We start from the raw sequence: 56,910 nt of genomic DNA, 5'->3' as shown, positions 1-56,910 counted from the left end.
GGCCATCGTTGCCGGGATAGCGATGCCGACCGGCTCAACCTCGCCCTCCTCCTCGTCGTCACCGAGTGCCTCGGCGGTAACGGCGAGTATGTCTGCGCCGGCAATTCGCCCGCGCTCGATCAGCTCGATCAGAAGGAAGAAGGCGCTGATCGCGAGCGTCGAGCTGACGAGATAGAAGAGGGCCCCGCCGGTCACCGCCGTGCTGCCGACGGCGATGGCGGCGAGCAGGGTGCCCGAGGATACCAGCACGCTGAATGAGGCCAGACGCGCGAGATCCTGCGACGCTAAGAGGCCGATCGAGCCGAACGCCACCGTCGCGATGCCGCCGATTAGGAGCCAGTTGTCGCCGAAGTAGGCAGACGCGCCGGCTTCCGCGCCGAACACCAAGGGCCACAGGCGCAGGATGACGTAGATGCCGACCTTGGTCATGATTGAGAACATGGCTGCGACCGGCGGCGCCACGACCGAGTAGGTGCTGGGCAACCAGAAGCACAGGGGCCACATGCCCGCCTTGATCAAAAAGGCGATGCCGAGGATGGCGGCGCCGGCCTCGAGCAGAACGCGCTCGCTTTCGGGCACTGTCGGCACGCGGTTGGCGAGATCGGCCATGTTGAGCGTGCCTGTCGCGCCGTAGATCAGGCTGACGCCGATCAGGAACAGGGACGAGGCCGCGAGATTGATGGCGATGTAGTGCAGGCCCGCCTTGACGCGCAGCGCGCCGGAGCCGTGCAGCACGAGGCCGTAGGAGGCGGCCAGCAGCACCTCGAAGAACACGAACAGATTGAAGAGATCGCCCGTCAGGAAGACGCCGTTGAGCCCTGCCAGCAGAAACTGCAGAAGCGAGTGAAAATGCGACCCTGCGCTATGCCAGCGAGTCAGGGAGAAGACGAGACCGCAAAGCACGACGATGCTTGTCAGCGTCAGCATGAGGGCGGCGAGCCGGTCGAGCACGAGCACGATGCCGAACGGCGCCGGCCAGTTGCCGAGCAGGTAGACGCTAACACCCGTGCCGTCGACAGGCTGCGCGTCCGCGATGCCGAGCAGCGATAGCGCGATCCACAGCGACGCCAGCGTCGAGACAAGAGAAATTGCGGTCTTGAGCGGTCTGCGGCGCTCGTCGAGTGGCACCATCAGGGCCGCAGTGGCGAGCGGCAATAGGATCGGCGCTATAATCAGGTGTTGGACAGAAAAACTCACGGGCTGCCCCCCCGTCCGTCGACATGGTCATTGCGTGTCAAGCCACGGGCAGCCAGGATCACCACCAGCAACATCGCGGTCATCGCAAAGGTGATGACGATGGCTGTCAGTACCAGCGCCTGCGGCACTGGATCCGTATAGTGCGCGAGCTCTTCCGGCACGCCGGGCTTGAGAATCGGTGGAGCCCCGGTCCGCACCCGTCCCATGGAGAAGATGAAGAGATTGACGGCGTACGACAGGAGCGACAGCCCGATCAGCACCTGATAGGTGCGCGAGCGCAGGATCAACCAGACGCCGGAGCTTGCCAGCGCGCCGATGCTGAGGGCGAGCACGATTTCCATCACACGGCTCCTTCTGTTGCTTCTGCGGCAGACTTGGGCTTGCGATGCGAGCGGATCGACTGGTGAGCCAGCGCGATCAGGACCAGAACCGTCGCACCGAGCACGATGGCGAGCACGCCAAGATCGAACAGGATCACCGTCGAGAGGTGCACGTCACCGATCAGCGGCAGACGTACATCGATCATCCGCGATGTCAGGAACGGGAAACCCCCGATCCAGGTGCCGACGCCAGCCGCTAGCGCGCATAGGAACCCGACACCCATCCAACGCAGCGGAAAGACTCGGATGCGGTCCTCCACCCATAGGGCGCCGGCCGCCATGTATTGCAGGATGATCGCGATGGCGAGTGCCAAGCCGGCGACGAACCCGCCGCCCGGGTAGTTGTGCCCACGCAGGAAGAGATAGATGCCGAACGTTCCTATGACCGGGAACAGCAGGCGCATGATGACGGAGGGCACCAGCAGATACTCGGCGATCGTGTCACCGGGCCGCCGATTGGGATGGGCGCGATCGAAGGCCTCCTGAGCGAGCTTCTGTTCTGGCACCGGTATGCTTTCCGGAGCAGGCCGGAAGCGGCGCATAAGCGCGAACACCGAAAGCGCTACGATACACAGCACCGTAATCTCGCCCAGCGTATCGAGACCGCGGAAGTCGACCAGGATAACGTTGACGACGTTGCGCCCTCCGCCCTCCAAGTAAGACTTCTCAAGGAAGTACTGCGCGATGCCGTCCACCTGCGGCGCCCGCGTCATGACGGCGAAAGCGATCAGCGCTAGGCCGGCACCGACCACCAGCGCGATCGAGAGATCGACGTAGCGACGCATCAGCATCGAGGAATCGGTCTTGAGCAGCCCCTCGTCCTGGCGCTTGGGCAGCCAGCGCAACCCGAGCAGGATCAGCACCGTCGTCACCACCTCGACCAGAAGCTGTGTCAGCGCGAGATCGGGCGCTGAGAGGTAGATGAACGTGATGCACGTTGCGAGCCCCGCTCCGCTCATGAAGATGAGCGCAGCCAGACGATGGAATTTGGCCTGCTGCGCGGTCGCAAGCGCGCACACGATGCCGATGATCCAAACGAGGGCGAACGCGTAGTCGATCGGTGTCAGATTGAGAGATTGAGGCAGCAGCGCCTGTCCCGCGAGCGGTAGCAGACCAGCAACGAATGCGACGCACACCACCGCGCGCATCTGCGGCTGCAGCCTCCGCGTGCCGACCACGGTCAGGAGCGAACGCGCAGACGCGCCAACCAGATCGCCAGCCGGCGCCTCACTTTTCTTGCGCCGGAAGAGGCTCGCGTTGTCGAGGCTGTAGGTGCGCAACAGCGCGTAGACCAGCACGCCGCCGGCAAGCGCAGTCACACTCATGAAGAAGGGCCAGTTGAATCCGTGCCAGATGGCGAGATCGAACTTGGGTGCCGCCGCGCCAAGGACCGAGGCAACCGCCACGTCGAGAAACGGCCGGATGGTGATGTTCGGCACAATTCCGACAACCAGACAGACCACGACGAGAAGCTCGATCGGAAAGCGCATCCAATGCGGCGGCTCCTTCGGTGTGCGCGGCAGATCGGTCGGCGGTGGGCCGAAGAACACGTCGCGGATGAAGCGCAGCGAGTAGGCAACGCTGAACATCGCGGCCAGCGTGGCGATGTAGGGGAGCGCGGCATCGATGAAGGAGCCGTCGTGGGTCTCGATCGTCTCGGCGAAGAACATCTCCTTGGAGAGGAAGCCGTTGAGCAGCGGCACGCCTGCCATCGCCGCCGCGGCCACCATGGCGAGTGTCGCCGTCACCGGCATGTATTGATAAAGCCCGCTCAGCCGTCGGATGTCGCGCGTTCCGGTCTCGTGGTCGATGATCCCGGCTGCCATGAACAGCGACGCCTTGAAGGTCGCGTGGTTCATCAGGTGGAAGATGGCGGCCACGGTGGCGAGCGGCGAATCGAGCCCGAGCAATAGCGTGATCAGGCCCAGGTGGCTGATGGTCGAATAGGCGAGCACGCCCTTGAGGTCGTTCTGGAACATGGCCAGGAACGCCGCCACCACGAACGTGACGAGGCCTGTCGATCCGACGATGTACAGCCACGCATCTGTCCCCGACATCGCCGGCCACAGCCGCGCGAGCAGGAAGACCCCGAGCTTCACCATCGTCGCCGAGTGTAGATAGGCGGAGACCGGTGTCGGCGCCACCATGGCGCGCGGCAGCCAGAAATGAAACGGGATCTGCGCGCTCTTGGTCAGCGCACCGATAACGATCAGGATGAGCGCCGGCAGATAAAGCGAGTGCGAGCGGATCGCATCGGCCGAGGCAAGCACGCGGTCCACGTCGTAGCTGCCCACGATGTAGCCGAGCACGATCACGCCGCCGAACAGGCACAGGCCGCCCGACGCGGTGACCGCGAGCGCCATGCGCGCGCCGGCACGCGCACCCGCATCGTGCTGCCAGTACCCGATCAGCAGGAATGAGAGAAAGCTCGTCAGCTCCCAGAAGAACACGAGCTGAATGAGATTGCCCGACAGCACCACGCCGAGCATGGAACCCATGAACGCGAGCAGAAACGAGAAAAAGCGCGGGACCGGATCCTCGGGCGACATGTAATAGCGCGCATAGAGGAAGACGAGAAAACCGACGCCCGTGATCAGCAGCGCGAACATCCAGGCCAAGCCATCGAGCCGAAGCACGAACGAAAGCCCGACGGCGGGCACCCATTCGATCTCGGAACGGACGACGTTGCCATCCGTGACCGACGGATAGAACATGCTGAACAGAAGCAGCAGGGTGAGGGCAATGGCTCCCGCCAGCCACGCCTCAGCATTGCGGGCGTTTGTTGGGAGGAGGGAGGCAACGAGACTGCCAAGGAACGGAATGACGATCGCGGCTAGAAGGAGCGTCTCGTTCGATAGCATCTACTCGTATTATCCTGTTCCGTTGCCTGATGATCAGCTGCCCGCTGTGCCTGTGTTAATAGCGAGAATATCGATTTCTAGCCTGCGAAGAACCTCTTCAGTGACACTGCCCAGAAAAATTTTTTGCAAGTCCCGTGCGACTTTGGGTGCCGACAACGATTAGATCCGGCCGAAGTCGCTCCACCGTCTTGGATATCGCAAGCACGGGCTCGCCTTCGACGACGAGCGGGGACCAGGGGCCGGGGTCAAAAGGAAGGCGCGCCATAAACGTTGTGAGTGCGCCAAGGGCCAGTTCTCGCTCTTCTTCGACATAAATTTTGATCTCGTCCTCCGACGCATCGGCGAGCAGCATCTTGGGTCGCGCCACAGCTTCGAACGCATGCACGACGGAAACCCTGACCGCGCCGAGAATCCCAAGCGCGTGTCAGCCTGAAGTGCTGTTGTGGAAGCGTTCGAGAGGTCGACCGCGACCAGCACATGCGCATAAGGATGCGTCACTTCTGTGTTCACGACGCGAACGGGCGAGCGATCGAGACGGATCACACGCTCGACCGTTGTCCCGATGAAGGTGTCACGCAGAAGCTGCTTGCGATAACTTTCTCCCTCCGCAACGACCCCGAGGTGCATCGAGCGTAATCGACAGGGTCGCGAAAGCGCCCGGTGCACGAGGACTGTATCCGTCGCGGGAACGGTTGCTGAAGGAGACAGCACAGGGGCCGTCGTCCTCCTCCCAATCACGCGGCTGCCTTGGCGAGCGCCGAGCCGGTGATGGCGGCGATCGATCTGCTGCGATCATCGCTTAGATGCAGCGTATGGACTGTGCCTCAAATGTCAACGACACGTCTGTCGGCGCACGCAGGCCGCATCATGCGCGGCAGCCTAGCACATAACGTGTCACGCGAAGTAGCACCGCTCTGCTACGTCCCATAGCTTTACTTCACTGAAGCCCGCTTCGATCGTCGATCGCGCCCGCAAACCGCGCTCTTCGAGATCCGCACACGCTGCAATTTCGATCAGAGCGTTCGCCGCTGCTTCCACGTCTTCGGAAGGCCCCGCCCATCCACCGGTTGCCTGCGCGAGATCCTCGCAGCCAGGCACGCGCGTGGTCAGAATGGGGCGACCGCAGGATGCGGCCTCGAGCAGGCATCTCGGCATGCCCTCACCGCCACGGGAGGGCAGGAAGGCGAGGTGATGATGACGCCAGAACTCTGGCACGTTGTCGACCTTTCCGGCGAGACGGATGCCCGGCATTGCCGCGTACGTTTCGAGATCCTTTTTTGTGAAGGCGCGTGGATTGTTCTCGTCCACCTCGCCCGCGATCGTCAGCGTGACATCGCACCCCCGCTCGCGCGCAAGCGTGACGGCACGTACGGCGATATCGAGCCCCTTCGTCCAGATCAGACGCGCGACGAAACCGACGCGCAGGGGAGGACGGGGCGGCAACGGAGCAGCGGTGAAGACCTCCGTCGCGACGCCGGCTCCGCCGACGATATCGACGCGGCCGTCGCGATGCGCCGTCTTAAGCCCGGACTGTGCGACGTCCGCCTTGTTCTCCACCATCCAGCGCGTGTTTGCGTCGTCCGCGACGAAGCGGTTGAAGAGTGGGGCGATGCCTCGGATGAGGCGCATCCACGGATCGCGTGCGACCGATGCATAACCACGCCCTGTGATGGTGTAGACGCAGCGCACGCCTTCCAGGCGCCGCGTCGCGAGCGCGCCGACCAACACCCCGAAGATTCCGAAAGCGTGAAGCACGGGCTCGTTCGTGCGCATGAGCAACGCTTCGACGTCCCGCACCGCCTGAGCCAGTCCGAGCGGGCGGGCGCCGTTCCTCTGCAATGGCAGGTCGACGATGCTGATCCCGCTGTCTTCGAGCCGCTCGCTCGAACGGCTGACTTGCGTCGCCAGAACGACCGGCACGCCACGCGCCATGGCCCGGCGCGCAAGATGCTGGAAATGGGAGACGAAGAACCAATCGACATTGATGAGGTAAACGACTGTTGGCATCCGATCCCATCCGTAAGGCGACCCCGCGCAGATCCAAGCCAGCAAAGCCGGCCCTTTACCGCCCGGAGTTACCCACCCCGACCAATTCGCCGCCCCCCTCGGCGCCAGAAGACAAGCCGCTTCGTGCGGCAGGAAAAGCAGAAAAACAAACAAAAATTCAAACAAAAACAATAATTTATGGCGGAGAGAGTGGGATTCGAACCCACGGTGGGCTTGCACCCACGCCGGTTTTCAAGACCGGTGCCTTAAACCACTCGACCATCTCTCCACGCGCGTGGACCCCGCCCGCGGAGGCTGGAACCTACACAGTCCGTGCCGCCCTCTCAAGCTCGCTGAACAGCGCCCAGAAAACCACGCAGCTGAAGCAACTTAACGCGATCGCAATCGCTGTCTGCCATCCTGTCGCAGTTCGTCGGAAAGACCGCGGTGACAAGCGGCGCCGGAGAGCGGCTAGGCAGGATAAGGCTCCCCAAAAGAGCCTACGGGATGGCGTTGATGTTGCGTAAAATCACGGAGGGTGCGGACGCCGCGCCGCGGCTCTTTCTGAGCATTTTCCCGCAGGAACTGGCATGGCGCGGTACGCGCCGCCGCGCGTGCGCTGCTCTGGCTGCGGCGGTCGCGACCGCATCGCTTGGCGGATGTGCGGGCAGCGGATCCGGCAGTCTCTCGGGCGCAGAGGCACCGATGTTCCCGGAATCGAAGTGGGGCGTCTCGGCCAGTCGCCGCGTCGCCAGCCACCAGGAACGCATCCCCAAGGGAGGCGGCACTTACAAGGTCGGCGTCCCGTATAAGGTCGGCGGGCGCTGGTACAACCCGCGCGAGCAACCTGACTACGATCGCGTCGGCATCGCCTCGTGGTACGGCAGCGACTTTCACGGCCGCAAAACTGCCAACGGCGAGATTTTCGACATGCACGCCCTGACGGCCGCGCACCCGACGCTCCCGATGCCGAGCTATGCTTATGTGACGAGCCTGTCGACCAACCGCACCATCCTGGTGCGTATCAACGACCGCGGCCCCTATGTGGGCGAGCGCATGATCGATCTGTCGAGGGCATCGGCGCGCGAGTTGGGCCTTATGTCCGGCGGCACCGGGCGCGTGCGCGTGCGCTATGCCGGCCCGGCGCCGCTCGACGGCAACGACGCCCGCGAGCGCCAGTATCTAGCTTCCCGCCAGGGCAGCGGCGGGATGCACATTGCTGCCCGTGAGCGGGCTGAATCGGCACGCGAGTGGGCAGCCCATCGCAACACGGCACGAGCTCAGAGCCAAATGCCGCCCGTCCGACCGCGCATGACGGTTGCCGACCGGTCGCACATCGAGGGCTACGGCCAAGCCTACGGTCAACCCCAGCAGCAGGCTTACCGGCAGAGCTATGCCGACACGGGACGGCAGCCCGGAAGCGGCGAATTGTGGTCTCCCGAGCAGTATCGGGCCGCTATCGCGGCGCGCTGAACATTACAATCCCGACAGGCTGCCGAACCCCCTGCGGATGGGCATTCGTGACGCCTTTCGCCGGCCTTGCCCCTGTCCTATATCCTCCCGGCGAGGAATGGGGCATTGGGACAGGACCGAAGAATGTCGCGTCAGATTAAGAAACTCTCCGCGCTTGCTGCCGCCGGACTGCTCGCCGTGTTGGCCGTGTCCGGAATTGGCCGGCACGAGGCAAGCGCGCAGTTCCTCGACAACCTCTTTCCGAAAGAGGCGCCGCCGGCGCGCCGCGAAGTCCCGCCCTCGCGCGAGATCGCGCAGTATTCGTACGCGCCCATCGTCCGCAAGGCGGCGCCGGCCGTCGTCAACGTCTACGTCCAACGCAGGGTCCAGGCCTTCTCGTCGCCGTTCGCCAACGATCCATTCTTCCGCCAGTTCTTCGGCGATGCCTTCGGCCAGCCGTCCGAACGCATCCAGAGTTCGCTCGGCTCCGGCGTCATAGTGAGCCCCGACGGCATCGTCGTCACCAACACGCACGTCATCCGCGGCCGCGGCGAGGCGGAGATCCGCATTGCGCTCTCCGACAAGCGCGAGTTCGACGCCAAGGTGGTGACGCAGGACGACAAGACCGACATCGCCATCCTGAAAATCGAAAGCGACAATCAGCGTTTCCCGACGCTGGAGTTCGAGGATTCCGACACCCTCGAGGTCGGAGACATGGTGCTCGCCATCGGCAACCCGTTCGGCGTTGGTCAGACGGTGACGAGCGGCATCGTGTCGGCGCTAGCCCGCAGCGAGATCGGCAACTCGGACACCCAGGTTTTCATTCAGACGGACGCCGCGATCAATCCCGGCAACTCGGGCGGCGCCCTGGTCGACATGTCGGGCAAGCTGGTCGGCATCAACACGATGATCTTTTCGCAATCGGGCGGCTCGCAAGGTATCGGTTTTGCAATCCCCTCGAACCTTGTGCGGCTCTACGTGCAGGGCGCTGCCGAAGGACGAAAGGTGGAGCGGCCTTGGCTTGGGGCACGCCTTGAGACGGTGACGCGCGACATGGCGGGGGGGCTCGGCCTTGACCGCGTCGCGGGTGCCGTCGTGGCGCGTGTCTCCGATACAGGCCCCGCCGCGAGCGCGGGACTTCGCGCAGGCGACGTCATAGTCCATGTCGATGGCTTCGAGGTTACGGACGCACGCGCCGTACACTACCGCCTGACCACGCGCGGTGTCGGCAGAACCGCGAAACTCGGGATTATCCGCAAGGGTGCGCCACACGAGATCGAGCTCTCGCTCGAAGCTGCACCACAACCTAGCCGCGACGACGTTCGCAATCTCGCTGGACAGCATCCTCTCGACGGAGCGCGCGTCTCGAACATCCTACCCGGCATCGCCGACGAGCTTGGCATCGATGAGGGCGAGGGCGTCGTAGTCGTCTCGGTGCGCCGAGGATCGACGGCGGCGCGACTCGGCTTCCTGCCTGGTGACGTGATTGCCGAGGTCGGAGGCACATCCGTCGCCAGCGTCACCGATCTCGAGGGCTTGCTGACCAACCGTCAGCGCATGTGGCTCGTCGCTGTGCGCCGTGGTGACAAGGTCTTCAACCTCCAGGTCCCGGGCTAGGAGAGACCGCCGCGCCGGTCTAACGTTTCCTGATGAGCAATCTGTTTGAAGCCGCTGGACTGGAGAAAGGGGCCCCGCGTCCGCTTGCGGACCGGCTGCGCCCGAAGACGCTTTCGGAAGTTGCAGGCCAGCCGCATCTCGTCGGCTCCGACGGCACGCTGACGCGTTTCCTTGCTGCCGGCCGCATGCCGAGCCTCATCCTGTGGGGACCACCTGGCTGCGGCAAGACCACCATTGCGCGCCTGCTCGCGCACGAGACGAAACTCGAGTTCGAGCAGCTCTCGGCGATCTTCTCGGGTGTGGCCGAGTTGAGGAAAGCCTTCGACCGCGCGAAAGCGCGCCGTGAGCAGGGACGCGGCACGCTGCTGTTCATCGACGAGATCCATCGCTTCAACCGCTCGCAGCAGGATAGCTTCCTCCCCTACATGGAGGACGGCACCATCACACTCGTCGGCGCGACGACGGAGAACCCATCGTTCGAGATCAACGCTGCCGTGTTGTCGCGCGCGTCCGTGCTGACGCTGAACCGTCTCGACGATGACGCGCTCGAGGACTTGGCCAAGCGCGCCGAGGCGGAGGAGAAGCGGCCACTGCCGCTCGACGACGATGCGCGCGAAGCGCTGAAGTCCATGGCTGACGGCGATGGGCGCGCAATTCTGAACCTCGCCGAGGAAGTCTTCGCGACCGTCAAGCTCGGGGCCAAATCCCTCGACCGCGTCGCACTCGTGAAGCTCGTGCAGCGGCGCGCACCGCTCTACGACAAGAGCCGCGAAGGCCATTACAATCTGATCTCCGCGCTGCATAAGGCCGTGCGCGGCTCGGACCCCGACGCGGCACTCTACTATTTCTGCCGCATGCTCGACGGCGGCGAGGATCGCCTCTTCCTCGCGCGGCGCATCGTGCGCATGGCCGTGGAGGATATCGGCCTTGCCGATCCGCAGGCGCTCGTCGTGGCCAACGCCGCCAAAGACGCCTTCGACTTTCTCGGTAGCCCCGAAGGTGAGTTGGCGCTCGCCGAAGCCGTGATCTACGTCGCCACCGCGCCGAAATCGAACGCCAACTACGTGGCCTACAAGGCGGCCATGCGGGCTGCGAAGGAGCACGGGAGCCTCTCGCCGCCGAAAATCATCCTCAACGCGCCGACCAAGCTGATGGAGGATGAGGGTTACGGCGACGGCTACCTCTATGACCACGACCAGCCGGACGCCTTCTCCGGCCAGAACTACTTCCCCGATGAATTCAAGCGCCGCCCGAAGTTCTACGACCCGCCAGAGCGCGGCTTCGAGCGGGAACTCGCCAAACGGCTCGCCTACTGGGACAGCCTGCGCAAGAAGCGCAGCGGCGACGACTAGATCCTGCGGCTGTCGTAAGCCCAGTGCAGCAGCGCTTGGCGCTGCCGGCGGCGGCAGGAGATGTCGCCCCGCTCGCAATTGCGCTCGATCTGGCGCACATGCCGGCGGATCGCTTTCCAACGCCCGATCTGGCGCGCATCTTCGTCGTGCATCCGCCGGCCCATATAGTAGCGGCAGTACCACTGAAACCAGCCGCGCGGATCGTCGGGATGGATCCAGCCCTTGCGGCGCCATACCGAGAGCGGCTGGCTCGCGTCGACGCCGAAGAAGTTGAGCGCAGGATCCTTTCCGTCCGGTGACAGCTTCGCGCGCGTGAACCAGCTCGCCGGAAATTCATCGCGGCAGTCGGTCATGTACTTGCCGCCGAACACGCCGAGCCGCAACATTTCGGCGGGCGTCAGCTCGGGGAAAAACACGGGGTCGAACCCGCGCCCGGGCGGCTGGGTCAGCTGGTAACGATAGTTGCGCTGCATACGGTCGTTGACCGTGACGATTTTCGCTTTCATACGGGCCCAGGCCTCGAAGAATTTGGAGAGCCTCCGCGCCTGCGGCGCTTCGGTACCATGGGCAACGCGCTTTCGTGCCCGAAATGGGGATCGTCTGGCCAACGCGAACGGGCCGTCTTATAGTCCGGCTGGCTGCGCAGAGGCGCGCGCGCCGTCGCGGGGCGGATCCAAGTAGGGAAGCGTTTCATGATTGAATTCAATGATCTATGGCGCGGCCATCCGATCAATGAGAGCGTCCAGTCGCCCTGCATTGCCCCCCATAACCTGACCAACATGGAAGGCAAGCAGATCCTCCTTGGCTTCCCGGTGTTCTCCAACCAGTGCGCCATCCGCATGGGCGTCTCGCTGCGCCGCGCCGGCGTCCAGCCGTCGCAGCTCTCCGGCATAACGCACTGCTCCGTCCATCCGCGCAGCGACATGCACTTCATCAACGCCAGCCAGCTCGCTAACGGCATCGCGCGCGCTGGCATAGCCGGCGTCGGACCCACGGAAAAATATACGGCGGCCGAGGCTGCACAGTTTTATCGGAAGATCTTCGGCCGCACCGGCATCATTTACATCCAGGACTACTGGCGCCGCTCCACCGACAGCGGCCGCCCCACGGGCGACCATATCGACGTCTGGAACGGCTACCGCTCGTCGGCGAAATGGTTGATGGAGTGGTTCTCGTGGCTCGGCTACTACTCGAACTATGCCGACGCAGGCGAGATTTGGTTCTGGGAAGTGAAATAAGCCCGGCGTCCGCCCCGGAGGAAAAGAATGCGCTATCTTGTTGCCATCCTGTTCGCCATTGTGGGCGCGGCTCTCGCCATGCATTTCCTGAGCGGACCGGTGTCGAACTGGGTTGCGCTGCAGTTCAAGTTCGAAAGCTCCGACGAGGCCGAGAACATCAACCAGCTCGCGTTCATGGCCGTCAATCTGGCTGGGCTGATCGTCGGCTGGACTATCGGCTGGGCGATTGGCACGCCGTTGCGCGACATGCCCCGCTCGAAGTAGGTGAGGGCGCGAGCCTTAAAATCTGTGAAGCAAAATGAATGATCGCGTGAGCGAGCGCGTCGAGACAATCGAGGTAGCTGAGCGCGAGGCGGGCATGCGCCTCGATCGCTGGTTTCGGCTGCACTTTCCGGAAGTGACGCACGGCTATCTGCAGAAGCTGTTGCGCTCGGGGCAGGTGCGTGTCGACGCACGCCGCGTTGAGGCGAAGGAGCGGCTGGAGGCGGGTGCGCAGGTGCGCGTGCCGAAGGCGGCGCGCACGCCTCGCGAGGAGAGCCCTGCCGCGAAGGCGCAGGCACTTCGCGCGTCCGAGGCCGATCGCAAGCTGATCGAGAGCATCATCCTCTACGAGGACGACGATGTACTGGTGCTCGACAAGCCGTTCGGCATTGCCGTCCAGGGCGGCACGGGTACGCGCCGTCACATCGACGGCATGCTGGCCGGCATGATCGACCGCTTCGGTGATCGCCCGCGCCTCGTGCACCGCCTCGACCGCGACACGACAGGCGTGCTGCTCGTCGCCAAGCACCGTGATGCGGCGGCCAAGCTCGGCCGCATCTTTCAGACGCGCTCGGCCGCCAAAACCTACTGGGCTCTCGTCAAGGGCGTGCCGAAGCCGCCGCAGGGCAAGATCGAGGCGGCCCTCGTCAAGGCCGCCGGCCCCGAGGGCGACCGCGTACGCAAGGCACGTCCCGGCGAGCAGAAGGAGGCGATGCACGCCACCACGCACTATTCCGTCATCGATCGCGCCGCGCACAAGGCGGCGTGGGTGTCGTTGAAGCCCGTGACCGGCCGCCAGCACCAGCTCCGCGCGCACATGGAGCTGATCGGCCACCCGATCGTGGGCGACAACAAATACGAGGGTGGGCTCGACCTTCCTGCGGAAAACATCGAGCCGAAGCTGCACCTTCACGCGCGGCGCCTGATCATTCCGCATCCGGCGGGGCAGGGAAAGAAGATCGACGTCACGGCGCCTCTGCCGCCACACATGCGCACCACCTGGGACCTCCTGGGATTCGATGCGCGCCGCTTCGACAAGGACGACGGATGAGCGTGTCCTCGCCAAAGCTCGTGATCTTCGATTGCGACGGCACGCTGGTCGACAGCCAGCACGTGATCGTCGCGGCCATGGCCGACGCCTTCGTGTCGGAAGGCCTTGTATCGCCTGCACGCGACAGGGTTGTCGGCGTCGTCGGCCTGTCTCTCGAGCTCGCCATCGCCCGTCTTCTGAGTGACGACGTCGATCTCGCTCAGGTCGACCGCTTGGCGGCAGCCTACAAGGCGTCATTTGCGGAGCGCCGCCGTCGCCCGGATCACGCCGAGCCACTCTACGACGGCGTACGCGATACGCTCGAGCGGCTCGCTGCTCGCGACGACGTGGTCCTCGGCATTGCCACGGGCAAGTCGCGCCGCGGCGTCAATGCGCTGCTCGAACGCGAGGGGCTCGCCGGACTGTTCAGCACCATCCAGACGGCCGACACGCATCCCTCAAAGCCGCACCCATCGATGGTCTTCGCCGCCATGAGCGATACGCTCGCCGCACCGGAAGCCACCGCCATGATCGGCGATACGACCTATGACATCGAGATGGCGCTGGGGGCCGGCGCGTCAGCCATCGGCGTGGCTTGGGGCTATCATCCGGAGGAAGCGCTGCGCCAGGCGGGTGCGCACCACGTCACGGCCGACTGCGCGGCCCTCGAGCGCGCGCTCGACCAGGTTATTTTCCAGAAGCTCACGGCATGACGCGCAACGGCGAAACCTCGAACGGCAACGGCGCACCGAAAATCCCGGGCAAGGACACGCTGCGCCCGCCGTTGCCCAAGCGCTTCTACAACGCGGCTAGCGTCGAGCCGCGCGGCGAGGGCTTCACGGTTCTCCTGGACGGCCGCGGCATTCGCACGCCCGCAAAGCGCGAGCTCGTTCTCCCATCTGAGGCACTGGCCGTCGCCATCGCGGCCGAGTGGCAGGCACAGGGCGAACATATCGATCCCGCTTCCATGCCGCTCACCCGCCTCGCGAACGTCGCCATCGACGCCGTAGAGGAGCGAAAGGTCGACGTTGCGGACGACATCGTCGCCTTCGCAGCAAGCGATCTTCTCTGCTACCGTGCGGAGTCCCCGGACGCGCTCGTGCGCCGTCAGGCGGACGCATGGAACCCGATCCTCGCCTGGGCCAAAGAGGAGCTTGCTGCCGACTTCAAACTGCGAGCCGGGCTGATGCCCATCGCGCAGCCGCCGGAGGCGCTGGAGGCCGTCCGCAGTGCCCTGGCCGGCATCGATGCGCTGTCGCTCGCCGCGCTGCACGTAATGACGACGATCGGCGGCTCCGCGCTGCTCGCCCTTGGCCGTTGGCGCGGTCGGCTGTCCGTCGAGGACGCGTGGGCCGCAGCGACCATCGACGAGACATGGCAGCGCGAGCAATGGGGAACCGACGCGGAAGCAGAGGCTGAGGCCGCGCGGAGGCGCGTCGACTTCGAGGCGGCTAGCGCTTTGCTCGATCTTCTTCGCTCTCGTCGATAAGCGTTAGTCTCGACGGCTTGTCTTCCTCGACCTGCAGGAGCGCGAGGAACCTCATGATCGCGAACGCCAGCACGGCCGCCACGACCGCGAGCAGATATTGACCGGTACCCGCTGCGACGCCGAGCGCTCCCGCCATCCACATGCCGGCGCCCGTCGTCAGGCCGCGCACCGTGTCGCGCCCCTGAATGATCGTTCCGGCGGCTAGGAACGCCACACCTGCCGTCACGGCCTCGATGATGCGGATCGGATCGGCGTTGCTCTCCCCGCCGCGTGCCTTGACCGTTTCGAAGATCTCGAACGTCAGCACCGTGAAAACCGACGCCGCGAGCGCAATGAGCATGTAGGTGCGCAATCCCGCCGGGCGGTCCTTCTTTTCTCGGTCCCAGCCGAGCAATCCCGCGAGCGCGATGGCAAGCACAAGGCGCAACATCAACTCGAGATGAGCAAGCGCGCCTGCGGGAAACAGAAGCTCGAGAGCTGTCACTGTGTCACCTTGCCGAATCGAAGGAGCGCAAACGGAAGATCACGATACGGCGAGTCTGTAGTCAGAGAAATCCCAAAAATCCGAAGGGGCTACCAAAGGGATAATGCCGACACCTCAGTTTCAGTCTTCGGCTTTGTCGCGAGGGACGGTGATGTCGACACCCGGTGCCTGAATACGCGTGCCGTCGCGGTCCGTGTCGACGCGCGTACCCGGTGCCTCGATGTGGGTCCCCTCGTTATCCGAGACGGCCGTGCCGGTCGGCTGGTTCTGCGTCGCGATCACGATCGCGGCTCCGAGCACGGCAAAGAGGCCGAGGACGATAAGCAGGGTGGAGTTGCGCATGGCGAGAACCTCCCGGGAAGCTGTGCCTTATTCCGACTGGAAAAACGCTCGGGAAGGAAAGCGGTTCCGGATCACCCCGCCCGAATTGGCGCATGCATTATGACTTCGTTTACGAAATTGGCCCCAAATGGAGCGAGCCCAATCGACAGGAGTGGCTGACCGTGCGCATCGCACATGTATCGGCGTGCCGAGAAACCTTGTGCCGTCCTGCGATCGCCGTCGCAGGCACGGTGATCCTGCTGGCCGCGCTTCTTGTCGGCCCCGGCAGGGCGAGCGCCGCCGACCTTGTCGTCGCCTATGACCAGTCGCAGCTTTTGCGCCTGCCGCGCCCAGTCTCGAGCGTGATCATCGGCAACCCGTCGATCGCCGACGTCGCCATCCAGGGTGGCAACCTGCTCGTCGTCACCGGCAAGACATTCGGTGTGACGAACATCATCGCGCTCGACGAGCAGCGCAACATCATCCAGGACCAGCGCATCATCGTGAAGCGCGACGAGGTGCGAACGGTGAATCTGTCGAAGGGCGGTAAGCGCGAATCCTACAGCTGCACGCCGAACTGCTCGCCCACGCTGACCATCGGCGACGACAGCTCCTATTTCGACATGATCTCGCAGCACGCCACGAAGAAGACCAAGTTCTCCGAAGGCGCGACCGACAGCGGCGACGGTCAGCAGTAACCGGCGCCGATCCGCGTCCCAAGGGTCGCGTCTCTAGGAGTCGGCGCCGTTTTTCGGCGTGCACATGGAACGCTTGCCGCCGGCGCGGATGAAGGCAATGATCTCCATCACCGTGGGGTGATCCTTGAACTCCTCGGCGACGTCCTCGACGCGCTCGAGCAGCGTGCCCTCCTGCGCGAACAGGAGCCGGTAGGCGCGCCTCAGATCGTGGATCTCGTTGCGTGAGAATCCACGGCGCTGCAGCCCGACGATGTTGAGTCCGGAGAGATACGCCCGGTTGCCGAGCGCCATGCCGTAGGGGATGAGATCCTGCTCGAGCCCGCTCATGCCGCCGATGAAGGCATGCGCACCAACGCGCGCGAACTGGATCACGGCCGCCCCGCCGCCGATGATCACGAAATCCCCGATTTCGCAATGCCCCGCCAGCATGACGTTGTTCGAGAAGATGACGTTGTTGCCGACGCGACAGTCGTGGCCGACGTGCGAGTTGGCGAGGAACGCGCAGTTGTTGCCGATCGTGGTCTGTATGCCGCCGCCCTCGGTGCCGGGGTTCAGCGTTACGCCTTCACGGATCAGGCAGTCGGAACCGATCGTGAGCGTCGACGGCTCGCCCTTGTACTTGAGGTCCTGCGGCTGATGTCCGATCGAGGCGAACGGGAAGATGCGCGTGCGCGCGCCGACAGTCGTCCGCCCCGTCACCACGACATGGCTCTTGAGCTCGACGCCTTCGCCGAGCGTCACGTCCGCGCCGACGATGGAGAACGGACCGACGATCACGCCATCCGCGAGGTTGGTGCCGTCTTCGACGATGGCCGTGGGGTGGATCTTTGGGCTAGCCATTCTTGCTCGCCGCGAATGCCCGGGCCTCCGCGGTGTCGGCCAGCATGGCGCTGATCTCGGCCTCGGCCACCACCTGGCCATCGACCCTTGCCTCGCCGTGGAAGCGCCACACGCGGCCGCGATTGCGGATCTTCCGCACGTGGTAGTGCAACTGGTCGCCCGGCACGACGGGCTTGCGGAACTTTGCCTTGTCGATGCCCATGAAGTAGACGAGCTCGGTCTTGTAGTCTTCGCCGAGGCTGTGCACGCAGAGGGCGCCGGCAGTCTGCGCCAGACCCTCGATGATCAGCACGCCCGGCATCACCGGATACTGCGGAAAATGGCCCTGGAAGAACGGCTCGTTGATGGTCACGTTCTTGACGCCGACGCAGGTCTCGTCGCCGTTGATGTCATAAAGGCGATCGAGAAGCAGGAAGGGGTAGCGGTGCGGCAGCAGTTTGAGAATCGTCGTGATATCCGCGGTCGTCCGCTGCGCCTTTTTCGATGCGTCGTCCATCCCCATCAAACTCCATTCTGCCCGGCGGACCGGCGCCCGCTCGGGTAAGTCATCAATCCACTGCTCAGACGCTGTCCGATCAGTCGTCCGAGCGGTCTCCGCCACGGCGCGCCAGCCGGGTTATGGCCGCCACCTCGCGCGCCCACTGCTTGAACGGCTTGGCTGGAGTGCCCGCCAGCACAGCGCCCGGCGGAACGTCGTCCTTCGGGTGGGAGCCACCGGCGATCTGGGCGCCGGAGCCTATCTTGATATGGCCGACGGCGCCGGACTGGCCACCCATGACCACGAAGTCGCCAAGCTCGGTCGAACCCGAAATACCGACCTGTCCGACGATGACGCAATGACGTCCGATGACGACGTTGTGCCCGATCTGGACGAGATTATCAATTTTGGTGCCCTCGCCGATGATCGTATCCTTAAGAGCTCCCCGATCGACGGTCGAGTTTGCCCCGATTTCCACGTCGTCCTGGACGATGACCCGCCCGACCTGCGGCACTTTGAGGTGTCCCTGCTTGCCCATGGCAAAGCCGAAACCGTCCTGGCCGATCCGGACGCCCGCGTGGAGGATCACCCGGTCGCCGACAAGCGCATGCATGACCGAGACGAGGGGGCCGACATAGCAATCCCGGCCGATCGTGACGCGGTAGCCGATCACGGCGCCGGCCGCGATGCGCGTACCCCGGCCGATCCGGGCCTCGGGCCCGATGATGGCACCGGGTTCGATCTCGGCCCCGTCCTCGATAACGGCCGAGGGCGAGATCCGCTCGTCTGCGCCGGCTGCCGCGGCCTTGCTGCGCAGGGCCTCGGGATAGAAGAGGGCGAGCGCCTGAGCAAAGGACCGGTACGGCGACTTCGTGATCAGCGGAACCGTTCCGGCCGGCACGCGATCGGCGAAGGGCGCGGCGACGAGGCAGGCACCCGCCTTGGTCGCTGTGAGTTGGTCGAGGTACTTGCGGTTCTCGAAGAAGGACAGATGCTGCGGCGCGGCGTCTGAAAGGGGCTGCACGCTGTCCACGGTGCGGGCGGCGGCTGCTTCGTCGCCCTTCACCTCGGATTGGGTGGCAGCGGCGACTTCGGCCAGCGTGAAAGGCCCGGCGAGCTTGAAGAAACCGGGATGGTTCATGGGGCGTGGGCCTTCAAGTACCTGTATGGACGGTGCGTGCGCGAAAGCGGTCAGGCGCGCGGGTGACTGGGTCACGGAGAAGCGGCAATGATCCGCTCGCGCGCATCTCTCATAAGGCCAGAAGCCGCCACGGTCCAGCCGAACGGATAAGATTCCACGGCCCGCTAACACGCGATCCAAAAAAGAAAAAGTCCGGCATATATGGATGCCGGACTTTTCTCGATGAGCGACGTACTTCAGAACTTGGTCGAAGCACCGAAGCGGAAGAACTGTTCTTCGTCGTACTTCTCTTTGGCGATCGCCTTTGCGAAGTCCATACGGATCGGACCGACGGGCGACTGCCACATGATGCTGGCACCGACCGACGCGCGGATCGAGGAGTCGTCCTGAAGATCGATCCCGTCCGGGCCTTGTGCCAGCTCTTTGGCCAGATCGTTGGCGTTCCACAGCGAGCCGGCGTCGGCGAACACAGCACCGGATAGCCCAAGATCCTCCGGCACGAAGGGAAGCGGGAAGCGAACCTCCGCCGTGGTGGCCCAATAGGTCGTGCCGCCGAGTGCGTCCTTGCGCGGGCTGCTCATATCGCGCGGACCGAAGCCGGCACGGTCGAAGCCGCGGATGGTCTCGCCGCCACGGTAGTAGAGGTCGGTCAGGCGAACATCGTCGCCGCCCCAACCCTCGATATGGCCACCGATGGCGCGGCCCACGAAGGTGATCTTCTCGCTGATCGGGTAATAGAAGCGGCCCTCGGCGTTGACGCGGGCATATTGTACGTCACCACCGAGACCAGCAAAGTCGGTCGCGAGTTGCAGGTAGTAACCGCTTGTTGGGTTCTTCGGATGGTTACGCCGATCGTAGGTCAGAGATGTACCGATCGACGATGCGAGAGAATCCGGATTCAGTTCATTCTCTCGGACGACAACGTCAGAAATGCGATCTTCATTTCCAATATCCATCTTGGTGTATTCGAGCGTGTAGCCCGTCTGCATCCAGAGGTCTTCGGAGAGCGGGAAGCCGAGGCGAACCGTGCCGCCCGTACGGGTCGACTCGTAGCCAGCTTCGCGCGTCTGATCGATCTCCTTGTGAAAGAGGTCGAAGCCCGCCGAAAGGTTCTGGTCGAGGAAACGCGGTTCGGTGAACGAGAGGTCGATCTGCATGCGCTCAAGCGAGCCTGCGAGGCGCAGCCTGAGGAACTGGCCGTTGCCGAGCAGGTTGCGCTCGCTGATCGAGACGTCGCCGATCACGCCTTCCGCGGTCGAGTAGCCGGCGCCGAACGACAGCTCGCCGGTCGACTGCTCGACGAGATCGACGTCGAGAACGACGCGGTCCGGAGCCGAGCCCGGCCGGCGCTTGATGTCGACCGACTTGAAGAAGCCGAGCGCGTTGAGACGCTTCTTGGCGCGGTCGATGAGCAGCGGATTGTAGGCGTCGCCTTCCGCGATACGGAACTCGCGGCGAATCACGTGATCCTTGGTGCGCAGATTGCCGTTGACGTTGATGCGCTCGATGTAGATGCGCGGCCCCTCGTCGACGATGTAGCTGAGCGAGATCGTGCGCGCCGCAGGATCCGGCATGGCGCGCGGGCGAACGCGAGCAAAGGGGAAACCCTGCTCCGCCGTCGCCAGGGTCAACCGCTCGACGCTCTTCTCGATGTCCGAGCCGTTGTAGGTCGCGCCCTGATAGGTCGTAATATCGCCGGTGAGAGCGTTCGGGTCGAGACCCGGTAGCGAGTTCTCGATCGTCACCGAGCCGAACTGGTAGAGCTCACCCTCGTCGATGGCGAAATTGATATAGAAGCCGGAACCTTCGCGATCGAGCTCGGCCTGAGCAGCGACGACACGCACGTCCGCGTAGCCGTTCTTGAGGTAGAATTGGCGCAGAAGCTCGCGGTCGAGGTTCATGCGGTCCGGGTCGTAGTAGCTCGTACCCTTGAGGAAGTCGAACCAGCCGCTCTGCGTGGTCGAGATGATGTCGCGCAGCTGCGCATCGGTGAAGGCGTGGTTGCCGACGAAGTTGATGCCCTGCACCTTCGTCGCGCCGCCCTCGTTGATCTCGTACACGAGGTTCACGCGGCTCTGCTCGAGCTCGATGATCTTGGGTTCGACGGTCGCAGCGTAGCGGCCCTGCCGGCGGTAGACGTCGAGGATGCGCTGCACGTCGGCTTGCACCCTGGCGCGGGTATAGACGGAGCGCGGCTTCAGCTGGACCTCGGCGCGCAGCGTGTCGGTATCGACCTCGCTGTTGCCCTCGAAGGCCACTTGGTTGATGACGGGGTTCTCCACCACGTAGACGACGGCGGTGCTGCCTTCCTGGTGGATGGAGACGTCGGCGAAGAGGCCGGTCGCGAACAGCGCCTGCAGCGAGGCATCGACCTTGCCGGCGTCATAAGGCTGTCCGACCGAGAATTGGAGATAGGAGCGAACGGTCTCCGGCTCGACACGCCGGTTACCTTCCACGCGGATGTTATTCACGACACCCTGCGCCTGAGCGGGAATTGCAAGTGTCACGCTCTGCGCGATGACGACTGCGGGTACGACAGCCGCCAGCCACAACAGCAGACGCATCCCCCCAAACGACATGATCCGAAACTGCACCATGTGCGGATCTGCTCGCCTTATTTTGTGCCGATCCCCCTCAACTCATGGACCCGTCGGCAGATGGCCCAGAGCTGTCTCGATTTTTTGAGGTTTGGACCCCCAAGTGAAGGCGTGGCGGCGCACACAAAAACAAAAACCGGTTCAAGGCCCCCGCCCCGAATCGTGCCGCCGATTGCCGTTCACTTTGCCATTCTTAACAACTGGGTAAGACCCTGGGAAGTGGCAAGTTTACGTCACCCAAGGCAGATTCAGAGCGGTGTTCAGCCGCCACCAAATAGCCACCTTTTCCCAAGCCGCATGAGGTCGTTGAGGTTCACGAAAACCACCAACATCAGGACGACGGCGATTCCGATCTGGAATCCGATCTCCTGCACGCGTTGGCTGAGTGGTCGCCGCCGGATGGCTTCCGCGGCGTAAAACACCAGATGGCCGCCGTCGAGCATGGGAATCGGCAGCAGGTTGAGGAGCCCGATATTGGCCGAAATCAGCGCCGTCCAGCGCAGCAGCGGCTCCCAGCCGAGCTCGACGACCCGAGAGGTGACCTCCGCCATCAGGATCGGCCCGCCAACTTGGTCTGCGGGCTGACGTCCGGTGACGATGTCCACAATGCCGGTAATCGTCTGAACGATGTTCGCGTAAGTTTCGCGCACGCCAAGTCGCGCAGATTCCAACAAGGAAACGCTGACCGGGGCCGGGCGATCGGGCGAGACGCCGATCCGGCCCTGCTGCACTGTGGTGCCGTCCGGCTTCGTGGCTTCGACGCTGGCGGGAGTGATCGTGAGCGCCAGCTTCGTGCCCTCTCGGTCGACCGTCACCGAGAGCGCCCGCCCGGCAGCGGGCGTGACGGCATTCACGAGATCTTCGAATGAGTTGACCGGCGCGCCGTCGATCGCGGTGATGATGTCGCCATGGCGAATGCCGGCCTTCTCGGCAGGCGAGTCGGCGACCACCGTGCCGACCCTTGCCGGAAGCACGCGCGTGATGCCGATGTCGCCGAGCTTGAGGGTCACGCCGAGATCGCTCGGCACCTCTTTGAGGTCCGGCAGCACCGAGAAGTTCAGCGGCTGCCCATTGCGGTCGACACTGATGGCGAGCGTGCGCCCGCTCGATGCGGTGACGATACGCACCACGTCGTCGAAGCTTTCGATAGACCAGCCGTCGATCTCCGTGATCACGTCGCCGGCCTTGATGCCCGCCTTCTCGGCGGGCATGCCGGCGACCACTTGGTCGACACGGGGCGAGACGATCGACACGCCATAAGCGGCGTTGAGAGCTGTGTAAATAATTGCAGCGATTAAGAAATTAGCGGCTGGTCCGGCCGCAACCACAAGCGCCCGCTGCCATACCGGCTTGGCGTGAAACGAGCCCGGCGCAAGGGCGTCGGGCGTCGCCGCGGAGGGCTGGCTCGCGGCGTTGGCGTCATCCAGGAACTTGACGTAGCCGCCGAGCGGAATCGCGGCGACCCGCCACCGCGTGCCGTGCCTGTCAACGAAGGCGGCGAGCTCCCGCCCGAATCCGATCGAGAAAGTGGTGACCGTCACCCCGCACCAGCGGGCCACCAGGAAGTGCCCGAGTTCGTGGAAGAACACCACCACGCCGAGCACGAAAAGGAACGCGAGGATGCTGACCCCCCACGAAGAAACCTGGCTGACTAACCCTTCGATCATGCTTTGCAAATCCCGTCGTCTGGGCTGAAAAATCTATCCTCGGCCAGGCTTCTCTCCAGGCCGGACTTTGACTTATCCCGGAAGCAGCGCTCCCGCCATGCGGCGCGCATCTCCGTCGATGGCAAGAACGTCGTCGAGGGTGTTTGGAGCATTAATGAGCTCCGACCCTTCGGCCTTTTCAAGACATTCGCCAACTATCCTGGAAATATCGAGGAATCCGATCCTCCGATCGAGGAAGGCGCGCACGGCGATCTCGTTGGCGGCATTCAGCACCGCGGGCGCCGCCCCGCCCCGCGCCAGGGCGTCGGTGGCGATCTTGAGCGCCGGGAAACGGTCGTGGTCCGGCGCCTCGAACGACAAGTTCTGGAGCGCCACCAGATCGAGCCGCGAAACGGGTGTGGCAAGGCGCTCAGGCCAGGCCAGCGCCAGCGCGATCGGCGTGCGCATGTCCGGGTGCGAGAGCTGAGCCATCACCGAGCCGTCCTCGAGCATGACCAGGCAGTGCACGACCGATTGCGGATGCACCACCGCCTCGAGCTGATGCGCCTCGACCGGGAACAGGTGAAACGCCTCGATCAGCTCGAGACCCTTGTTCATCAGCGTCGCGGAATCGATGGTCACCTTGGCGCCCATCGACCAGTTCGGATGCTGTAGCGCCTCCTCGGGTGTAACGCGCTCGAGCCGCTTTTTTTCGAATGTGCGGAACGGCCCGCCGGAAGCCGTGAGGATGATCTTTTCGATGGAGCCGGGCGCCGTGCGTCCGATGGCCTGGAAGGCCGCCGAGTGCTCGCTGTCGACCGGGATCAGCTCGGCGCAGTTCTGACGTACGTGGCGCAGGAAGATCTCGCCGGCCGAGACCAGGCACTCCTTGTTGGCGAGCGCGACTCTGGCCCCTTGCTGAGCGGCCGCAAACGTCGGCTTGAGCCCCGCGGCGCCCACGATGGCGGCCATGACGCAGTCAGCGGGCTCGCGTGCCGCGTCCTCGATCGCCGTCGCCCCGGCCGCCGCTCGGATGCCGGTCCCCGCAAGCAGGTCTCGGAGTTCTGCGTAGTGCGCCTCGTCGCCGATCACGGCGACCTTCGCGCGATGCGCGATGGCGAGGTCCGCGAGCCGCGCGGCGTTGCACTGGGCGGTGAGCGCGACCACCTCGAAGCGGCTCGGATGGCGCGACACGAGGTCGAGCGTGCTGGTGCCGATCGAACCCGTTGCGCCGAGCACGGACAGTCGGAGCGGAGCCCCGCCCCCGGCGCGCACCCGCGAGGCAGCCTCTTCGACCGCCTCGCTCCGGAGCGCCGCGCCGCCCGATATGCTCATCACACGCGCCATTCTGAGGTCGTCTCCTTGTCCGTCGCTCGGGAGCCTGACGGGCTCCCGCCAGCATAGCCTGTCTTTGGTCTCAGTGGGGGGCGAGGAAGAGTCCCGCAAGAATAGCCTGGGCTGGGGCCCGCGGATCGAGGAAAAGGGCGGCAAAAGCCAACACCACCGCGACCGGCGCGAGCCCGTCCATACGGTCCATGAACCCCCCGTGCCCGGGCAGGAGCTGGCTGGCGTCTTTCGCGTCAAAGGCCCGTTTCATGGCCGATTCCGCAAGGTCCCCCATCTGCGCGACAACGCCCATGATCACGCCGCAGATCGCGAGTGCCGCAACCGGTCCGCCGACCCAGTAGCCGAAAAGCGCGGCCGTGGCTGCAGCCGCGCTGAGGCCGCCGCCGAGCCCGCTCCAGGTCTTGTTGGGCGAGACAGCGGGGGCGAGCCGCGGTCCTCCGATCAGGCGTCCGGCGGCGAAGGCCGCCGTATCGGTCGCGATGACCACGAGCACGATGAAGAACACGGCTTCGAAGCCGAACGGCTCGCTGCCACGCAGCCAGATGAGGGCCACGGCCGGAAGGCCCGCATAGAGCACACCGGCCGCCGACAGGATGGGCCGATGGCCGAACTCGAGCGCCAGCACGATGATCGTGCCGATGATCAGCGCTGCGACGCCGAGCGCCGCCATGCCAAAGGCCGAGAACCCGACCGCGGCCGCAACCGCAAGGCCATGGACGATGAGCGTGATGTCGATGCCTTCGCCGCGCATGAGCCCTGACCACTCCCAGCTCATAACGAGAGCGATCACCAGCACGAGGCCGGCGAACGGCAGCACGCCGCCCCATAGTGCGGCGAACGCGATCAGGGCGAGCGCCACCGCCGAGACGATCCTGAGCCCGACCTGGGATGGGTTGGGGCGCGCACTCCCGTCTTGGCTAGGGGCAAGTGTCCCATCGTCTTCCATCTTGCCTGCCCTCAAGCCGTGGACAGGCAGGGCAGACCGCCGAAGCGGCGCTCGCGCGCCTTGTACTGGGAGATCGCCTCGACCAGCATCTCATGGCCGAAGTCCGGCCAATAGGCATCGAGGAAGACGAACTCGGTGTAGGCGCACTGCCAAAGCAGGAAGTTCGAGATGCGGCATTCGCCGCTGGTGCGGATCAGTACGTCCGGATCCGGCAGCCCTCCGGTGTCGAGCGCGCCCGAAAGCCGCTCCGGCGTAATGTCGCCGGGCGCGAGCCGGCCAGCCGCCACCTCCTCAGCGAGCCACCTGGCGGCCCGCGTGATCTCGCCCCGCGCCCCGTAGTTGAAGGCGATGATGAGCGTGAGACCCGTGTTCTCCCGCGTCAGCTCGCAGGTTTCCTCGATGAGCGCGCGCATCTCGGGCTCGATGGTCTCCCGCTCGCCGATGACCTTCACACGGACGTTGTTCTGGTGCAGATCCGCGAGATCGCGGCGGATGAAGCGCTTCATGAGCCCCATGAGATCGTCGATCTCGTCCTTGGGGCGCGACCAGTTCTCCGAGGAGAAGCTGTAGAGCGTGAGATAGGGGATCTTGAGGTCGGTCGCGGCCTTCACCGTGCGCCGCACCGCCTCGACGCCCGACCGATGACCGAGTGCCCGCGGCAGCCCGCGCTCTGCCGCCCACCGGCCGTTGCCATCCATGATGATGGCGACGTGGCGCGGCATGGACTCGCTAAGGGTTGCCTCGGAGGATGTCGGTGTGTCTGCCACGGCGTGCGCGCTTGCTGCTATGAGGCCGAAACGACGGGACGGGCGGCGCATCCTGACGGACGCACGCGGGGTCGAAGAAAGCGGTCGGCCTTGCGCGACTGGGGCATCGTCTTCGGTCCTGTGGAAAGGCCCCGGACGGGGACGGCACAACAATCCTTACCGCAGCGCGGCAGAAAAATCCGCCAACAAATCACACTTTGTGGATCTCGGCCTCTTTGGTCGCAAGCGTCTGGTCGATCTCCTTGATCAGCTTGTCGGTGAGCTCCTGCACCTTGGCGGAGTTCTTATGATGCTCGTCCTCGCCGATTTTTCCGTCCTTTTCGAGCTTCTTGAGCAGGTCCATCCCATCGCGGCGCACGTTGCGGACGGCGACGCGGTGGGCTTCGGCATACTTGTGCGCCTGCTTGGCAAGCTCCTGGCGCCGCTCGGCCGTGGGGGCCGGGATCGGCAGACGGATCATCGTCCCGTCGACGATGGGATTGACGCCGAGGTTGGCCTCGCGGATCGCCTTCTCGACGGCTTGCACGTTGCTCCGGTCCCAGACCTGCACCGTGATCATGCGCGGCTCCGGCACGGAGACGGTTCCGACCTGAACGAGCGGCATCCTCGAGCCGTAGACGGTGACCTGCACGGGATCCAGGAAGTGGGCGCTCGCGCGACCCGTGCGCAGGCCGCCGAGCTCACGCTTCAGCGCCTCGAGTGAAGCTCGCATCCGCGTTTCGATTTCTGTGAGATCGAACGTCGTAAGGGACACCGAGCTGTTCTCCTTTTTTCTCGCGCGACGGACCGTGGCCGTCGCCCGCGCATTGCGGGGGAGCCGCGAGCGCCGCGGCGCTGATCTACCCGTGGATGATCGTGGCCCGGGCGGACCCATTGAGCAGCTTGATCACATTCCCCGGCTCGTCGATGGAAAAGACAATTACCGGAAGATTGTTGTCCCGGGCAAGGGCGATTGCCGCCCCGTCCATGACCTTGAGATCCTGGCCCAATACCTCAGTGTAGCTGAGGCGGTCAAAACGCTTGGCATTGGGGTCCTTTTTGGGGTCGGCAGAATAGACGCCGTCGACCTGGGTGGCCTTTGCCACTGCATTGCATCCCATCTCGATGGCGCGCAAGGTCGCAGCCGTATCGGTGGTGAAGAATGGGTTGCCGGTGCCGGCCGCGAAGATCACGATCCGCTCGCGCTCGAGATGATAGAGCGCACGGTGGCGAACATAGGGCTCGCAGACCGTCGGCATCGGGATGGCCGAGAGCACGCGGGCCGGCGCCTTTTGCGCCTCGAGTGCGCTCTGGAGCGCCAGTGCGTTCATGACCGTCGCCAGCATGCCCATGTAGTCAGCCGTCGCGCGGTCCATGCCGCGCGCGGCGCCTTGCAGCCCACGGAAGATGTTGCCACCGCCAACCACGACCGAGAGCGCGCAGCCCGCGTTACGCGCTTCTGCGAGATCGGCAGCGAGCCGGTCGACCACTGCGGTGTCGAGCCCGAACCCGTTACGTCCCATCAGCGCCTCGCCCGAGAGCTTCACGAGCAAGCGCGGGTATTTGATCGAAGCATGCGCCGTCATGCTGGTCTCCGCGGTTGTGGTCGGTCAGGGCACTAATGAAGAACGTGAAACAGACTCTTAAACAGAACTTGGATCACGAGCGGACGAGCGCCTTGAGTTTGTCGCCTCGGGCTCCCGTTAGCAAAAAAAAGCCGGCGTGTGCGCCGGCTTTTTCACATATCAGCCTTTGGCGGCTGCGCCGACGGTTTTCGCCACCTCCGCGGCGAAGTCCTCGACCTGCTTCTCGATGCCCTCGCCGAGTGCATAACGCACGAAGCCAGCGACCTTGACCGGAGCCCCGACGTCCTTCTCGGCCTGCTTCAGGATCTCGGCAACGGTGGCCTTGCCGTCGATGACGAATACCTGCTTCAGAAGCACGGCCTGATTGACGAATTCCTTCTGCAGGCGGCCTTCGCTCGCCTTGGCGAGGATCTCGTCGGACTTGCCGGCGTTCCTGGGCTCGGCCTTGGCCTGTTCGACGTAGATCGCGCGCTCGCGCTCGATCGCCTCCTTCGAGAGATCCTCAACGTTGACGACCTGCGGGCTTGCGGCCGCAATGTGCATCGCGAGCTGACGCCCGAGCGCCATCAGGCTGTCCGTGTCGCCGGCGCTCTCGAGCGCGACCAGCACGCCGATCTTGCCGAGGCCGTCAGCCGCCTTGTTGTGCACATAATCCGCAACAACGCCTTCCTTGACCGAAAGCGCAGCCGTGCGACGCAGGCCCATGTTCTCGCCGATGGTCGCGATTGCGTCCTTGATCTGGTCATCGACCGTGCCCTTGCCACCCGGATACGTGGCTGCGAGCAGCTTCGCGACGTCGCCGTCGGCGGCGGGCGCGAGGGCCGTAATGGTCTGCACCAGCTCCTGGAACTGCGGATTGCGAGCGACGAAGTCGGTCTCCGAGTTGACCTCGACGGCGGCGCCCGATTTCACCTTGGACACCACGCCGACGAGGCCCTGGGCCGCGACGCGGTCGGCCTTCTTTGCAGCTTTCGAGAGGCCTTTCTTGCGAAGGAGGTCGACGGCCGCTTCCATGTCGCCGTTGGTCTCGGTCAACGCCTGCTTGCAGTCCATCATGCCGGCGCCGGTCTTGTCGCGCAGCTCTTTGACGGCCGCGGCTGTAATCGTGCTCATGCTTGCTCCTTTCGCACTCGGGCGAAGTGTCGGCTCGTAAATAGGCTAGGGACGGGCCGCCGTGCAGCCCGTCCGTTTGGCGGAATGTGCGCGGACGAAGGTTTCGTCGCGCGCCGGCGGCGTAACGCCTTATGCCGCAGAGGCCTCAGCCAGCTTCTTGGCCTGAGCGACCCAGCCCTCCTGCTCGATCTGGCCCTTGAGCTTGAGCTTGCGGTCGAGAGCCCCAAGATTGTCGGCGTCGAGGTCGGCGATCTGCCAGAAATGGAACACGCCGGCGTCGTTGAGCTTCTGCTCGATTTTCGGCGTGATGCCGGTGATGCGCTTGAGATCGTCGGCTTCGCCGCGCGGCGCATCGATACCCTTGAACACCGTGACCGAGCCCTCGGGCAGCGGCTCTGCGGTCGGATCCACCGCAGCACCGGCATCAATGCCTAACGTACCCTGGCCGCGCTCGAGACCATCGAGGGCCGCGCGAGCGACGAGATCGCAATAGAGCGTGATGGCGCGACCGGCGTCATCGTTGCCCGGAACCGGGAAGTCGATGCCGTCGGGATCGCAGTTGGTGTCGACGATGGCGACGATCGGAATGCCAAGCTTGCGCGCTTCCTTGATCGCGATGCCTTCCTTGTTGGTGTCGATCACGAACAGGAGGTCGGGCACGCCGCCCATGTCCTTGATGCCGCCGAGCGCCTGGTTGAGCTTGTCGCGCTCGCGCTGGATGTTGAGCACCTCTTTCTTGGTGCGGCCCTGCGGATCGGCGAGGATGTCGTCAAGCTGGCGCAGACGGCGGATCGACGTGGAGATCGTCTTCCAGTTGGTCAGCGTGCCGCCGAGCCAACGGTGATTGATGAAGTACTGTGCCGACTTCTTGGCCGCCTCGGCAATCGAGTCGGAGGCCTGCCGCTTGGTGGCGACGAACAGCACGCGGCCGCCGCCGGCAACCGTGTCGGAGACCTTGTTCAGCGCCTGGTGCAGCATCGGCACCGTCTGCGTCAGGTCGAGGATGTGGATGTTGTTGCGGGCGCCGTAGATGAAGGGCGCCATCTTGGGGTTCCAGCGATGCGACTGGTGACCGAAGTGCACGCCGGCTTCCAGGAGCTGGCGCATGTTGAATTGCGGCACGGACATGTGCGTTGGTATCCTTTTCCGGTTGGTCCTCCGCAGCCCTTGAGAAGAAAAGCTAGGTGCTATAAGCACTTAGCAAATCCACCGGAGCGTCCCTGCGGGGCTTTCAATCCGCGAGGCGCATTGGGGCTGCGTGTGAGATGGGGCGGCTTCTAATGTGGTTGGGCTGAATTGGCAAGCCTTTCCCGAGGGACGAGCGCGGCATAAGCTCGCCGATGGAAGAGGTTTCGGGGGCCAAACATGCGCATCCTCGCAGTGATGCTTCTCGCGTTCGTGCTCGGCGCAACGACCGGCTGGATCCTTGCCATGGGCCTTTACACCATTCAGACAGGCTGGCTCGGCGTCCATGACCACGACGGCGGAGGTGCCATGGCCTATGGCCTTATTATCGGTCCGCTGGCCGGGCTTTTCCTAGGCACCGTGCTGGCGGCGTACGCGGGCCTGCGCTTGGCGAGAACGAAACCCGATGCTGGCCGCCAGCCTTAGCCCGCCTGCAGGACCGAGATCGAGATGGAGAAGCCTTTAACCGCGCGCGCCATACAACTCGGCGAGCGCATCGATCTCAAGGGGCTTGAGCGGGAGGACACGGTCTCGACCATCCCGCTCGCGTTTCGCACTTCGGACGGCGGAATGGTCGTCCTGTTCAAGAGCGGCACGGCGGTCTTCGTGGGTCTTACTCCCGTTGCCGAGGATGCGCTGATCGACAGCCTTGGCGGTCGTATCGTCGACCCTCTGGTCGAGCACGAGCGCGAAAGCGAGAGCGAGACCGCCCGCCTCGTGGTCAAGGCCGATGCCGACGACCTGTCGGGCCCCGCGGGCACGCTGTTCCTGCGCGGCATCGATCAGAACCGCTTGCTGCTCGTGTCCGAGGCCATGGCCACGAGTGTCGCTATGGCCTATGACGAGCGGCGCATCGCGCGCGCCTTTGATCGTATAGAGCCGCTGACCGCGCGCTTGAAGGAAGGCCGCCTCCCGGCCCAGACACAGCGGGAACTGCTGAACCAGATCGGCGACGCTCTCGCTATCCAGGGACGCCTCGCGAGCCGGGTCGACCTCGAGGAGAAACCGGACGTGCTCTGGGATCACCCGGAGCTTGAGCGGCTCTGGACCCGTCTTGTCGACGAGTATGACCTGACCGTCCGCAGCCGCGCCATTGCTCGCAAGCTGGACGTGATCCGCGAAACGTCGGAGACGCTGACCGGCCTCGTCGCGACGCGTACGAGCCATCGCCTCGAATGGTACATCATCATCCTGATCCTGGTTGAGGTCGTACTCGGCCTCTACGACCGGTTCTGGAAGTGAGCCTGTCGCGGTCGGTGATCAGATCCCAACTCTAAACTGATCTCGCGTCCGAAATCTGGCGCGCGATGATGTAGGACAGCGGCATGGCGGCGACAACGGCTCCGCCGCATGCCACGGGGATGAGAAACCGGGCCTCATTGGCAAGCGACGGAACGGTGACGACGACAAGCAACGCGATGCCGGCGAGGGTCGTTGCAAGCATAATCCATACGAGCGCGGCGATCTTGAACATGTTCGCTCCTGTGAAAGCGGCTGCGTCGGATGGCTCGAACGATACGACTTCGACCGATGCACCGTTTGATTGCCATCAACGGGAAGCGATGAAAGCGGCCCATCTTTTGATGAGCGTCAGAGCCTGCTCAGTCCCTGTCTCCTCCAGCTCACCGCGTCGGTTGCCTGCTGTCTTCTCGCCTTCCTACTTGGTGCCGGCCTTGTTCCGGATACCCGAGAGCGTTTCCAGCGGCGTGATGGCTTCTGGATCGAGCGCGAGGTCGATAAGGAACGGTCCGTCCGCGGCCAGCGCCTCACGGAACACGCGTTCGAAATCTGCGCCGCGCGTGACGGTGACGCCTTTTGCACCATGCGCTTTAGCGAGCGCCGCAAAATCCGGATTGACGAGGCTCGTCCCGTTCGGCCGTCCGGGAAAATGGCGCTCCTGATGCATCCGGATGGTGCCATACATGCCATTGCTCGCGACCAGGATCACGATCGGCAAACCATACTGCACGGCCGTCCCAAGCTCGTTGGACGTCATGGCAAAGCAGCCGTCGCCGGCGAAGCAAACGACCGGCGCGTCCGGACGCGCGAGCTTGGCCGCGATCGCAGCCGGCAGCCCATAGCCCATCGAGCCGGACGTTGGGGCCAGCCCGGTATGGTAACCCTTGAACTCGAAGTAGCGGTGCACCCATTGCGAGTAGTTGCCGGCGCCATTGGTCACGACGCCGTTCTCCGGCAGCAGCTCCGACACCGTGCGCACCACATCGGCGAGCCGCACCGCTCCGGGCGTTTCGCGAGGTATGAGGCTCGCTTCGTAGGCGGCGCGCAGGTCCCTCCGATAGCGCCGCCAGGGCCGCTCCGCTGCTCCCCTGAGGTTGGGTGCGAAATCGGCAAGCGCCTCCGCGAAGGCCCCGGACGAAGCGGCGATCGAGAGCGTCGCGTCGCGATAGCCAAGGATCGCGCTGGGATCGGGATGAGCCTGCACGAAGGTCTGCTCCGGACCGCCGAGCAGAGCATAGGAGTCGGTGGCGATATCCGTCACCTCTGCGCCGAGCGCGATGACGAGATCGGCGGCTTTCAAGCCCGCCTTGAGCTTGCGGTCGGTGACGAAGCCGAGATGTCCGACGTAGCTCGGATGACGATTGTCGACGTAGTCCTGGCAGCGGAAAGAGGCGGCCATCGGCACGTCGAATGCGCCCGCGAAATCCTCCACGGCCCGCTGCACCAACGGGCTCCATCCCGGGCCACCGACGATCAGCAGCGGCCGCTCCGACGCGCTGAGGCGCTGCGCAAGATCGCTCATGTCGCGCGGGGAGGGGGCAGCTCCCGTCAGTACGGCCGGCGATAGCACCGGCGCGGAGGTGCGCGCCGCAAGCACGTTCTCCGGCAGCCCGATGACGACCGGGCCGGGGCGTCCTGAGACGGCAACGCGGAACGCGCGCCCGACATATTCGGGGATGCGGTCCACCTGACGGATGATGGCCGTCCACTTGGCCATGCCCGAGAAGAGAGCATCGATGTCGATTTCCTGAAACGGCGCCCGCTCCTCGAGTGGCGTCGTCGGCAGGCCGACGAACAGGATCATCGGCGTCGCGTCCTGCTGCGCCACGTAGATGCCGGCAATCGCGTTGACGACGCCGGGGCCGCGCGTCACGAAGGCGATGCCCGGCCGCCCGGTGAGCTTGCCGGTCGCTTCCGCCATCATCGCGGCCCCACCCTCGTGACGGCAAACGACGGTGCGGATCTGCGGCTCATCGTAGAGACCGTCGAGCGCCGCGAGGAAGCTCTCGCCCGGAACCTCGAACACATGACTGACGCCGTGCGCCGCGAGTTGGTCGATCAGGAGCTTGCCGCCGTGTGACATGGGAAGCGAGAGAAATCCGTTGCAGGGGGCCGCGCGCGGCCATGCTTCACAAATAGGGCACGCCGACCGCCGAGGCTACGTCCCACCAGCTGGCGACCGCCTAAAGCACACGGGATGCCGAAACACGTGGTTAAGGCAAAGGAAGCCCAGTGGGAACGGCAACTCGTGCGCATTATCAGACCGCTGCTGTTGCCGATCCGCAGCTAGCGACGCGCCGACCAGGCGTTAAGCTCGACCGCAACAGACGGCGGGCCGTATGGGAGCAGCGAAAAGCGTGCGGGGTGTGAAGAGGCTGGCACTGCTGGCCGCGCTGGGGAGCGCGCTGACGGCGCCCGCGCACGCAGAGCCTGCGCCCCTGCCCGAGCGCGCGCGGGACGTGCTCGAAGCCCATTGCGCCGAGTGCCGCAACGCACACGCGAGCGGCGACCGTATCGACCTCGAAGCGCTGGCCGAGGATACCCGCCTCATTGTGCCTCGCCGGCCAGACGCGTCGCGCGCGTATCAGCACCTCGTGCGCGATCAGGCCATCGCGGCCGGCGAGGCAAAGGCGCCGACACCGGCCGAAGTCGGAACCGTCCGCGATTGGATCGAGAGCCTGCCCGATCCGGACCTTGGCTGCCGCGGTCGCACCGTCATCGCTTCTGCGGAACCAGACGCTCTCGCAAAAGCGTGGGCAGCGACGAGGCCGGCAAGCGAATCCGCCGATGCACGCGTGCTGTCGCTCGCCCCCCTCTGGAATGCCTGCCAGATGCCGGAGCGCCTCGCCCAAGCGCGCGAGGCAGTCTCGATCTTGCTGGCGGCTCTAGCGCGCCGCCGCGAGCCGGCCCCGGTCGACGCGCTGCGACCGCAAAGCGCCGTCCTCGTGGTGCGCCTGAGCGATGTGGCGCTCCTGCCGGCAGAGTGGGAGCGATTGACGGCGAATGCACCTCGCTTGGCAGGAGGCCCCGCAGCTATCCCCGCCGACTGGCTTGCGGCCCATGTTCTCGCGCGCCCGAAGGACACGGCAGGCAGTGTGGACCCAGCCTTCGACGTCAAGTTCGATGCGGCAAGCCAGCGCGCCGTCGAAAGGCTCGCACGCAACTGGACCCGTGACGTGACCCTGCGACGAGCGGCGGCGGAGCGCGGCGTTACGCAAGAAGCGCTGCGCACAACACTGGCTGCGGTCGGTGGCGAATTCCTGCTACCGGCGCGGCGGCTGATGCATGGGGCGATTATCCGCTCTGCATGGGACCGCTTGGCACCCGCACTGGACGGAGAAGCCCCGCCCGGCTCGTCCGAGCGAGGTGGGGATGTTTCGGATGCCGAGATCGACGTCGTGCTCTGGACGGACAAACCGGCCTATCGCCCGCGCGACCTCGTGACGATCCACGCTTCCGTCAGCAAGGCGTGCCACCTGACGCTGATCGACGTCGACCGCGAGGGCAAGGCCGTGGTGCTCTTTCCGAACGAGCTCGAGCCCGACAACCTCGTCGCGCCGTCGGTAACCGTCAGCGTGCCCGGACGCGAGGCTGGTTATCAATTTCGCTTCGACCGTAGCGGCGAGGAGCAGATCGTCGCCGTCTGTCAGCGCAAATCCCGCCGCCCCGCCGGCATCGCCTACGACTACGAACGCGAACGCTTCGCCATTCTCGGCGACTGGCGCACGTTCCTGCGCACAATCCCAGAGCGCGAGAAGAAAATTCTCGAGCGGCAGGAGAGACAGACCGCGCGCCGCCAGCGGCGTGGACGCTCGACACCCGAGAGCGGTCCTCCGCCCGTCGGCGCCGCGGATCCGGTTTCGCTGGAGGGCCGCGCTGCGATCACCGTCGTCATCGAGCCGGGCGGCGGCTAGCGCGCTATCTGCTGCGCCGAAATTTCGGCAGCCGAATCGGATACGCATGACGCATGATCGAAACGACTCCGGATCGCCTGGCCGAGTGGCTCGCTGCGCTGCGCGAGATGGCCAATACCGTGGACCCGCTTATTACGATCGGCGGCGCGGTCGCGCTGGCACTCGTGGTGTGGATGGCCCTTCGCCGCAGCCAGCAGAGCGCGCTCGCGGCGGCCGAGTTCGCCCAGATCAAAGGCCGCCTGACCGCCATGAGCGAGATGACGGCGCGCCGCCAGGTGGAAGAATCGCGCGCTCTCGACGAGCGGGTGGAGCAGGTCGCCTCGCGTCTCGGCCTAGCGCTCGACGGCGTCAGCCGCCGCTTGAGCGACAGTCTCGCTGACACACAGCGCCAGAACAGCGACACCGTGCAGCGCTTGACCGAGCGCGTCGATACGCTGGCACGCCACATGGGCGACAATCTCGCCGAGGCCGGCCGGCGCACCTCCGAGAGCCTCTCCAACTTGAACGAGCGCCTCGCCGTCATCGCTGAAGCCAAGCAGAGCCTCGCCGACCTGTCGTCGGAGGTGACATCGCTCTCGGGCGTCCTCGCCAACAAGCAGGCCCGCGGCGCGTTCGGCCAAGTGCGCATGGAAGCCATCATCCGCGACGCGCTGCCTTCGGGGACGTATGAGTTCCAGGCCACGCTCTCCAACGGCAAACGCCCGGACTGCATCATCCGCCTGCCGAACACGCCGGCGGCTCTGGTCATCGACTCCAAGTTTCCGCTGGAAGGCTTCGAGGCGTTACGCATCGCCCGTGCGCCAGACGAGGTGAAAGCTGCCCGCGATGCCATCCGCACCGCTGTCGGCCGTCATATCGACGAGATCGCGGAGAAATATCTGCTTCCCGGCGAGACGCAGGATACGGCGCTGATGTTCGTCCCCTCGGAGTCGGTCTACGGCGACCTGCACGAGCATTTTGCCGACCTCGTGCAACGTGCGCACCGTGCCCGCGTGGTGATCGTCGCTCCGAACATCCTGATGCTCGCCGTGCAGACCGTTCAAGCTGTCATAAAAGATGCAAAAATGCGCGATCAAGCCGGTCTCATTCAGCGCGAGGTGGGGCTTCTGCTCGCCGATGTCGCACGGCTTGTCGAGCGTGTCTCCGACCTCGAGCGGCATTTTGGCCTGTCCAACAAGGCATTGGAGAAGGTCTCGGCGTCGGCCGCGCGTATCAGCGGTCGTGGAGAGCGCCTGACGGCACTCGACCTCGAAGACGAATCCGGCGCATCTTCCGCGCCCGCGGCCCAGTTGACCGTCCGCGCGTCCTAGTCCTAAAGGCACTCTCATGGATAAGATCAATCAGCGTATCGCAGACGAATTGCGCGTGGGCGCCTCTCAGGTGGCGTCTGCGGTGGCCCTTCTCGACGAGGGCGCGACGGTTCCGTTCATCGCCCGCTACCGCAAGGAGAAGACGGGCGGCCTCGACGACACGCAGCTGCGCACGCTGTCGGAGCGCCTAGTCTACCTGCGCGAGCTGGAGGACCGCCGAGCGTCGATCCTGAAGAGCGTGCGGGAGCAGGACAAGCTGACGCCCGAACTAGAGCGCGCCTTCAACGCAGCCGGCACCAAGGTCGAGCTGGAAGACCTTTACGCTCCCTACAAGCCCAAGCGGCGCACGAAGGCGCAGATCGCGCGCGAAGCAGGCCTCGAGCCGCTGGCCGACGCGCTACTCTCCAACCCGGCACTCGATCCCGCGGCGGAAGCTGAGAAGTTCATTGCCGCCGACAAGGGCGTCGTAGATCAGAAAGCCGCACTCGACGGCGCGCGCCACATCCTGATCGAGCGCATCTCTGAGCGCGCCGACGTCGTCCAGAACCTGCGCGAGTGGGAATGGAGCGAGGGTGCGCTCACCTCGAAGGTCAAGAAGGGCAAGGAGACGGAGGGCGCCAAGTTCTCCGACTATTTCGACTTCGGCCAGCAGATCAAGGATATGCCGAGCCACCGCGCACTGGCGCTCTTGCGCGGCGTCAACGAGGGTGTACTCGATATCGACCTCGACGTTGCGCACGCCGCCGACAAGCCGCATCCGGCGGAAGCCAAGATCCGCGCCGCGTTCAACATCGCCGACAAGGGCCGCCCGGCCGACGCATGGCTCGGCGAAACCGTGCGTCTGGCTTGGAAAGCCCGCCTCGCGACCAGCATCACCTCCGACCTCCTGACGCGCCTCAAGGAGCGCGCCGACGCGGAGGCCATCACCGTCTTCTCGTCGAACCTCAAGGATCTGCTGTTGGCCGCGCCCGCCGGACCGCGCGTCACCATGGGGCTCGATCCGGGCCTGCGCACGGGCGTCAAGGTCGCCGTCGTCGATTCCACCGGCAAGCTCGTCGAGACGACGACGATCTATCCGCACGAGCCGAAGCGGGACTGGGCGGGCTCGCTGGCGACGCTGGCCGCACTCTGCGCCAAGCATAAGGTCGATCTCGCGAGCGTCGGCAACGGCACCGGCAGCCGCGAGACCGACAAGCTCGTCGCCGAGCTGATCCAGAAGATGCCGCAGCTCAAGCTGACCAAGGTGATGGTTTCGGAAGCTGGCGCCTCGGTCTATTCGGCATCCGAGCTGGCGGCGAAGGAGTTCCCCGATCTCGACGTCTCGCTGCGCGGTGCCGTCTCCATCGCGCGCCGCCTGCAGGACCCGCTGGCCGAGCTGGTCAAGATCGAGCCCAAGGCCATCGGCGTCGGCCAGTATCAGCACGACGTCGACCAGACCGGACTCGCGCGCTCGCTCGATGCCGTGGTCGAGGACTGCGTGAACTCCGTCGGCGTCGACGTGAACACGGCCTCTGCGCCGCTCTTGTCGCGTGTTTCGGGCTTGAACCAGACGCTGGCCGCCAACATCGTCGCCTTCCGCAACGAAAACGGCGCCTTCAAGACCCGCACCGCGCTGAAGAAAGTGCCGCGCCTCGGCCCCAAGGCCTTCGAGCAGGCGGCGGGCTTCCTGCGCATCATGAACGGCGCCAATCCGCTCGACGGCTCCGCCGTGCACCCGGAGGCCTATCCGGTCGTCGAGCGCATTTCCGAGAAGACCAAGCGGCCGCTGAAGGAGATGATTGGTGACCGCGCTTTCCTGAAAGCGCTGCGGCCCGCCGAGTACGCCGACGAGACCTTCGGCATCCCGACTGTGACCGACATACTGGCCGAGTTGGAAAAGCCCGGACGCGACCCGCGTCCCGAGTTCAAGACCGCAACCTTCGCGGACGGCGTGGAGAAGATCACGGACCTGAAGCCGGGCATGCAACTCGAAGGCACGGTGACCAACGTCGCGGCCTTCGGCGCCTTCGTCGATATCGGCGTGCACCAGGACGGGCTTGTGCACATCTCGGAGCTCGCCGACCGCTTCGTGAAGGACCCGCGCGAGGTGGTGAAGGTCGGCGATGTGGTGCGCGTCCGCGTCAAGGAGGTCGACGTTGAGCGGAAGCGCATCGGCCTCACCATGCGCTCAGGGACGATTGACCGCAGCGCACCCGCGGGCCAGCGCCCGCAGGGTGGCGCGCCGCAGCAGAGCCGCAACAGCTATGCGCCGCCACCGCGGAAATCGGCGGAAACCGCCGGTGAAAGCGCGCTCGCGGCGGCGCTTCGCCGCGCCCAGGAACGCAAATAACGCCGTCTGCCGTTCCAAGGGATGGACGGGAGCGAAGGCGATCATCAGTGATGCGCGATTTTCCGCCGCGCGGCGGTCATTATCGTGTCACTGAACCGTCATCAAATTCCACTGGCGCCAAAGGTCTTTACATGAAGGGCCATAGGCCCTAAATGCTGCCCACGCACGGCGGCGATCTCGCTTCGCACGGCGCTTCTGGTCCAACCCGAGTTGGTGGAGGTCCGTAGACATGGAGCGTTACGCCTCAGCGGCAGAGCTTGTCGCCGCCCGCAAGCCGGAGCGGCCCGTGGTGTGCACCCGACCGCACGCCGCCGCCCGCGCCGCCCGCTGGTTCATCGAGCATTTCAACGGCGATGTCGCCTACGCCTACAAGGCCAATAGCTCGGTCTTCCTGATCGGCGCGCTTTACGGCGCCGGCATCCGCCATTTCGACGTCGCCTCGATCCCCGAGATCGAGGACGCGGCCACAATTCCCGGCGCCGAACTGCATTTCATGCACCCCGTGAAGTCGCGGGAAAGCATCCGCCGCGCCTATCATGAGCACGGTGTGCGCAGCTTCGCGCTCGATACCGAGGATGAGCTCAGGAAGATTGTCGAGGAGACCGCTGGTCCGTCTGGGCCGGCGCGCGATCTCGTGCTCTTCGTGCGCGTTGCCGTACCGGCCATCAACAGCCGCATTCCGCTGGAGCGCAAGTTCGGCACGGCGGGCCAGAAGGCGGCGCATCTGCTGGTCGAGACCCGCCGCGTCGCCGCCGAGCTCGGCATCACGTTTCACGTCGGCTCCCAGACCATGACGCCGGATGCCTACGTTAACGCGCTGGCCGAGGTGCAGGGCCTGATCGGCAAGGCCGGCGTCGTCGTCGACCGCATCGACGTGGGCGGCGGCTTTCCGTCGATCTACCCGAACATGCAGCCGGCGCCGCTGCAGCGCTTTCTCGCGGCTATCGAGGAAGGCGTGAACCGCCTGCCCGTACGCGAAGACGTGCGCCTGATGTGCGAGCCGGGCCGCGCTCTGGTGGCCGAGGCCGAGACCCTGATCGTGCGCGTCGAGGCGCGCCGCGGCAACGACCTCTTCATCAACGACGGCGGATACGGCGTACTCTTCGACGCCGCGCACCTGGGCTGGACCTACCCTGCGCGCCTGATCGGCCGCGAACCGGCGATCGAAACGCTGATCCCTTACGAGCTGTGGGGGCCGACTTGCGACTCGATCGATCACATGAAGGGGCCGTTCCCGCTGCCGGGCTGCATCCGCGAGGGCGATTACCTCGAGATCGGCAACGTCGGCGCTTACGGGCGCGCCATCGCCGGTGATTTCAACGGCTACGGCAAGTACGAGGAAGCCATCCTCGACGACGAGCCGATGATGACTCTCTACGGCGAGACCGACGCGCCGGAAGCCCTTCTGGGCTGAGTTCGCTCAAACGCGGACTCTGCAACCTGAAAAACTGAGCAAAACTCAGTGTGCTGTCCGCGCGAATTGAAGGGAATCGCGTACCCACAGGGCTGTGGATTAGGGGGATAACTCCATGGCCCGGGTGCAGACATTGGATCGGGACGCGGCCTTCGACGTCATTCAGAGCGCGCTCGAGACGTTCAACGCCGAGATCGGAAAGGCGCGCGCCGGGCAGGCGGAAAGCGAAGAGACGATCGCGGCCGTCGAGTACGAGCTCAACGAGATGCGCAAGCTGATTGCCGAGACCATGCTGCCGCGCCCGAACGAAAGCGCGCGCGCCGAACAGCCCCTGAATATCCAGCTGTCAGGTGAGAAGGCTGATGGCGGCCTTCTGAAGCGGCTTGCCGAGCGAGCGGCCTGAGCAATCGAGCGCGCTCAAGCCGTGAAAGCTTGCGTTGATCCTCGGTTTCTTAAGAGAGCGACCCTCCGGGGGCCAGGCCGGCCGATGAGAAAGTGCTGCGCGCGCAATGTCGTGTCCATAATGGTGAATACGCACTATCTTTATGCTCACGGATAAGGGGCTGGCGATTTTCTGTGCAACTAATAACAAAGCGAGTGAACCGCGTTTTTCAATTTGATGAACTTCGTTTTTGCTGTGGGCGAAGCTGGTGGATTGGTTGAAAGTCCAATATCGTTCGGTAATAAATCATTAATAATAATTCATCAGATTCAGTTGTAATTGTTGGTGGCCGTTGGGCCATCGCGTGCCTGTGGGATTTCCTTTTTTTGGAGTCTCGGCGCCAATGAAAAGAAGCACTGTATTTCAGTGTCTCGGTGGATCTGCGCTTGTTGCGATGGCGGGCGCCGGAGCGGCTCTGGCGGCAACTGCGACGGGCAACTTCAACGCCCAGATCATCATCCAGGGCGAGTGCATTGTTGCAGCGACGAACACGCTCGATTTCGGAACGACCGGCGTTCTGAGCGCCGACATTGATCAAACAACCACATTCGAAGTCCAGTGCACCAACTCGACGCCCTACAGCGTCGGTTTGGACGCCGGCACAGGCGTGGGTGCCTCAACGCTGTTGCGCAGAATGACGGGTGGTAGCGATACGGTCGACTATCAAATGTTTTCGGATCCATCCCGGACCGTGAATTGGGGAGATAACGTCGGCGTCGATACGGTCGCTGGCGTCGGCAATGGGTCTCCGCAGGCCCTTACGATTTATGGCCGCGTCATATCGCAGGCGACACCCGAGCCCGATACGTACATCGATACTGTCACGATAGAAGTCACATACTAAGCGTTCGCGTGGGATTTTTCGGCTCGCCCATATTGGCGAGTGCGTCCTGATTGTGTCTGCGTTGTTTCTTCAGCCCGCTTCGCTGGCGAAGCGCCTGTGTGGCCAGTGAAGCGTCCTGTGGCACCGGAGAGACCATAGGAGACGCTATGATGAAAGCGCTATTTGCAATTGTACTGTTGGGTCATGCATTTGCTGCAACGCAAGCGGCGAATGCGGCATCCATGCGTGTTTCGCCGACCGTCATCGAAATTCCCGCGCCGGGAGCAGCCTCGACGTTGCGTCTGCACAATCCGGGCGCCAAAGGCGTCTCCGTCCAGGTGCGCGTCTACCGCTGGACGCAAAGTGGCGGCGGCGATCACCTGACGGAAACAGACAGCGTGGTGGCCAGTCCGCCCATAGCCGCACTGCCATCGGGAAAATCGCAGATCGTTCGCATCGTCCGCGTATCGAAGGATCCCGTTCAAGGCGAGGAAAGCTATCGCATTCTCGTCGATGAGATTCCCGACGGGAAGGGAGCGCGCAGCAATGCAGTCACGCTCGCCGTCCGCCATTCCATCCCGGTGTTCTTTAGCCCGGGCACGCCCAGATCCGACAGCCTCGAATGGAGCATTGAGCAGATCGGCAATTCCCTGATCTGCGTCGTGCACAACAGAGGCGAGCAACGGGTTCGGCTGGCGGCCTTACAGCTTAAGGATCTCGGCGGACACCTGATAGCGCAGCAGGACGGCCTGGTCGGTTACGTCCTCGGTCAATCGAGCGTGAGTCTGCCGATCTCCGGCTACGGAAAGCGGCGCCTTGGTGACAGCATAGAAATTTCCGCGCTGACAGAGAATGGACCCATCAGGGCAACAGGCACGGTTGTGGCGCGCGATTGAGTTCGCGGTCCTGTGTGTCTCTGCGTCAGGTCTGTGCGTCGCAAGTCTCGTCCCGCGACCGGCTGCTGCGGCTATCCACGGCATGCCGCTGCAGCTCGAGGTCTTTGTGAACGGCGAGCCCAAGAACCTGATCGGCGCCTTCGTCAGGCTTGACGACGGGCGCATCGCCGTGCGCGCAAGCGAGCTTCGAGAGCTCGGGATCTCGGCCGCAGCAGAGGTCGGACCGGACGACCTGGTCGTCTTGGACGAAATGAATACGCTGACCTACGCCTTCGCGTCCGATACACAGACGATCGACTTTTCCATCGTGCCGGAAGGGCTGCTGCTCAACCGCATCGACGCGAGCAATGGCCGCGGTTACGCGCCGGCGCAGACGGGCCGCGGAGCGGCGTTGAACTACAGCCTGTTCACCTCTGCGTCGAGCAACCTGGACAGCCAGGTCATCGCGTACAACGGCGTATCAGGTGCGTTCGAAGGGCGCGTCTTTGGCGATTACGGCACTGTTTGGAGCTCCGCCATCGCGCGCGATATGCAAGAGCTCGGCAACGGCTTCGTGCGCCTGGAGACGGCGTGGGACTACGACGACTCGGAGAGACTGCTCGCCTACCGCCTGGGGGACACGATATCCGGCGCTTTGCCTTGGACGCGCCCCGTCCGTATGGCCGGGCTGCAGATCCAGCGCGACTTCAGCTTGCGCCCTGACATCATCACCATGCCACTCCCGTCTGTTTCCGGCAGCGCCGTCGTTCCGTCCACTGTCGACGTTTATGTGAACAACGCCCAGGTCTACAGCAGTGACGTTCCGGCCGGCCCCTTCGAGATCGCCAACATCCCGGTCGTGTCCGCGGGCGGGCAGGCGCAGGTCGTCGTGCGCGACGCAGCAGGGCGCGAGAGCATGACAACGGCACCGATCTACGCGTCGTCACTTCTTCTCAAGCCAGGGCTTTATGAGTTTTCCGCCGAGGTCGGAACCGCGCGGCATCAGTTCGGGATCGAGTCGAACGCCTATTCCGACATTCCGATGGGCGCTGCCACGGTCCGCTACGGGTGGACGGATACCCTCACGCTCGAAGCGCACGCGGAGGTAACGCCGAGCCTTCTCAACGTCGGGCTGGGCCATGTCGTGCAGCTGACCCCATGGCTTCGCGCATCCGGCGCCGCGAGCTTCAGCACCTACGAGAGCGAGCTCGGATCGCAGATCTTCGCCGCGCTCGAGTTCGAGAGTGTGGCCTTCACGGGCCGTGTTAGCACCCAGCGGACATTCGGTACCTATACCGATCTCGGCTGGGTGACCGCCGCAGCCGAAAGCGAGGAGTTCCGTCCCGACGATGTCATCTTGGACTTGACGAGTATCCGTCCACCCGAGGTGCTCGATCAGGTGTCGCTCGGCTTCCCGCTTGGTTTCTCGCGCTCGCAGATCAGCCTGAACGCCACCCACCTGGAGCGCGCCGGGGACGAACCGCAATACATCGTGGCCGCGGCATTTTCCTGCGCCCTCATCAACAACACGACGCTGCTCGCAACCGCGTTCAAGGATCTCGCCAGCTCCGACCACGCCGGCGCCTACATCGGTATATCGATGCCACTCGGCCAGAATGGATCCTTGACGTCGAGCGTATCCCACGATCGCGGCGGCATGGGATACGGCGTCGAATATTCGAAGCCGCGCGGCCTGGAGCCGGGCAGCTTCGGATGGCAAGCCCGTGTCATAGAAGGCGCCTCGCCCCAGCACTTGGCGGCGGGGGCCTATCGCGGCACCTATGCCGACGTGCAGGGGCGGGTGCTGCACTACGGTGAGAGCGTAACCGGTACGGCCGAGGTTGATGGTGCGATCGTGGCGTCGGGCGGCGGCATCTTCATGACGCACCGCATCGATGACGCCTTTGCCGTGGTCGATGTTGGCGCACCGAACGTCGATGTATTTCACGAAAACCGTCGCGTCGCGACAACGGACTCGTCGGGACGTGCCTTGGTGACGGGCCTGAGGTCGTATGAGACAACCAAGATCTCGATCGATCCGTTGAATCTGCCGGTCGATGCGCAGCTACCGGAAGCCGAGATCAAGGTCACGCCGGCCGACCGCAACGGAATTGCCGTCGATTTCAATGTCGAGGGCTCTGCAAGGGCCGCGCTTGTGGTGCTGAGAACGCCCGACGGAAAATTCCTGTCAGCAGGGTCTGCTGGCCGCTTGGAGGGGAAAGGCGACGAGTTCGTGGTCGGCTATGACGGACAGGCCTTCGTCAGCAATCTCTCGGATACGAACACCGTCGTCATAGAGAGCGGGAGCGGCACGTGCCGGGCCACCTTTGCCTACGTCGAGGAAACGGGCAAGCAAGTCCGCATCGACCCGGTGATCTGCCAATGAGCCGCCGTGGATTGAGGACGCTTCCGGCCGTCACGATCGCGTTTCTTGCCCTCACCTCCGGTGGGGCTTGGGCTCAGACCTGCAACGGGGGCATCACCAACATCGATTTCGGGAATATCGATGTGACGGCGAACACGTCGTTCCCGGCAACAGGGACCTATTCCATTACATGCACGGCAATCGCCTCCGCCGTCAGAACCTGTCCGAACATCAATGCCGGCACGGGCGGAGGAAGCGCAACCGGAGATCCGCGCTACATGACAAACGGAGCCAACCAGCTCCAGTACAACCTGTTCACAGACCCAAGCCACACCACGGTCTGGGGCTCTCGACTGTGGGCGCTCACCGCGCCGGCCACCGACATCACGCTGGTCATCCTCGGCCAAGGCAGTGCGTCGCGCACCATCTACGCGCAAATCCCAGCCGGTCAGCAGACGCTGCCGCCGGGCACCTACACCTCTAGCTTCGCGGGATCCGAGACGGCGATCACCTACGCCGGCTATCTACTGTCGCTGCCGCTTCTTGCGCCAAGCTGTGCCACGCTCGCCAGCCCGAGCCTCACCATGCCGTTCACGGTCAGTGTCACGATCGATCCCCATTGTGGCGTGACCGCTACGATGCTTGATTTCGGCGCCACCGGCGTCCTGCAAACGGCGGTTGACGCAACCAACACACTTTTCGTGACTTGCTCCGCAACCACACCCTATTCGATTTCACTGAACGGAGGGCTCACGGGCGCCGTTGATCCGACACAGCGCAAAATGTCGAAGGGTGGCGAGACCGTAACATACGGACTCTATCGCAACACCGTACGGACGTTGCCATGGGGAGAAACGATCGGATCGAATACCGCCGCGGGTGTCGGAACGGGGCTCGCTCAGAGCTTTACCGTCTACGGGCGCGTGCCCGCTCAGCAGACGCCGAGCCCCGGCACCTACACCGACACCGTCGTCGTGACCGTCACGTACTGAGGCGCGCTGGGGCGCGAGAATTGCAGTCGGGAAAATCATGGTGGGCGGTACTCCCACCCGGCGGAGGAAATATATACGCTACATTTCAAGTGTTTATAGCAGAAACGAAGTTCAATGACGGCTCAATGTTAGTCCAAATGTTAGTCCTCGGACCGCTAGTCAAACCGCCGCTAGTGTGTATGGACCGCTGCCCAATGAGTGGGCGGGACGTGGGCGTCTGAGGGGAAATCTACGGCCCAAACAAGTACAGGTAGGGCGACAATCGGCGATGGCCGTGAGCGGGGTTGTTTCACTTACAAGTTAGCTATCGTCTCGAAGACCGAAGCCGGACCTTGAACGAGCGGGTCAAGCTCGTCGGTCTTGGTGTGCGCCCAATAGGCCGTCTATCCGCAGCTCTCAGAAAGTTACATCACGTCCGGGGACACTACCGCGCACGGCGCGAACTCGTGGCGGCAGTAGCGGGACCGCTATCGCAAGGCGGAGTTTGACACCAACGGCATGGCGTTTCTGCCTTAGAGAGCGGACGTCGACCGACAGGCGTGCCAATCAAATTGCGGTCTCGTGTGAGACGGATACCGTCCAAAGGATCTAAGTGGTCCGTCTACCTAGCCGATATGACCTGGATCACTTCTGATAGGCGATAGTCTTGGCGGTAGAGTAGTGTGCCTTTGGTCAACATCGCGTTTGCTCGATCGGCTCGCTCCCGGACGATGGCGACGCCATCGGGATGCTGTGACAGCCACGAGGGCAGGTCCTCTTCAGGAACATACACAAGAGAGCGCTCGAGACGGGCAAGGAAGCCGAGTTCGCCGCGCGTTCTCTGAGCGACAGCAATTGGCCGATCGCGCAGCGTGAGCACGACGTCCGCCAGCGGCTGCAAATCGAACGACTTGGCAACGATGACGCGGGATTGGATCGTCAAACTCGCCAGCACGATGACATTTGCGGCTGCCAGCCCGAGAAGCATGCGGTGTGTCGAGCCACGGGAGATCGCAATCGCCCCGATTGCCAGAACACCGGTGAGGAACACCAAAGGCAAATCGAGTTGTGCAGCGATGCTTGCGAAGCCACTATCCGCTGGCAAGAACCTTCCGCAATCCATCGCGAGCGCAGCGAGGAGCATGAGAAGCGCAGTCCCGAGAGCCAGCCATGTGAAACGGTCCGCGTTGGTTGGCGCAACGCGCCTCAGACCAAGCGACACCAGTAAGGCTATGGCGGGCAATAGAGGCAGCAGGTAGTGAATCTGTTTGCCGCTGATCAAGCTTAGTCCCAGAAGCGCCGGGACAATCCAACTCAGCAGGAAATTGCGGGCGCTCCCGCCTATCTTAAAGCTCATGCGAAGGCCTAACCACGCCGGTCGCCAAACAAGCAGTGGAAGGAAGAACAACAGGACGACCGGCACATAGAACCAGAACGGGCGGGCATGGGCAAAAGACGATGCGATGCGCCCTGCCGACTGTTGCCAAAATAGCATCTCGGCAAATTCCGGTCCACCGATGGAAGCGGCGCGGAGTGCCCATACCAAGCCGAGCAGCACACCGATCCCAAGTGATGCAGCAATGCGTAAAGGCCAACCGGCTCGCTGCTGCGGATCGACCCACAATCGCGCAAGTACCGCCGCTGGTACGGTGAACAGCAACACTACCGGCCCCTTCGCGAGCAGCCCGAGACCAACAGCAACGCCATATGCCACGAATGCTTTCCATCCCCCCGATCGTCCCGCGAACCAAAGCGCGAGCATCGCGCCAGAGACCGTCGCGGTAAGCAGCATGTCGAACATGATCGAGAGACCGAGCGCAAGGAATAGCGGAAGTCCCAAGAGCATGAGGGCACTTGCTGCAGGGCCAGGCGCTGGTGCAGGTGCCAGCAGCCGATCAAGGCGATGTGTGAAAAAAATCACAAGTCCGGTCGCCGCGGCGCCGACAAGGCGCGCCGGCCAGACCGCCAAGCCGAATACCGACCAGCTAGCATTGATCAGCCAGAACAGGAGAGGTGGCTTGTGCGAATAGGGCTCGAAATTGAGGGTGGGCAGGCTCCAGTTACCTGCCTGTCTCATCTCCCACGCAACGGTAAGATAGCGCGTCTCGTCGATGGGAAACGCGGGCAGGAACATGATGGCGATCACAACGAGCGTACCCAGAACCGCAAGCCCGGCGAGGCCCAATCGATCCAAATTCCGGCGATCTGAGTTCAAGCCCTCACCCCGCGGTCTTTCCATCGGATTGAGACCGCCCGGCGATGAAATAGAGATTGCGACCGTAGATGAGGAGGCCGGTCGCCTGTCCAATAATAAACACTGGATCCGCGCGCCGTATGGCGTAGGCGAGTAAGACGAGACCGCCCGCCAAGCTGAAATACCAGAATGCTTGCGGAATGACGGATCGCCGTGCCCTCTCGGACGCCATCCATTGCACAAAGAATCGCATGAAGAACAGCGTCTGTCCGACGAATCCGACACCAAGCCATAGAATGTCCGAGGCGGAAGCCGCTGCAGAATGGGTCACAGCACGTCCTCCAGTTTGACATTTCCGATCTGGCGCTTCAAAAGCCAGCGCACGCCGATCAAATCGTGAATGCCCACCCATAGACGGTCCCAAACTCCATACTTGGATCGGCCGGCCTTACGCGGCCGATGATTGACGTCTACGAGAACGACCGCCACTCCGGCGCCCTTCATCATCGCGGGAATGAACCGATGGACGTGATCGAAGAACGGAAGCTCAAGAAAATCCTGCCGCCGGAACAGCTTCAAACTGCATCCGGTGTCGCGTACGTTGTCGTTCAGCAAGACTGCGCGAATGCCGTTTGCGATCCGAGAGGAGGCACGCCGTACGAAAGAATCTCGCCTGCGGAGCCGCTGCCCGGCAACGATCAGATGGGTAGTCTGCGCCTGCCGGCTCGCATAGGCAGCAAAGAGCTTGCCGAGATCGGCAGGGTCGTTCTGCCCATCGGCATCGAGTGTGACGATCAGGTCGTGTGATGCGGCCCGGATGCCAGTCAGCAGGGCACGACTTTGGCCGTGGCGACTACCATGGCGAATGATGCGCAGCATCGCGTTGTCGCTACAGGCGGCGATGGCGCGTTCGGCCGTCCGGTCCATACTGCCGTCATCAACCACGATGATCTCCCGCACCGGAAGGGCACGGCTGGCACAGATGATTTCCCGCAGGAGGGGACCAATACAGTCCTCCTCATTATGGGCCGGAAGAACGATGGTCGCGTACACGACTCCCCCTCCATCGCATCGAACGTGCGTTCGGCGGGGAATGTCCAACCTCAACCTGAAAGCAGCCTGAAAGGGATCGTGCGCCGCGTAAGGCTCAAATCATACTAGGAAACTTAAGCACAATCTGGAAGCCATCCGGCCGTCCCTCGGCCGGTGAAGCGAGCGCTACCAATCCGCCAGCTTGGCGCATGATCATATCCACGATCGTAAGGCCAAGGCCGCTGCCAACCCCCTGTCGCGCGCCGGCGCGGCGGAATCGGTTTGTCAGCTCTCTCAAAATATGTGGCGGGACGGCTTCGCAGGCGTTGACGACGCGGAGGGTGTGGTCGCGTCCGACGCGGACTTCGATCGGCTCTGTATCGATTCCGTGATGGATCGCGTTCTCGATCACATTGCGCAGCACGATGGCGAGGGCGTCCTGATCCATTCCGACCCAGAAACTCTCGTCATCTTCTATCTGGAACCTCAGCCGCCTACCCACACCGGACTGCTGGCGATAGTCATCGACAATCAGCGCGGCGATAGCGAGAAGATCCGTGCGCTCCCGTGAGTGGCCAAGACCGGCTTCAGCGCGCGACATCTGAAGCAACTTCTCCACGCGACGGCTCAGGCGACCGAGCTGCGCTTCGATGCTCTCGACCCGCGAGCTCTCCCCCGTGGCTCGGAGGTTGCCAGCGAGCAGCTGGATCTGCACTCGCAGAGCCGCAATCGGATTACGCAGCTCGTGCGCGGCGTTGGCCGCGAACGCACGCTCGGAATCGAGCGCGGCCTTGAGGCGCATCATGAGCGTATTGACGGCTTTGATCACGGGAGAAATCTCGGCCGGAAGGCCTGCGGCATCGATCGGCTCGAGATCATTGCGGCCGCGTGCTTCAAGCTCGTTCGCCACGCGCGAGATGGATTCGGTCGCGCGGCCGACCGTCCGCCACACGGCCAAGGCGGCAATTGGCAACAGCGCAAGCAGCGGAGAAGCAAGCCCAAGCCACACGCCGATGGCAGCCTCTTGCCGCTCTTGCAGATCCTGGGCGACCGCGATCCATATGCTTTCGTCGCGTAGGAAGCGCGCGTAATATCGGAACTCGCCGTGGCTGTAGAAGCCCTTCCTGAGCGGGATCGCTTGCGGGTCCTTGGGCCCGCCATTTGACGCGAGCAGGACAGCGCCGCTGCGGTCCCTCAATAGGAAATGCACGTGGCCACGACTTGCCGTCAAAGAACTCGCTAGGGTCGTCAGGAGAGGAGAGCCGCTTTGATGCGCAATCTTGCGGTGGAGCTCTTGAAGAGCGACGGGAAGAATCTCTCCAGCCGTTTCTCGCAGAGCGCTGTCGAAAACTTCGGTGATCTCGTGTCTAACCACAAGACCCGCAGCTGCGACGCCGAAGATCCAGAATAAGCCGATCAGCGTAATCAATGACCTGATGAGGCGTTGCTTGATCGTCCAGGTCGCCATCGCTAACGGTCCATGCGGTAGCCGAGACCGCGTAGGGTGCGGATCGTCTCGCTGCCCAGCTTCTTGCGCAGCCGGCTGATGTAGACCTCGACCGCATTGCTCTCGATCTCGGAGCCGAAATTGTAGAGGACCTCCTCGAGCTTTGCCTTCGACACGATAGTGCCCAGCCGTCGGGCGAAGCATTCGAGCAGGGCCCATTCGCGCGCGGTGAGATGAATTTCCTCACCATCGCGCCAGACCTTCCGCGCCGTTTGATCGATCTCGCTGGCGCCGATGGTCATCCGTGGGCTTGGTATGGCTGCCACGCGGCGCTGCACGGAGTTGATGCGCGCAGTCAGCTCATCGAGGTCGAACGGCTTCAGGACATAGTCATCGGCCCCGGCGTTAAGACCTTCGATGCGGTCGCGGATCTGGTCGCGCGCGGTAATGACGATCACCGGAACGTATTGTCCGGATCCGCGCATCGAGCGCAGCAGGTCCAGTCCGTGACCATCGGGAAGATTGACGTCCAAGAGAAGCAGATCATATGCCACGGTTTGCACGGCCCCCGACGCCTCGTCCAAAGACTGCAGCCAATCGACAGCGTGAATTTTTTTCAGGTGAGTGGCCACTGCCTCCCCGAGTAGCGGTTCGTCCTCGATCAGAAGGATCCTCATGTCTGTGTCGGCCCGGAAATGCATAGGACTGCCGCTATCTGCCGGAGCTGACAACAACCTGAATGCGGGCAAGATTGCGGCAAGACAGCCAATTGAACGAGGCAGGACCGCTAGCGCTATCGAGGTCTGACCGGGGTCAGCCCCCTCGCGCTTATGATGAGACCCGGCCTAAGCTGCGCTGGCGACCAGTCATGAGAAGACCGGAACTTCGAGGATCACTTTGAGTCCGCCGAGATCGGATCGGTCAATCCGGATCGATCCGCCATAGAGTTGCATAAGATCGCGTACGATCGCCAGGCCAAGACTGGAGCCGCGCGCTTGCGTTCCACGTTGCTCACCGATGTTGAGCACGACTCCCAGCTTCTGAGGGCAAACTTGGCCCGTCGTCCTCAACAACGATAGTAATAAAGTTGCGGCTTGTCTCCTGCTCGACCCGCAGCACCTTCGATTTTGCGTGTTTGCAGGCGTTGCCCACAAGGTACGCCAGAATCTCGTTGAGATCTCGAGGTTGGCACGCGACCATAATGTCCGGCGGGACGCTGTTCTCGATTTTCAGCCCGCGGTCGACATGCAAACGGCGAACGCGCGCGTGGCCGCGTCATGCGCGGCGTGTTTTCGGTGATTGTCTCCCGCGCGCGTCTGGTACCGCTGCTGGAAGTGATCCGCATCAATACATCGATGTCGAACCTTGTCTATTGGGTCGAGCCGGTCGAGGGGTTCGGCCGGCTTGCGGAACGAGGAGAAGATGACAGCGGCGCGCAAGTCAGCCCTCGAAACGATGGGCGGTGGCCGGTGAACCGTTCGCAGATGGTCGGACAGCGAGCCAGCTGCGCGACCAAGATGCGGCAAAAGCATGAAAATCCGATGTGAGCATATCTTTCCGATTGTCCTCGCCGCGCTGACGCTCACGTCGGTTGACATTTCGGTCGGATTCGCGACCGAGGCGACCTTCAAAATGTACTGCGCGAAGTGCCACGGATGCGTGGGCAGGCTCGCACGAAATCTCAAGGGAGATACAAGCAACGAGCGCGCAGCCGCTCTCTCGAAGTTTCTGGAAGACCATAATGTCGACGATCCCGTTGCTCGCACGACAATCGTCAAGTACTTGGTCGAGCAGACGGTTTCCTAGAGTTGGCGCAGACTAAAGGCTGTCATCGCCACGACGATAACGAGAAATACGAGCAACTCCTGGTTTCGGCGCGCCTTGTCAAGCCGCCCCTTGCCAGCGCCGAAGTCAAACCTCTCGTAGAGGACCGAGTTCTCTGGAACGCCAGCTCCCAAGAGGGCGTCGGTTGCCACCTCCATCATCCGCGGCGGGCCACAAACGAGTGCAACCGCTCCCTGCGGATCGACGCCGTCGACAAAATCACGGACATGGTTCGGCTGTAGCGGCCCCTTCCCAATCTGGTCTTCGCGTTGACCTGCATCGACTAGGCAATGAATAGAGAGATCAACCTTCAACTGCAGCTCGCGCAGTCGGTCGAGGTAAATCAAACCGCCTTGCTCCCGTGCCGCAAAGAGAAGGCGGTAGGGCCTTCGATCTCCAATTGCTGCGGCTTCTTCAATCATACCGAGAAGCGGAGCGATGCCCGCGCCGCCGGAGATCAAGATAACCGGCGCTTTGTCCGGCGGCACCATGAAGCTTCCATGCGGGCCGTCAATGGCGACGCGGGTGCCCGGGGCGATGCGTTCAAAAGTTCGGGTGCAATCGCCAACTTCGTTGATCACAAGACGTAGGCGGGGAAGTTCAGCCGGAGCCGAAGCGATCGAAAATGGATGATCGTGGAAGGGCGGACGATGGGGCGCGAGCGTCATCCAAATGAACTGGCCCGCGCGAAAGCGGAGCCGCGTCGTCGCGGGGCCGTGCAAAATCATCTCGATGGCGCGGGTACCAATCCGCCGCACCTGCCCGACGTGCCAGTCCTCGCGCCACATACGCCAGGGTCTCACCACATACACCGAGAGGATTGCCGCAAGGGCGCCGCCAGCGAATATGATCAAGATATGGCGCAACGGCGTCTCGGCACTGTAGGTCCCGGTGGTCGTGGCATGATGGAGGACGAGACCCGCCACGAAGACCGCTAGCGGTCCATGGCCAATACGCCAGACTTCGTAGCGGACGAAGGGGCGCGTGCGCACCGCGGCCACGGAAACAATGATAATCAATCCCGCGAGCGCAAGCGAGCCGCTGCGCAGACGCGGACTTGCCATCATCGCCGTGAGCCGGCTCCAGGTCGCGACAGGATCGGCGAACAGGCTATTCGCAAGGTAGGTCACGGGGTGAAGCAGCGCAAACGCGAGCAACGCACACGCTGCAAGGCGGTGAAATCCCATCGTTCGGTCGATGCCGACGCGGCCGGAGATGCTCTCGTAACGGCCTGAGCTCCAGAACTGTAGGAATAGGAGAGCTGCAGCAGTCAGCCCAAGCGCGGTCGCCAGCTCGGTGGAAGTGTTCGCGGGCTCTATACCGGAGCCGAGCGCGGCGATAAGTGGCAAAAGCGCTGCCACAACGAAGAGCACCGCGACGACGGCGCCAGGCAGGCCCAAATGCCGCGCAGAATGCGCTCGCGATCCTTTGTCTTGGTCCCTATGCCTGGACAACGTGTTCATAAATGTCGTCCTCCTGAGCATTGTGGATGCGGACGAGCGCTTCAATGGATCCGATCACGCGCTGCGCGTCGCGCACCAGGTATTTATCGGCGTCCTCTGCCCGCAATTCACTGGCAATCCGGGCCAGAAGCCTTGCCTGATGCAAGATCTCCCGGTGAGCGCGGCTCATCGCCGACAGTCCGTGGCCGTCGGCCAGGTACTTGGTGAGACGTGGGTAGATGATCGTCTCGTCATCCCGCTCGTGGGTGACGACGCTGTCCTCGACAAGGCGGTGGGCCCTGAGGATCAGATCAACGGCCTTTTGACCCTCCGCATCGTCGAGATCATCGGAGATCTGAAGCAGCTTATCCAGATCCTCCTCCAGGAGGCGGTGTTGCTCGCCGAGCTCCCTTGCCATTTTCCCAAGAACCGCACCTTTTGCAGCCCGCCATTGGGGGCGAAGGGCGCGCAGCGCGTTGACAATGACGGCGACATCGATGGCTTCCTGCGTAAGCGCGCCCGCGACGGGCTCGAGCCATCCGACGGCTGCAGCAGCCATGGCAATGCCGGACAGCCCCATACCGACGACAATGCTTTGAACCGCAATTCGACGGGAGCGCCGCGCGATCGACACCGCTTCCGAGACGCGGTCAAGGCGGTCCACGATAATGACCACGTCGGCCGCCTCGGACGAGGCACCGGCACCCCGGGCACCCAATGCCACTCCGACGTCGGCGGCGGCGAGCGCCGGAGCGTCGTTGATACCGTCACCGACCATGAGGGTGGGATGGAGACGACTTTCCATCGCCACAGCATCCACCTTGTCGGATGGATCCCGATCCGAGAGGACCGCATCGATGTCGAGCGCTGCGGCGATGGTCTCGGCCGCATCCGCCCGGTCACCTGACACCATCACGATGCGTGTGATGCCAGCGGCGCGAAGCGATTGGACTGCGCGCGGGGTCTCCTTGCGTAGCTCGTCGCCCAGGAGCAACGCGCCGGCGATGCGGCCGTCGATGGAAACAAAGACGCTGAGCGCGGACCGCCAAGATGCCCGGCGCAACGCACGTTGAGCCCAATCATCGGGCCGATGCGTCCCGAAGATGAGCTGGTGGGAGCCCGCGCGAACGCATTTCCCTTCGACGATACCCTCCAGACCTGACCCCATAACCTCGTGAACCTGCGAGGGCATCCGCAGGGCAAGCCCTTTGGCCACAGCAGCAGCGACAATCGCGTCGGCAACGACGTGTTGGGACGCCTGCTCCAGGGAGGCAGCGAGGCGAAGCACTTCATCGGCACTTTCTCCCGGCCCAGTCTCGATCGCAACGAGGCGCGCGCCCCCAACTGTCAGGGTTCCGGTCTTGTCAAAAAGCACGGTGTGCGTCTGCGCCAAGGCATCCAGCGGAGCCCCACCCTTGATGATGATCCCACGATGTGCCGCCTGCGATACACCGGCGATGAATGCGACCGGCGCGGCCAGGATCAGCGGACAAGGGGTGGCGACGACCAGCACTGCCAGCGCGCGGACGGCCTCGCCAGATATGGCCCAGGCCAGCCCAGCAACGAGAAGGCTGACGGGCAGAAGCAGCAGGGCATAGCGATCAGCCAAGCGGATAAAGGGAGCCTTGGCGGTTTGAGCGGCAGTTACGAGACGTACGATGCCGGCATATGTACTGTCCTCGGCCGTGGCAACGGCCGTCATCTCAAAGGTATCGCCGGCATTGAGGGTACCGCTGCGCGCGCTCTCGCCGAGGGCCCGTGTGACGGGGATCGGTTCGCCTGTCAGGGCCGATTCATCGATGACCGCAGTCGGCGACCTAATGAGCCCGTCAACTGGCACGATCTCCCCTGCGCGGACCACGATGGTATTGCCGATGGCGATCGATGAGATCGGGACCTGCTCGGTTACTCCGCCATGGCGGCGGAGCGCGATCGTCGGAGCGCGGTCTATAAGCGCCTTTAGATTGCGCTCGGCGCGAGCGACCGCGTAGTCCTCGAGCACTGTGCCGCCGGTGTACATGATGGCGATGACAATTGCGGCAAGCGACTGGTTGAGAGCGATGGCTCCTGCCATCGCCAAGAGCGCGATCGCATCGACGCCCAGGCGTCGCGCTAGGAGACTGCGAATAATGGAGATGGCAAGAACGATGACGACCGGGACCGTCGCCCCTCTCCAGAGCCAATCCGCCAGCCTGTCATGACCGAATGCAAATGCCATCGCCCCCGCCAAAAGGCCGAGCAGGACAGCGAGCAGCAGGGAACGCCTGACGAAACGCTCATCGACCATGGAGAGCTTTCCGCAATTCGGCCCAAAATCCATTGGTCATCCAAATGGGTAGCGCATTCTGCTTTGGGGAGGCGTGGCTGACCGGCATCGGTGCCTCTTTCACCTTGGCCCCCCGTAGCGCGGCGACATGCCGGAGTAGGCCGGTCAATCCCCGCGCGGCCTTAGCCATCAGCTGTCATTGGATGCATCGGGCGGACGATGTGAGAGGATCTTGCGCCCGGTGAACAGGGCTGACGTGATGCTGCCGCCTTCACGTACCTCGGTCACCACGACGGCGATGATGTGGAGAACGATCATGACTGCCAGTGCGTAAAACCCGAATTCGTGCACGATGACAAATGGTTTGCGAAAGGCGCGCATCGCCTCGTACGAGGTCTTGTCGATCAAGTCGATGGCGCCTGGGGCGACAAGGGCGGGATCAACTCCGGGGGCGGCAACCCACGCCGCGAACCAATGCCCGAAAGGAGGCCAGTAGAGGTCGGTTCCAGCGAGGACGAGCCCAGTGATCCCCTGCATCAGAAGCAACAGGAAGAGCAGGGAAACGGCGATGCGCGCCATCGGATTGTGGCCCACGTACTGTTGGGGCTCGCCCGCGAGGAACGAGGCCGTGTAGGCGCGCAGGGCGGTCAGGTAGCCGGGGCCGCCGGGTGCAATGGCCCGCCATCGCGCATACTTGTTTCCGAAAAAGGCCCAGACAAACCGCCACAGCAGGTTCACGGTCATCAGATAGCCGAAGGAAACGTGGACGTCCTTGAGCGTCACCTTGCCAGACGCGGAATGGTGGAACAGGTTGTCGAGGAGGATGTCGAGCCCCGTCACGAGAAGGCCGATGACAACGATCGCGTTGATCCAGTGGAACAAGCGTGTTGGCACGTCCCACGCTACGTATTCCTTATAGTCCGGCATCAGACTCCGCTCCTTGGGACTCATCGTAGCCTTCAGCGTGCTTTTCTTCCTGCAGCACAATCCCAAGTGCATCGCCTTGACGCCGGTCAATGGTTCGCTTCGCCG

General features: G+C 63.8%; 52 protein-coding genes, 1 tRNA gene and 1 pseudogene (1 of these 54 cut by a window edge). 22 read left to right on the top strand and 32 right to left on the bottom strand.

Annotated elements, in window-relative coordinates; genetic code table 11:
• The 6 genes from CS1GBM3_RS06255 to CS1GBM3_RS06230 form a co-directional block, all read right to left on the bottom strand.
• Positions 1-1,197, bottom strand: partial view of a monovalent cation/H+ antiporter subunit D gene (locus CS1GBM3_RS06255; RefSeq protein ID WP_072392812.1) — the 5' portion only. The gene continues 438 nt to the left of window position 1, outside the view; the window shows 1,197 of its 1,635 coding nt (coding positions 1-1,197); it begins with the start codon at positions 1,195-1,197; its stop codon lies beyond the left edge, outside the window.
• Positions 1,194-1,538 (bottom strand): Na+/H+ antiporter subunit C, encoded by a 345-nt coding sequence (locus CS1GBM3_RS06250; protein WP_072392809.1) that lies wholly within the window; start codon positions 1,536-1,538, stop codon positions 1,194-1,196. Before CS1GBM3_RS06250 ends, CS1GBM3_RS06255 begins: the two co-directional genes overlap by 4 nt.
• Positions 1,538-4,438 carry a monovalent cation/H+ antiporter subunit A gene (locus tag CS1GBM3_RS06245; RefSeq protein WP_072392805.1) on the bottom strand — a complete coding sequence of 967 codons (2,901 nt, stop codon included), beginning with the start codon at positions 4,436-4,438 and terminating at the stop codon, positions 1,538-1,540. The genes CS1GBM3_RS06250 and CS1GBM3_RS06245 overlap by 1 nt, the downstream gene beginning before the upstream one ends.
• A 97-nt stretch (positions 4,439-4,535) precedes the next feature.
• Positions 4,536-4,823, bottom strand: coding sequence for a universal stress protein (locus CS1GBM3_RS06240; RefSeq protein ID WP_072392802.1), 288 nt, complete (start codon positions 4,821-4,823; stop codon positions 4,536-4,538).
• 509 nt (positions 4,824-5,332) lie between these two features.
• Positions 5,333-6,445: a glycosyltransferase gene (locus tag CS1GBM3_RS06235; RefSeq protein ID WP_072392799.1), complete on the bottom strand. Its 1,113-nt coding sequence runs from the start codon at positions 6,443-6,445 to the stop codon at positions 5,333-5,335.
• 178 nt (positions 6,446-6,623) lie between these two features.
• Positions 6,624-6,713: transfer RNA gene (locus tag CS1GBM3_RS06230), tRNA-Ser, on the bottom strand.
• Between the two features lie 227 nt (positions 6,714-6,940).
• On the opposite strand from CS1GBM3_RS06230, the gene CS1GBM3_RS06225 reads away from it, so the two are divergent.
• The 3 genes from CS1GBM3_RS06225 (at position 6,941) to CS1GBM3_RS06215 (ending at position 10,845) form a co-directional block, all read left to right on the top strand.
• Positions 6,941-7,897 (top strand): septal ring lytic transglycosylase RlpA family protein, encoded by a 957-nt coding sequence (locus CS1GBM3_RS06225; protein WP_244534561.1) that lies wholly within the window; start codon positions 6,941-6,943, stop codon positions 7,895-7,897.
• 123 nt (positions 7,898-8,020) lie between these two features.
• A complete protein-coding gene (locus CS1GBM3_RS06220; RefSeq protein WP_072392793.1) occupies positions 8,021-9,493 on the top strand; it encodes a Do family serine endopeptidase in 1,473 nt (490 codons plus the stop codon).
• A 32-nt stretch (positions 9,494-9,525) separates the two neighbouring features.
• Positions 9,526-10,845 (top strand): replication-associated recombination protein A, encoded by a 1,320-nt coding sequence (locus CS1GBM3_RS06215; protein WP_072392790.1) that lies wholly within the window; start codon positions 9,526-9,528, stop codon positions 10,843-10,845.
• Here CS1GBM3_RS06215 and CS1GBM3_RS06210 read toward each other — a convergent pair.
• On the bottom strand, positions 10,842-11,351 hold the full coding sequence (locus CS1GBM3_RS06210; RefSeq protein ID WP_072392787.1) for a hypothetical protein: 510 nt from the start codon (positions 11,349-11,351) through the stop codon (positions 10,842-10,844). The genes CS1GBM3_RS06215 and CS1GBM3_RS06210 overlap by 4 nt on opposite strands.
• Before the next feature lie 186 nt (positions 11,352-11,537).
• Here CS1GBM3_RS06210 and CS1GBM3_RS06205 point away from each other — a divergent pair, with 186 nt between their 5' ends.
• The 5 genes from CS1GBM3_RS06205 to CS1GBM3_RS06185 are packed head-to-tail and all read left to right on the top strand — an operon-like array spanning position 11,538 to position 14,863.
• Positions 11,538-12,083: a type VI secretion system amidase effector protein Tae4 gene (locus CS1GBM3_RS06205; RefSeq protein WP_072392784.1), complete on the top strand. Its 546-nt coding sequence runs from the start codon at positions 11,538-11,540 to the stop codon at positions 12,081-12,083.
• 27 nt (positions 12,084-12,110) lie between these two features.
• Positions 12,111-12,347: a hypothetical protein gene (locus CS1GBM3_RS06200; RefSeq protein WP_072392782.1), complete on the top strand. Its 237-nt coding sequence runs from the start codon at positions 12,111-12,113 to the stop codon at positions 12,345-12,347.
• Positions 12,348-12,381: 34 nt separating this feature from the next.
• Complete coding sequence (locus CS1GBM3_RS06195) at positions 12,382-13,395, top strand: RluA family pseudouridine synthase (protein WP_072392779.1); 1,014 nt, start codon at positions 12,382-12,384, stop codon at positions 13,393-13,395.
• A complete protein-coding gene (locus CS1GBM3_RS06190; RefSeq protein WP_072392776.1) occupies positions 13,392-14,087 on the top strand; it encodes an HAD-IA family hydrolase in 696 nt (231 codons plus the stop codon). Before CS1GBM3_RS06195 ends, CS1GBM3_RS06190 begins: the two co-directional genes overlap by 4 nt.
• On the top strand, positions 14,084-14,863 hold the full coding sequence (locus CS1GBM3_RS06185) for an ATP12 family chaperone protein (RefSeq protein WP_072392773.1): 780 nt from the start codon (positions 14,084-14,086) through the stop codon (positions 14,861-14,863). Before CS1GBM3_RS06190 ends, CS1GBM3_RS06185 begins: the two co-directional genes overlap by 4 nt.
• Here the strand turns inward: CS1GBM3_RS06185 and CS1GBM3_RS06180 are convergent.
• Together CS1GBM3_RS06180 and CS1GBM3_RS06175 are read right to left on the bottom strand one after the other, a co-directional pair.
• Positions 14,826-15,347 (bottom strand): MgtC/SapB family protein, encoded by a 522-nt coding sequence (locus CS1GBM3_RS06180; RefSeq protein ID WP_072392770.1) that lies wholly within the window; start codon positions 15,345-15,347, stop codon positions 14,826-14,828. The two genes, CS1GBM3_RS06185 and CS1GBM3_RS06180, sit on opposite strands and share 38 nt — an antisense overlap.
• A gap of 120 nt (positions 15,348-15,467) precedes the next feature.
• Positions 15,468-15,689: a hypothetical protein gene (locus CS1GBM3_RS06175; RefSeq protein WP_072392767.1), complete on the bottom strand. Its 222-nt coding sequence runs from the start codon at positions 15,687-15,689 to the stop codon at positions 15,468-15,470.
• Between the two features lie 92 nt (positions 15,690-15,781).
• Here CS1GBM3_RS06175 and CS1GBM3_RS06170 point away from each other — a divergent pair, with 92 nt between their 5' ends.
• Positions 15,782-16,366: a pilus assembly protein N-terminal domain-containing protein gene (locus tag CS1GBM3_RS06170; protein ID WP_083567157.1), complete on the top strand. Its 585-nt coding sequence runs from the start codon at positions 15,782-15,784 to the stop codon at positions 16,364-16,366.
• A 33-nt stretch (positions 16,367-16,399) separates the two neighbouring features.
• Here CS1GBM3_RS06170 and lpxA read toward each other — a convergent pair whose 3' ends face one another.
• The 12 genes from lpxA to CS1GBM3_RS06110 form a co-directional block, all read right to left on the bottom strand.
• The gene (gene lpxA, locus CS1GBM3_RS06165) at positions 16,400-17,206 is read right to left on the bottom strand and encodes an acyl-ACP--UDP-N-acetylglucosamine O-acyltransferase (RefSeq protein ID WP_072392764.1); all 807 of its coding nucleotides are present in this window, start codon (positions 17,204-17,206) and stop codon (positions 16,400-16,402) included.
• A complete protein-coding gene (fabZ, locus tag CS1GBM3_RS06160; protein WP_072392761.1) occupies positions 17,199-17,702 on the bottom strand; it encodes a 3-hydroxyacyl-ACP dehydratase FabZ in 504 nt (167 codons plus the stop codon). The genes lpxA and fabZ overlap by 8 nt, the downstream gene beginning before the upstream one ends.
• A gap of 79 nt (positions 17,703-17,781) precedes the next feature.
• Positions 17,782-18,825 carry a UDP-3-O-(3-hydroxymyristoyl)glucosamine N-acyltransferase gene (gene lpxD / locus CS1GBM3_RS06155; protein WP_072392758.1) on the bottom strand — a complete coding sequence of 348 codons (1,044 nt, stop codon included), beginning with the start codon at positions 18,823-18,825 and terminating at the stop codon, positions 17,782-17,784.
• A gap of 236 nt (positions 18,826-19,061) precedes the next feature.
• Entirely contained in the window at positions 19,062-21,422 is a 2,361-nt protein-coding gene (gene bamA, locus CS1GBM3_RS06150; RefSeq protein WP_072392755.1) for an outer membrane protein assembly factor BamA, read from the bottom strand.
• 260 nt (positions 21,423-21,682) lie between these two features.
• Positions 21,683-23,089, bottom strand: a complete 1,407-nt coding sequence (gene rseP, locus CS1GBM3_RS06145; RefSeq protein ID WP_072392752.1) for an RIP metalloprotease RseP — start codon at positions 23,087-23,089, stop codon at positions 21,683-21,685.
• A 72-nt stretch (positions 23,090-23,161) separates the two neighbouring features.
• Positions 23,162-24,415, bottom strand: a complete 1,254-nt coding sequence (locus CS1GBM3_RS06140; protein ID WP_083567154.1) for a 1-deoxy-D-xylulose-5-phosphate reductoisomerase — start codon at positions 24,413-24,415, stop codon at positions 23,162-23,164.
• Between the two features lie 70 nt (positions 24,416-24,485).
• Complete coding sequence (locus CS1GBM3_RS06135) at positions 24,486-25,361, bottom strand: phosphatidate cytidylyltransferase (protein ID WP_072392750.1); 876 nt, start codon at positions 25,359-25,361, stop codon at positions 24,486-24,488.
• Positions 25,362-25,372: 11 nt separating this feature from the next.
• Positions 25,373-26,128, bottom strand: coding sequence for an isoprenyl transferase (locus CS1GBM3_RS06130; protein WP_280172920.1), 756 nt, complete (start codon positions 26,126-26,128; stop codon positions 25,373-25,375).
• Between the two features lie 190 nt (positions 26,129-26,318).
• A complete protein-coding gene (gene frr / locus CS1GBM3_RS06125; RefSeq protein ID WP_072392744.1) occupies positions 26,319-26,882 on the bottom strand; it encodes a ribosome recycling factor in 564 nt (187 codons plus the stop codon).
• Positions 26,883-26,967: 85 nt separating this feature from the next.
• Positions 26,968-27,693 carry a UMP kinase gene (gene pyrH / locus CS1GBM3_RS06120; RefSeq protein WP_072392741.1) on the bottom strand — a complete coding sequence of 242 codons (726 nt, stop codon included), beginning with the start codon at positions 27,691-27,693 and terminating at the stop codon, positions 26,968-26,970.
• Between the two features lie 159 nt (positions 27,694-27,852).
• On the bottom strand, positions 27,853-28,806 hold the full coding sequence (tsf, locus tag CS1GBM3_RS06115) for a translation elongation factor Ts (RefSeq protein ID WP_072392738.1): 954 nt from the start codon (positions 28,804-28,806) through the stop codon (positions 27,853-27,855).
• 129 nt (positions 28,807-28,935) lie between these two features.
• The gene (locus tag CS1GBM3_RS06110; RefSeq protein WP_072392735.1) at positions 28,936-29,934 is read right to left on the bottom strand and encodes a 30S ribosomal protein S2; all 999 of its coding nucleotides are present in this window, start codon (positions 29,932-29,934) and stop codon (positions 28,936-28,938) included.
• Positions 29,935-30,171: 237 nt separating this feature from the next.
• Here CS1GBM3_RS06110 and CS1GBM3_RS06105 point away from each other — a divergent pair, with 237 nt between their 5' ends.
• Both CS1GBM3_RS06105 and CS1GBM3_RS06100 read left to right on the top strand, forming a co-directional pair.
• Entirely contained in the window at positions 30,172-30,417 is a 246-nt protein-coding gene (locus CS1GBM3_RS06105) for a hypothetical protein (RefSeq protein WP_072392732.1), read from the top strand.
• A gap of 24 nt (positions 30,418-30,441) precedes the next feature.
• Positions 30,442-31,233 (top strand): RMD1 family protein, encoded by a 792-nt coding sequence (locus CS1GBM3_RS06100; RefSeq protein ID WP_072392729.1) that lies wholly within the window; start codon positions 30,442-30,444, stop codon positions 31,231-31,233.
• Positions 31,234-31,264: 31 nt separating this feature from the next.
• Here the strand turns inward: CS1GBM3_RS06100 and CS1GBM3_RS06095 are convergent, their stop codons facing one another.
• Positions 31,265-31,465, bottom strand: coding sequence for a hypothetical protein (locus CS1GBM3_RS06095; RefSeq protein ID WP_072392726.1), 201 nt, complete (start codon positions 31,463-31,465; stop codon positions 31,265-31,267).
• 183 nt (positions 31,466-31,648) lie between these two features.
• Entirely contained in the window at positions 31,649-33,313 is a 1,665-nt protein-coding gene (locus CS1GBM3_RS06090) for a thiamine pyrophosphate-dependent enzyme (protein WP_072392723.1), read from the bottom strand.
• A gap of 274 nt (positions 33,314-33,587) precedes the next feature.
• Here CS1GBM3_RS06090 and CS1GBM3_RS06085 point away from each other — a divergent pair, with 274 nt between their 5' ends.
• From CS1GBM3_RS06085 to CS1GBM3_RS06045, 9 genes are all read left to right on the top strand, one after another.
• The gene (locus tag CS1GBM3_RS06085) at positions 33,588-35,144 is read left to right on the top strand and encodes a DUF4384 domain-containing protein (protein WP_171946432.1); all 1,557 of its coding nucleotides are present in this window, start codon (positions 33,588-33,590) and stop codon (positions 35,142-35,144) included.
• 53 nt (positions 35,145-35,197) lie between these two features.
• On the top strand, positions 35,198-36,454 hold the full coding sequence (gene rmuC, locus CS1GBM3_RS06080; RefSeq protein WP_083567149.1) for a DNA recombination protein RmuC: 1,257 nt from the start codon (positions 35,198-35,200) through the stop codon (positions 36,452-36,454).
• Between the two features lie 16 nt (positions 36,455-36,470).
• Positions 36,471-38,783 (top strand): Tex family protein, encoded by a 2,313-nt coding sequence (locus CS1GBM3_RS06075; RefSeq protein ID WP_072392717.1) that lies wholly within the window; start codon positions 36,471-36,473, stop codon positions 38,781-38,783.
• Positions 38,784-39,012: 229 nt separating this feature from the next.
• The gene (locus CS1GBM3_RS06070) at positions 39,013-40,197 is read left to right on the top strand and encodes a type III PLP-dependent enzyme domain-containing protein (protein ID WP_072392714.1); all 1,185 of its coding nucleotides are present in this window, start codon (positions 39,013-39,015) and stop codon (positions 40,195-40,197) included.
• A gap of 115 nt (positions 40,198-40,312) precedes the next feature.
• The gene (locus CS1GBM3_RS06065; RefSeq protein WP_072392711.1) at positions 40,313-40,600 is read left to right on the top strand and encodes a hypothetical protein; all 288 of its coding nucleotides are present in this window, start codon (positions 40,313-40,315) and stop codon (positions 40,598-40,600) included.
• Positions 40,601-40,982: 382 nt separating this feature from the next.
• Complete coding sequence (locus CS1GBM3_RS06060) at positions 40,983-41,483, top strand: Csu type fimbrial protein (RefSeq protein ID WP_072392708.1); 501 nt, start codon at positions 40,983-40,985, stop codon at positions 41,481-41,483.
• Between the two features lie 146 nt (positions 41,484-41,629).
• A complete protein-coding gene (locus CS1GBM3_RS06055; protein WP_083567146.1) occupies positions 41,630-42,358 on the top strand; it encodes a fimbrial biogenesis chaperone in 729 nt (242 codons plus the stop codon).
• 82 nt (positions 42,359-42,440) lie between these two features.
• The gene (locus CS1GBM3_RS06050; protein ID WP_171946431.1) at positions 42,441-44,723 is read left to right on the top strand and encodes a fimbria/pilus outer membrane usher protein; all 2,283 of its coding nucleotides are present in this window, start codon (positions 42,441-42,443) and stop codon (positions 44,721-44,723) included.
• Positions 44,720-45,694, top strand: coding sequence for a Csu type fimbrial protein (locus tag CS1GBM3_RS06045; protein WP_072392702.1), 975 nt, complete (start codon positions 44,720-44,722; stop codon positions 45,692-45,694). The genes CS1GBM3_RS06050 and CS1GBM3_RS06045 overlap by 4 nt, the downstream gene beginning before the upstream one ends.
• Before the next feature lie 601 nt (positions 45,695-46,295).
• Here the strand turns inward: CS1GBM3_RS06045 and CS1GBM3_RS06040 are convergent.
• The 6 genes from CS1GBM3_RS06040 to CS1GBM3_RS19755 form a co-directional block, all read right to left on the bottom strand.
• On the bottom strand, positions 46,296-47,888 hold the full coding sequence (locus tag CS1GBM3_RS06040; RefSeq protein WP_171946430.1) for an ArnT family glycosyltransferase: 1,593 nt from the start codon (positions 47,886-47,888) through the stop codon (positions 46,296-46,298).
• Positions 47,889-47,892: 4 nt separating this feature from the next.
• Positions 47,893-48,198: a lipid-A-disaccharide synthase N-terminal domain-containing protein gene (locus CS1GBM3_RS06035; protein ID WP_072392697.1), complete on the bottom strand. Its 306-nt coding sequence runs from the start codon at positions 48,196-48,198 to the stop codon at positions 47,893-47,895.
• Complete coding sequence (locus CS1GBM3_RS06030) at positions 48,195-48,920, bottom strand: glycosyltransferase family 2 protein (protein WP_072392694.1); 726 nt, start codon at positions 48,918-48,920, stop codon at positions 48,195-48,197. The genes CS1GBM3_RS06035 and CS1GBM3_RS06030 overlap by 4 nt, the downstream gene beginning before the upstream one ends.
• Positions 48,921-49,014: 94 nt before the next feature.
• The gene (locus CS1GBM3_RS06025) at positions 49,015-50,367 is read right to left on the bottom strand and encodes a sensor histidine kinase (protein WP_072392691.1); all 1,353 of its coding nucleotides are present in this window, start codon (positions 50,365-50,367) and stop codon (positions 49,015-49,017) included.
• A gap of 2 nt (positions 50,368-50,369) precedes the next feature.
• Positions 50,370-51,023: a response regulator transcription factor gene (locus CS1GBM3_RS06020; RefSeq protein WP_072393779.1), complete on the bottom strand. Its 654-nt coding sequence runs from the start codon at positions 51,021-51,023 to the stop codon at positions 50,370-50,372.
• 189 nt (positions 51,024-51,212) lie between these two features.
• Positions 51,213-51,374: an ATP-binding protein gene (locus CS1GBM3_RS19755; protein WP_171946429.1), complete on the bottom strand. Its 162-nt coding sequence runs from the start codon at positions 51,372-51,374 to the stop codon at positions 51,213-51,215.
• 225 nt (positions 51,375-51,599) lie between these two features.
• Here CS1GBM3_RS19755 and CS1GBM3_RS06015 point away from each other — a divergent pair.
• Both CS1GBM3_RS06015 and CS1GBM3_RS06010 read left to right on the top strand, forming a co-directional pair.
• Positions 51,600-51,893 (top strand): annotated as a pseudogene (locus CS1GBM3_RS06015) (DUF3240 family protein); the annotation flags it as partial.
• A complete protein-coding gene (locus CS1GBM3_RS06010) occupies positions 51,877-52,152 on the top strand; it encodes a hypothetical protein (RefSeq protein WP_072392685.1) in 276 nt (91 codons plus the stop codon). The pseudogene CS1GBM3_RS06015 and the gene CS1GBM3_RS06010, both read left to right, overlap by 17 nt.
• Here the strand turns inward: CS1GBM3_RS06010 and CS1GBM3_RS06005 are convergent.
• From CS1GBM3_RS06005 to CS1GBM3_RS05995, 3 genes are all read right to left on the bottom strand, one after another.
• Positions 52,149-53,633, bottom strand: a complete 1,485-nt coding sequence (locus CS1GBM3_RS06005; protein ID WP_244534560.1) for a ferredoxin reductase family protein — start codon at positions 53,631-53,633, stop codon at positions 52,149-52,151. The genes CS1GBM3_RS06010 and CS1GBM3_RS06005 overlap by 4 nt on opposite strands.
• Positions 53,611-55,899, bottom strand: a complete 2,289-nt coding sequence (locus CS1GBM3_RS06000; protein WP_072392679.1) for a heavy metal translocating P-type ATPase — start codon at positions 55,897-55,899, stop codon at positions 53,611-53,613. The genes CS1GBM3_RS06005 and CS1GBM3_RS06000 overlap by 23 nt, the downstream gene beginning before the upstream one ends.
• 168 nt (positions 55,900-56,067) lie before the next feature.
• Entirely contained in the window at positions 56,068-56,805 is a 738-nt protein-coding gene (locus tag CS1GBM3_RS05995) for a cytochrome b/b6 domain-containing protein (RefSeq protein WP_072392677.1), read from the bottom strand.
• Positions 56,806-56,910 lie beyond the last annotated feature (105 nt).

Origin of the sequence: Hyphomicrobium sp. CS1GBMeth3 (assembly GCF_900117455.1) — a bacterium.
Taxonomy (GTDB): domain Bacteria; phylum Pseudomonadota; class Alphaproteobacteria; order Rhizobiales; family Hyphomicrobiaceae; genus Hyphomicrobium_C.
This window is presented reverse-complemented; position numbering and strand designations above follow the sequence as displayed.

Coding starts and splice junctions, on each gene's coding strand:
- CS1GBM3_RS06170 (WP_083567157.1), top strand. CDS start 15,782: ATGCATTATGACTTCGTTTACGAAATTGGCCCCAAATGGAGCGAGCCC.
- CS1GBM3_RS06135 (WP_072392750.1), bottom strand. CDS start 25,361: ATGGAAGACGATGGGACACTTGCCCCTAGCCAAGACGGGAGTGCGCGC.
- bamA (WP_072392755.1), bottom strand. CDS start 21,422: ATGGTGCAGTTTCGGATCATGTCGTTTGGGGGGATGCGTCTGCTGTTG.
- CS1GBM3_RS06090 (WP_072392723.1), bottom strand. CDS start 33,313: ATGTCACACGGCGGCAAGCTCCTGATCGACCAACTCGCGGCGCACGGC.
- CS1GBM3_RS06100 (WP_072392729.1), top strand. CDS start 30,442: ATGGAGAAGCCTTTAACCGCGCGCGCCATACAACTCGGCGAGCGCATC.
- CS1GBM3_RS06070 (WP_072392714.1), top strand. CDS start 39,013: ATGGAGCGTTACGCCTCAGCGGCAGAGCTTGTCGCCGCCCGCAAGCCG.
- CS1GBM3_RS06110 (WP_072392735.1), bottom strand. CDS start 29,934: ATGTCCGTGCCGCAATTCAACATGCGCCAGCTCCTGGAAGCCGGCGTG.
- CS1GBM3_RS06050 (WP_171946431.1), top strand. CDS start 42,441: ATGCCGCTGCAGCTCGAGGTCTTTGTGAACGGCGAGCCCAAGAACCTG.
- CS1GBM3_RS06195 (WP_072392779.1), top strand. CDS start 12,382: ATGAATGATCGCGTGAGCGAGCGCGTCGAGACAATCGAGGTAGCTGAG.
- CS1GBM3_RS06055 (WP_083567146.1), top strand. CDS start 41,630: ATGATGAAAGCGCTATTTGCAATTGTACTGTTGGGTCATGCATTTGCT.
- CS1GBM3_RS06000 (WP_072392679.1), bottom strand. CDS start 55,899: ATGGTCGATGAGCGTTTCGTCAGGCGTTCCCTGCTGCTCGCTGTCCTG.
- pyrH (WP_072392741.1), bottom strand. CDS start 27,693: ATGACGGCGCATGCTTCGATCAAATACCCGCGCTTGCTCGTGAAGCTC.
- CS1GBM3_RS06175 (WP_072392767.1), bottom strand. CDS start 15,689: ATGCGCAACTCCACCCTGCTTATCGTCCTCGGCCTCTTTGCCGTGCTC.
- CS1GBM3_RS06060 (WP_072392708.1), top strand. CDS start 40,983: ATGAAAAGAAGCACTGTATTTCAGTGTCTCGGTGGATCTGCGCTTGTT.
- CS1GBM3_RS06025 (WP_072392691.1), bottom strand. CDS start 50,367: ATGGCGACCTGGACGATCAAGCAACGCCTCATCAGGTCATTGATTACG.
- CS1GBM3_RS06250 (WP_072392809.1), bottom strand. CDS start 1,538: ATGGAAATCGTGCTCGCCCTCAGCATCGGCGCGCTGGCAAGCTCCGGC.
- CS1GBM3_RS06190 (WP_072392776.1), top strand. CDS start 13,392: ATGAGCGTGTCCTCGCCAAAGCTCGTGATCTTCGATTGCGACGGCACG.
- CS1GBM3_RS06075 (WP_072392717.1), top strand. CDS start 36,471: ATGGATAAGATCAATCAGCGTATCGCAGACGAATTGCGCGTGGGCGCC.
- CS1GBM3_RS06235 (WP_072392799.1), bottom strand. CDS start 6,445: ATGCCAACAGTCGTTTACCTCATCAATGTCGATTGGTTCTTCGTCTCC.
- fabZ (WP_072392761.1), bottom strand. CDS start 17,702: ATGGACGACGCATCGAAAAAGGCGCAGCGGACGACCGCGGATATCACG.
- CS1GBM3_RS06010 (WP_072392685.1), top strand. CDS start 51,877: ATGAAAATCCGATGTGAGCATATCTTTCCGATTGTCCTCGCCGCGCTG.
- CS1GBM3_RS06095 (WP_072392726.1), bottom strand. CDS start 31,465: ATGTTCAAGATCGCCGCGCTCGTATGGATTATGCTTGCAACGACCCTC.
- CS1GBM3_RS06065 (WP_072392711.1), top strand. CDS start 40,313: ATGGCCCGGGTGCAGACATTGGATCGGGACGCGGCCTTCGACGTCATT.
- lpxA (WP_072392764.1), bottom strand. CDS start 17,206: ATGGCTAGCCCAAAGATCCACCCCACGGCCATCGTCGAAGACGGCACC.
- CS1GBM3_RS06045 (WP_072392702.1), top strand. CDS start 44,720: ATGAGCCGCCGTGGATTGAGGACGCTTCCGGCCGTCACGATCGCGTTT.
- CS1GBM3_RS06215 (WP_072392790.1), top strand. CDS start 9,526: ATGAGCAATCTGTTTGAAGCCGCTGGACTGGAGAAAGGGGCCCCGCGT.
- CS1GBM3_RS06205 (WP_072392784.1), top strand. CDS start 11,538: ATGATTGAATTCAATGATCTATGGCGCGGCCATCCGATCAATGAGAGC.
- CS1GBM3_RS06185 (WP_072392773.1), top strand. CDS start 14,084: ATGACGCGCAACGGCGAAACCTCGAACGGCAACGGCGCACCGAAAATC.
- rmuC (WP_083567149.1), top strand. CDS start 35,198: ATGATCGAAACGACTCCGGATCGCCTGGCCGAGTGGCTCGCTGCGCTG.
- rseP (WP_072392752.1), bottom strand. CDS start 23,089: ATGATCGAAGGGTTAGTCAGCCAGGTTTCTTCGTGGGGGGTCAGCATC.
- lpxD (WP_072392758.1), bottom strand. CDS start 18,825: ATGAACCATCCCGGTTTCTTCAAGCTCGCCGGGCCTTTCACGCTGGCC.
- CS1GBM3_RS06140 (WP_083567154.1), bottom strand. CDS start 24,415: ATGGCGCGTGTGATGAGCATATCGGGCGGCGCGGCGCTCCGGAGCGAG.
- CS1GBM3_RS06225 (WP_244534561.1), top strand. CDS start 6,941: ATGTTGCGTAAAATCACGGAGGGTGCGGACGCCGCGCCGCGGCTCTTT.
- CS1GBM3_RS06105 (WP_072392732.1), top strand. CDS start 30,172: ATGCGCATCCTCGCAGTGATGCTTCTCGCGTTCGTGCTCGGCGCAACG.
- CS1GBM3_RS06220 (WP_072392793.1), top strand. CDS start 8,021: ATGTCGCGTCAGATTAAGAAACTCTCCGCGCTTGCTGCCGCCGGACTG.
- CS1GBM3_RS06020 (WP_072393779.1), bottom strand. CDS start 51,023: ATGAGGATCCTTCTGATCGAGGACGAACCGCTACTCGGGGAGGCAGTG.
- tsf (WP_072392738.1), bottom strand. CDS start 28,806: ATGAGCACGATTACAGCCGCGGCCGTCAAAGAGCTGCGCGACAAGACC.
- CS1GBM3_RS06210 (WP_072392787.1), bottom strand. CDS start 11,351: ATGAAAGCGAAAATCGTCACGGTCAACGACCGTATGCAGCGCAACTAT.
- CS1GBM3_RS05995 (WP_072392677.1), bottom strand. CDS start 56,805: ATGCCGGACTATAAGGAATACGTAGCGTGGGACGTGCCAACACGCTTG.
- CS1GBM3_RS06005 (WP_244534560.1), bottom strand. CDS start 53,633: ATGAACACGTTGTCCAGGCATAGGGACCAAGACAAAGGATCGCGAGCG.
- CS1GBM3_RS06245 (WP_072392805.1), bottom strand. CDS start 4,438: ATGCTATCGAACGAGACGCTCCTTCTAGCCGCGATCGTCATTCCGTTC.
- CS1GBM3_RS06200 (WP_072392782.1), top strand. CDS start 12,111: ATGCGCTATCTTGTTGCCATCCTGTTCGCCATTGTGGGCGCGGCTCTC.